Raw genomic sequence first — 57,671 nt, forward strand, 5'->3', positions numbered from 1 at the left:
GGGTCGTCGCGGTGGACCGAAGCGGCGACAGTCTGGTGTTCCGGACGAAGGGCGACGCCAACGAGGACGTCGACTCGGACCCCGTCGCGGCCGACCGCGTGGTCGGGAGCGTCTGGTTCCACGTGCCGTACCTCGGACTCGCCTCCCAGTTTGCCCAGTCGAAACTCGGCTTGGTCCTGTTCGTCATCCTCCCCGGCGCGCTCCTCGTCGTGACCGAACTCTACTCGCTGTACACTGACGCGCTCGTCGAGGTCGACGGCGACGAGGAGGACGGCCCCGGGGGGAGCGCCGAAAGCGCTGGAAGCGACGGCCGGCCCAACGGCGGAGCCGGTATCGACGCCGGTTACGTCAGCGCCTCGGACGGCGGCGTCACGCTCTACCCGGAGCGGACGGGGGTCCGCCTTTCGGACCCCGTCGCAGTCGTCGAATCGCCTCCCTCGTCTTCCGCCTCCGACACCTCCGCTTCGACCGACGATATCGAGTGGGTGACCGACCCTGCCGACCGCGATGCGGCGGCGACGGCGGCCGACGAGACGCCCGCATCCGAGGACGGGCGGTGATTCCCTCGTGAGCGGCCCGGACGACGCGGACGCGCTCGACTGGACTCCGGAGCAGTCGCCCGAACTGATTCTCGCCGACGCGACCCGGTGCCGCCGCCTCGTCGACGAGACGGAAGCCGACCGCGACGCGACCGACTTTGACACGGACGACTTCGACGAGGTCGACTTCGAGCGCCTCGAACGCGGCGACCGCGTCCTCTGTCTCCCCGGCGAGGGCCTGCCCGTCCACGGGGTCGTCCGAGAGGTTCGCCGTTGGAGCCCCCGCTCGTCGTCGTTTGTGCGCGACACAGCCGCCGACTCCACGACCGTCGAGCGCATCTCGACCGACGAGGACGACGGCCCGCGAACCGACGAGCGTCCGGTCGCCGTCGGCGACGAGGTCGAAGCCGGCGACCGCCCCACCGAGACGGCGCTGGTGGTCGAGTACCGCCCGTCGCGAGCGGGCCTGCTCCCGATTCCGCTGTCGCTCGCCTCGCTCTTTTCGGCGAAACTTCTCGGCACGCTCTCGCCGCGGCTCTCTCAAGTCCTCGGCCGGTTAGTCATCGTCTTCGTGGTTGTCGGCATCGTGCTGGTCGGAACCGGCTTGGCCGCCCCCGGAAGCATCGACCGCTTCCTCGACGACAGCGGCGTCAACGACGCGCTCTCCGACCTCCGAGGTGACGGTGACCCCGAGCCGTCGCCGCCGGAGGTCACCGTGACGCCGCCTCCGCAGACATCGGACGCCCCGTCCGACGAGACGAACCAGTCCGGTGACACGCCGACACCAACGCCCACGCCGACCACGAGTGCGACGTCTACGCCGGCCACGACGACGGACCCCGAGTCGACGGAGACGCCGACGCAGACATCGACACCGGCTCCACCAACGCCGTCGCCGACGTCCGCGCCGACGAGCACTCCCGAGCCGACCACTACGGCGCGCTCTACGGGCAGCGGAGGTGGTGGCGGTGGTGGCTCCGGTGGCGACAGCCAAACGACGACCGCGGCCACGGCCGCATCGTCGCCCGCGCCCGACCCGACGCTGACGGTCGAGGCCGCCGACCCACCGACGGTCCGAAGCGCCGACGGAACGGTCGGGACGCTCAGCGGCCCCGTGACCGGGTCGCTCTCGTGGACCGGCGCGGTCGACAGCGTGGTTCTCGTGGTGAACACGTGGGCACCGGACGACGGCTGGCAGGAGGAGCGACGCGTCACCAGCCGGGGGTCGAGTCCCGTGGACGTCGCCGACGCGCTCGGCTCCGACGTGACCTACGCCGACGGCGACCGAACCGCGGGCTTCGCCGCCAGCGACGACGGCGAGACAGCCGTCACGACTGGCTACGTCTCCGTGACTGCGGTGTTCTTCCGCGGTTCGACCGAGGTCGCCCGAACCGAGGAGACCGCGTCGTTCGACGTAACCGTCGAAAACACCGCCGGGAGCGCCCCGGAGGGCGTCGACCTCGAACTCGGCTCCGGCGGGGCCGGCGTCTCGCTTCTCGACACGCAGTCGGTCGCGCCCGGCTCCGCGGGCAACTCGACGGGGACGCTCACCAACCGCGGGCGCGACCCCGGCGTGTTGACGCTGGATTCGATGCCGTTCGAGTCCGCCGAAAACGGCCGCTCCGGACCTGAACTGTCGGTCGATTCGACGGGCGGAGCCGACGAGGGTGAACTCCACGAGGCGCTCGCCGTCCGACTTCGCGTCGAGCGGGCGAACGGGACGAGCGCCTACGTGCTTGGCGACGAGACGACGTATCTCGACTTCGCCGACGTGTGGAACGAGTCCGTCACGCTCGGCCGACTCGATGGCGGGGAATCCCTGTCGCTCGTCGTCGAGTGGCGGATTCGGGAGTCGGCAGGCAACGAGATACAGACCGACAGCGTCGACGTGGAGTTCGTCTTCACGCTCGAACAGGCGACCGACTGAGCGGGTTGCGACACGTTTTCTCCTGGCCCCCCTTCACCCGACGAAGAGTCTGAGGTTGAACGCCGTGGCGAACGCCCCGATGACGGAGAGCGTGACCGGCGGCAGGTAGTACAGCACCTTATCGCCCACGCGAGCGCCGTAGACGCAGATTCCGAGACAGAGGAAGAAGACCGCGAGCTTCGGGAGGACGAGCCCCCAATGGCCGAGGGCGTCCGTGCTCGCCACGAGCAGGGCGTTCGCCTCGTCGAACCGGCGCTCGTAGTAGAGGATAGTGAGCGTCGTGACGATGTCGCCGACGCCGTAGGTCGCGAGCGCGATGAGCCAGAGGAGCGAGAATTCCCGCGCCTCGAAGGGCGTGTCCTTGAGTCGGAGATACCGTACGCGTGACACACTCTCCATTTCGGGGACCGCAATATGAATTATCCGGGCCGACGGACTGTCGCGGAAGCTGACGCGTCAGACGAGCCCGACGCCCTCGGCGAGCAGTTCGTGCGAGCGGAGGCCGTCTTCGTGGTCGCCGACGACGTGCTGAATCATCATCTCGTCGGCTCCGACGCGTTCGGCGAGCTGGTCCAACAGCCCCGAAACCGTCTCGGGACTGCCGGAGATGGCTCGCGGCCACTCTTTCGCCCCGAGCGTCGCGGGCGTGGGTTCGGGGACGCCGCCGAGTTCGTCTATCGCCTCCTCGACAGTCGGTCTCGTCCCGACCTCGCCGCGACGCATCCGCTTGTACGTCGCCTCGGCCACCGCGCGGAGCCGCGCCGCCTCCTCGTCGGTCTCGGCGCAGACCGCGTTCACCGCGACCATCCCGTGGGGTTCGTCGATGCCGCCGGCCAGTGGCGACGCCCGGAAGCTCTCTCGGTACTCCTCGAAGGAGTGGACGGCGAACTGCGGTCTGATGAAGCCCGCGAAACAGTAGGGCAGCCCGAGTTCGCCCGCGATGGTCGCGCTCGACGGACTCGACCCGAGCACCCACGGAACTGGCGGATCGCCGTTGCCTCGCGGAATTTCGAGGTCGGCGTAGGGGTGTTCGTCGGGGTAGTCGTCGTAGAGGTGGTTGACGACGGCCTCGACCTTCTCGGCGTGGTCGCCGTCAGGGTCCTCGACGTGCCGGTCCGTCCCGAGCGCCTGGTCCGAGGCGGGCGACCCGTTCGCCCGGCCGAGCCCAGCGTCGATGCGACCGGGAGCGAGCCCGTCGAGCGCGCCGAACTGCTCTGCGACCTTGAACGGGCTGTAGTGGTTGAGCAGCACCGCGCCGGAGCCGAGCCGAATCGAGTCGGTCTCCGCGGCGAGGTGGCCGAGCAACACCTCGGGCGTCGTTCCCGCGAGGGTGCTCGCCATGCCGTGGTGCTCGGCGACCCAGAAGCGCGAGTAACCCAGTCGCTCGGCTTGCGCGGCGGCCTCGACGGTGTTCGCGTAGGCGTCGGTCGCGGTCCCGCCTCGCGGAACCGGGGAGAGGTCGACGATAGAGAGGTCCATACCCCGCCTCCGAGACTGCGAGGAATAACGATTGGGCTCCCAGCAGATGCGTACTGTTCTCGGTGAGTCGGAGGCACATCAATATTGCTTGTCTGGTACCCTACTGAACGTTTGAATATTCTGGAAATTTTGAATAATCTAGATTATCTATGAAATTGAATACGCTAGCTCGTCCTAATTAGTATATATGTGAAAATGGTGTCTGCGGTCATTTGAGCCGACAACCAATCTTGTTTTATCTATACATTATTCTCGTCTCCCGCGCCGTCGGCGTACACAGAATCCGTGACCATTGTCCACAAAAAATTTTTACGGGCCCTATCCGATGGTTCGATAGAGGTTCCCATGCCAAGAGCCGTATTCGACAGCGCCGAGTACGACAGACGCATCGCCCGGACCAAAGAGCGGATGGCCGAACGCGGGCTGGACGCGCTCTTCGTGAGCGACCCCGCGAACATGAACTACCTCACCGGCTACGACGGCTGGTCCTTTTACGTCCATCAGGGCGTCGTGGTGACGCAGGACCGCGACGAACCCGTGTGGGTCGGCCGCGACATGGACGCCAACGGCGCGCGCGCGACGACCACGCTGAGCGACGAGAGCATCCGACCGTACAGCGACGACCACGTGCAGTCGCCCCACGACCTCCACCCGATGGACTTCGTCGCGGCCGTGCTGGAGGACCTCGGCGTCGACGACGCGCGCGTCGGCCTCGAGATGGACGCCTACTACTTCACCGCGAAGTCCTACACGCGCCTGCAGAAGAACCTCCCCGAGGCGAGTTTCGAGGACACGACGCTCCTCGTGAACCGCGTGCGCATCAAGAAGTCCGACGCCGAACTCGACTACATGCGCGAGGCGGCCCGCATCTCCGAGAACGCGATGCAGGCCGGCCTCGACGTCATCGAGGAGGGCGTCCCCGAGTACGAGGCCGCCGAGGCCATCTACTCGGCGCTCATCGAGGGCACCGACGACTACGGCGGCGACTACCCGTCTATCGTCCCGCTGATGCCCTCGGGCGACCACACCGGCACGCCGCACCTCACGTGGACCGACCGCGAGTTCGAGGACGGCGACCCGGTCATCATCGAACTCTCCGGCTGTCGGCACCGCTACCACTCGCCGCTCGCCCGGACGACGTTCGTCGGCGACCCCCCGGAAGAGCTGTCCCGGCGGGCCGACATCGTCGTCGAGGGGATGGAAGCCGCCCTCGACGCGGTCGAACCCGGCGTCACCTGCGAGGCCGTCGAGAAGGCGTGGCGCGACACCATCGCCGAGTACGGCATCGAGAAGAAAGACCGCATCGGCTACTCGATGGGGCTCGGCTACCCGCCGGACTGGGGCGAACACACGGCGAGCCTCCGCCCCGGCGACGAGACCGTCCTCGAAGAGAACATGACGTTCCACACCATCCCCGGCCTCTGGTTCGACGACTTCGGCGTCGAACTCAGCGAGACGTTCGTCGTCACGTCCGACGGGGCGGAGCCGCTGGCCGACTTCCCCCGGCGACTATTCACAACCTAATTATGACTCCGGGTCACAGCCCTAATAGAATGAACGAAGATGGCAAAAATCGAAACGGCGAAGCGGTCGCCGACGGCGGCTCGGAGTCAGAACCCGAATCGGCGCTGGCGACGGCGCGCAGACAGCTCGAACGCGCGGCGAGCCACGCCGACGTTGACGACGGCGTCGTCGCGCGCCTGAAGCACCCGACACGAGTCCAACAGGTGTCGGTCCCGCTCCGCCGCGACGACGGCTCCCTCGACGTGTTTACTGGCTTCCGCGCGCAGCACGACGACGTGCGCGGGCCGTACAAGGGCGGCCTCCGCTACCACCCGGAAGTGACCGCCGACGAGTGCATCGGGCTCTCGATGTGGATGACCTGGAAGTGCGCCGTGATGGACCTCCCGTTCGGCGGCGGCAAGGGCGGCGTCGCGGTCGACCCGAAGACGCTCTCTGACGAGGAGCGCGAGCGACTCACGCGACGGTTCGCCGAGGAGATTCGGAACGTCGTCGGGCCGAAGAAGGACGTTCCCGCGCCCGACATGGGAACCGGTCCGCAGGAGATGGCGTGGTTCATGGACGCCTACTCGATGCAGCAGGGCGAGACGACGCCCGGCGTCGTGACGGGCAAGCCGCCGGTCATCGGCGGCTCGTACGGTCGCGAGGAGGCACCCGGTCGCTCCGTCGCCATCGTCACCCGCGAAGCCATCGACTTCTACGACTGGGACATCGAAGACACCACCGTCGCAGTCCAAGGGTTCGGTTCCGTCGGCGCGAACGCCGCCCGCCTCCTCGACGAATGGGGCGCGAAGGTGGTCGCCGTCTCCGACGTGGACGGGGCCATCTACGACCCCGACGGCCTCGACACGCAGGACGTCGAGGGTCACGACGAGCGCCCCGGCATGGTGTCGGGCTACGACGCCCCCGAGTCGCTCACGAACGAGGAACTGCTCGAACTCGACGTGGACGTGCTCATCCCGGCGGCCATCGGGAACGTCATCACGACCGAAAACGTCGACGCCATCTCGGCGGACATGGTCGTCGAGGGCGCGAACGGGCCGACGACGTTCGCGGCCGACGCCGTCCTCGAAGAGCGCGGGATTCCCGTCGTCCCCGACATCCTCGCCAACGCCGGTGGCGTCACCGTCTCGTACTTCGAGTGGCTGCAGGACATCAACCGCCGCCAGTGGTCGCTCGAACGCGTCCACGAGGAACTGGAAGCGGAGATGCTCAAGGCGTGGAACGCGGTCCGCGAACACGTCGACGAACGCGACCTGACGTGGCGCGACGCGGCGTACGTCGTCGCGCTCTCCCGCATCGGCGGCGCGAAGGAGACGCGGGGCCTCTGGCCCTGAGCGGCTGAGCGTCGAGCGAACCCCAATCGACCGACGACCCAAGGGCCGCGGTGCGGCCCGGTTTCTTTTTCGGCGCGCTTCTCAGTCAGCGACCGCTTCGGCGACCTTCTCTATCGGGTGCGGCGGGTCGTCGGCCGCGCCGTCCATGTCTTCGAGTTGGGTTCGACAAGACGCCCCGGGCGCGACGACGGTGTCGCCGCGGCTCTCGCCGATTTGGTCCGAGAGGATGCCGCCGATGGCCTTCGACAGTGAGTGGTGTTCGGCCTCGTAGCCGAAGCTCCCGGCCATGCCGCAACAGCCCGAATCGAGCGGGTCTACGTCGTAGCCGGCGCGCCGGAGGACGCCCACCGCGTGGTGGTCTTTGCGCGTCGCCTTCTGGTGACAGTGGCCGTGATACGTCAGCGTCTCGGCCGACGCTGAGGCGTCGATGTTTTCCACGAGGCGCTTCGCGTCGAGGTACTCCATGATGCCGTAGGTCTCGGCGGCGACGGTCTCAGCCGCATCGCTCGAAAGCAAGTCGAGGTAGTCCGACTGGAACATGACCGCGTCCGAGGGCTCGACGAGCACGACGCTCCAGCCGGCTTCGACGCGGGGCGCGAGCGCGTCGACGTTCGTCTCGGCGCGCGCCCGCGACCGGTCGAGGAAGCCCTTCGAGTGGGCCGGGCGGCCGGTGGCGGTCGCGTCGTCCGGAATCGAGACGTGGACGCCGGCGGCTTCGAGGACGCGGACCGCGGCCTTCCCCGCGTCGGGGTGGTTGTAGTTGGTGTAGCTGTCGGGGAACAGGAGCACCTTGTCGGTGGCTTCGGCCTCGGGGACGCGAGCGCCGCCCCGCGCCTCGAACCAGTCTTCCAGCGATTCGCGGTGGAACGTCGGGAGCGACCGCTCTCTGGCGATGCCGACGGTCTTCTCTATGACCGTCCGCGCGCCCGGTATCTTCGCCGCCCAGTTCGAAAGCGGGGCGAGCCGCGAGCCCAACGCGTTCAGTCGGTCCACCTCGGCGAACAGGTGGTCTCGGAGGCTCGCGCCGTGAGACTGGTGGTGGGCGTGTTCGACCTCGGCTTTGAGCTTCGCCATGTCGACCTCGCTGGGGCAGTCACGGGCGCAACCCTTACAGCCGACACAGAGGTCCAGCACCTCGTGCATGAACTCGGTGTCCGTCGCGTCGGCGTCGAGGTCGCCGCTCATGGCCTGCCGGAGCATGTTCGCGCGACCGCGGGTGGAGAGCCCCTCTTCCTCCGTGGCGCGGTAGGTCGGACACATCACGCCGCCGGTGGTCGACTGGTCGCCCCGACAGCCGCCGCAGCCGTGGCAGAGTTCCGCCATCCCCTGAAAGCCGTTTTCGGTGTCCCACTCGAGTTCGGGGTCGAAGCCGGCGTCGAACTCGTAGTCGGGGTCGAACCGGAGGTTCTCGGTCATCGACACGTCGCCGCAGACCTGCCCCGGGTTGAGGAGCCAGTCGGGGTCGAACGCGGTCTTGAGGTCGCGGAAGGCGTTCCAGAGGCGGTCGCCGTACAGTTTGCGGTTCCACTGGGTCCTCGCGCGGCCGTCGCCGTGTTCGCCCGACACCGACCCGCCGGCTTCGACGACGAAGTCCGTCACCTCGTCGGCGATGGTCTCGAACGAATCGAGGCCGTCGAGCGTCTTCGTGTTGACGAGTGGGCGGACGTGCAGCACGCCCGGCCCCGCGTGGGCGTAGAAACTCGTGTTGGCGTCGTGGTCGTCGATGACCTCGCGGAACCGCTCGACGTAGCCCGGCAGTTCGTCGGCCGGCACGGCGCAGTCCTCGATGAAGGAGATGTGTTTCTCGTCGGTCGTCCGGGAGAGCAGGATGGGCGCGGCGGCCTTGCGCATCTCCCAGAGCCCCGCGCGGGCCGCCTCGTCGTGGGCTTCCAGCGCGTCGAACGCGCGGGCGTCGTCGGCGACGCCGACGCCCGAAGATGGCGTCGCCTCCGGCGTCACCGAGGGTGCGCGAGCCGTCAGCAGGTCGGCGACCTTCCGCCGGCCGTCAGCGTCGGAGTCGGCGTAGAACTCGACCAGCAGGGCCGCGCGGGTCCCGTCGGGGAGCGACGCGGCCACGTCGTGGAACTCCGCGGTGTCGAGCGCGAGGTCGATGAGCACGTCGTCGATGAGTTCGACCGCCGCCGGGTCGTGGTCGAGGATGGGGGCCACGTCGGCGGCGGCGTCGAACACGTCCTCGTAGGTGAGGAGCGCGACGGCCTTGGTCTCCGGGAGCGGTTCGAGCGAGACGGTCGCCTCGGTCACGACGGCGAGGGTCCCCTCGCTCCCGGCGAGCAGGCGCGCGAGGTTCACGGTCCCCGACTCGCAGTCCGGGTCGGTTCCGGTCCCGTCGGCCAGCGGGCGCTCCCCGCGGGCCTCCTCGACCAGCGCGTCGAGGTTGTAGCCCGAGACGTTGCGCTTGAGGTCCGGGTAGCGGGCGTCTATCTCCGCTCGTTCCTCGTCGAGCACGCGGACGACCTCGGCGTAGATTCGGGGGAGAAGCGGACTCTGCGGCCCGTCGGAACCCCACGCGTCGCTCTCGGGGTCGGCCTTCTCCCGGAGTTCGTCCACGCGCATCTCGTCGAAGCGGTGGACGCTCCCGTCGGCGAGGACGACCTCGCACTCCTCGACGTAGTAGTCGGTCTTGCCGTACTTCAGGGAGTGCGCGCCGGTGGAGTTGTTGCCGATAGCGCCCCCGAGGACGCTCCGGTCGCCCGCGGCGGGGTCCGGGCCGAACGTGAGACCATGGTCGGCCGCGGAGTTATTGAGGTCCGCGAGCGTAACCCCGGCCTGCGCGGTCGCCGTCGCCGCCTCGGAGTCCACCGACTGGACCCCGTCCATGTGCCGCGAGAGGTCAAGGACGACCGCCTCGTTGACGGCCTGTCCGGCGAGGCTCGTGCCGCCGCCGCGGGGGAGGACGGGAATCTCGCGGTCGGCGCAGTACTCTACGACGGCCGCCACGTCGGCGGTCGAGGTCGGCATGACGACGCCGACGGGGAGCACCTCGTACGCCGAGGCGTCGGTCGCGTACAGTTGTCGGGTGTACTCGTCGAACCGCACGTCGCCGTCGACGAGGCGTTCGAGGTCGCGGACGAGCGCCTCGCGGTCGGTGTCGCCGCCGACGTAGTCGTAGTCGGCGCGCGGGTCGTCGCCGGGGTCGGCTGACGGGTCGGTCCGCTGGCCGTCGCTGGAGTCGTCCGGACGTTCCTGCGTCGCCATCGGGAGTCAGTTCGACTCGGCGGCCAGCACTTGGTTCTCCAGCTCCTCGCCCTCGTCGAGCCGCCCGAGGTTCCCGGCGACGATGTCGGCGAGGCGGTCCCAGTGCTTCGGCGTGTGGCCGCCCGTGTGGGGCGTGATGAGGCAGTTTTCCAGTCCCCACAGTGGGTGGTCGGCGGGAAGCGGCTCGGGGTCGGTCACGTCGAGCGCGGCCCCGCGAATCTTGTTCGACCGCAGCGCCGACACGAGCGCGTCGGTGTCGACGATGCCGCCGCGGGCGGCGTTGACGAGCACGGCGTCGGTCGGCATCGTGGCGAACTCCGCCTCGTCGATGAGCCCGCGGGTCAGGTCGTTCAGCGGACACGCGACCACGACGTACTCGCTCCGGGAGAGCGCGTCGTGAACCGCGTCGGGTTCGAAGCCGGCGACCTCGTCGGTCGGGCCGCCCTTCGACGGCGTGTAGCGGATGCCGATAGTCTCGACTTCGAAGCCCTGCAACCGCTGGGCGACGGCCTGCCCGATGGAGCCGAGGCCGATAATCGTCACCGTGCTGTCGGTGAACTCGCCGGACTGGAAGTGCCGCCACTCGGCGCGCTCCTTGCGCCGCCAGCCCTCGTGGAGGCGGCGGGCGAACACGAGCATGTTGCCGATAGCCTGCTCGGCGATGCCGGGCGCGTGGATGCCGCCGGCGTTGGTGACGGCGACGCCGTGTTCCGCGAGCGCGTCCATCGGGACGTGGTCGGTCCCGGCGAACGTGCAGGCGAACAGTTCGAGTCGATCGGCGTGGTCCAGCAGGTCCTCGTCTATCGTGATGCCCGTGACGACGCGGGCGTCGGCGACGAGTTCGCGTTCCTGTTTCGGCGTCCGGGCGAGCGTCACGGTCCGGTCCGGGAGGCGCTCGCGGAGCGCGTTCGCGTACGATTCCATCGAAAGGCCCTCGGTCCCCTCGCGGAGGACGACGATGTCTGTCTCGGTCATGGTGTGAGTCGCGCGTCGCGGGCGCGGTTGCTACATCGATTGGGTGACGTTCCCTTAGTCTTTTTGTGTAGCCGGTGTCCACGGATACCGTTTATGCTTAAGTGGGTGGCGAGTGGTACGTGTACGCATGGCCGACGCCGTTCGAGCGCGACTAGCGGAGCTTCGCAGAGACCTCCACCGCCACCCCGAACCCGGCTGGTGCGAGTTCCGGACGACCGCGCGGCTCGTCGAGGAACTGCGAGCCATCGGCGTGGACGAACTCGCCGTCGGCGCGGACGCTTACGACCCCGACGACCGGATGGCCGTTCCGAGCGACGACCGACTCGACGAGTGGTACGACCGGGCGCTCGACAGCGGGGTCGACCCGGACCTCCTCGAACCGCTCCGTGGCGGGACGACCGGTTGTGTCGCCGTCCTCGACCGCGGCGAGGGGCCGACGGTCGGCCTTCGGGTCGACATCGACGGGCTGTTCATCGAGGAGTCGGACGACGCGGGCCACGACCCCGCCGCCGAGGGCTTCCGCTCGGAGACGGGCGAGACGATGCACGCCTGCGGCCACGACACCCACATGACGTGGGGGCTGGCGACGCTCGAAGCCGTCAAGGAAAGCGACTTTTCGGGTCGGCTTGTCGTGTTCTTCCAGCCCGCGGAGGAGATCTCGGGGGGCGGCGCGCCTATGGCGAAAAGCGAGTACGCCGCCGGTATCGACTACTTCTTCGCGGTCCACGTCGGCCTCGACCACCCGACGGGGGAGGTCGTCGCCGGTATCGAGAAGCCGCTCGCCATGTGCCACATCGACGCGGAAATCGAGGGGACGACCGCCCACGCCGGCAAGGAACCGGAAGCCGGCGCGAACGCCATCCACGCGCTCGGCACCGCCATCGAGAGCGTCTACGGGATTCCGCGACACTCCGACGGGATGACCCGCGTCAACGTCGGTCGGGTCGAAGGCGGCACCGCGAGCAACGTCATCGCCGACGAGGTCGAAGCCGTCGCCGAGGCGCGCGGCGAGACGACCGAACTCATGGAGTACGCCAAGTCCGAACTCCGCCGGCGGTTCGAGAAGGCCGCCGAACTGCACGACTGCGAAGCGACGGTCGACGTGGTCAGCGAGAGCCCGCGGGCCGACAGCGACCCCGAACTCGTGGAGGCCGTCGCCGACGCCGCCGAGAGCGTGCGCGGCGTCGACCGCGTCGTGCCGACCGCCGACTTCGGCGCGAGCGAGGACGCCACGTTCCTCATGGAGCGCGTCCAGCGCGACGGCGGCCTCGCGTGCTACTCCATCGTCGGCACCGACCACCCGACGAGCCACCACACCGCGACGTTCGACGTGGACGAGCGAAGCCTCGAAACCGGCGTCGAAGTCCTCACGCGGTCGATTCTGTCGGTCGCCGGCGTCGAGTCGGTTCCAGAAATCGCGGGAGCGAACCGATGAGCGACGGGCGCGTCACCGGCGAGTCGGCACCCCCGGCGTCGGAAGTCGTCACCGCCGACGACGTTGCGGACGCCCACGAGCGACTCGACGGCGTGGTCCACCGGACGCCGCTCGATAGCTCGCGAACCATAGCCGACCGCTGCGGGGCCGAGCGGGTCGACCTCAAACTGGAGAACGTCCAGCGGACGGGGTCGTTCAAGATTCGCGGCGCGTACAACGCGATGGCGCAGCTCCCCGAGTCGGTGCGAGAACGGGGCGTCGTCGCCTCCAGCGCCGGCAACCACGCGCAGGGCGTCGCGCTCGCCGGCGACCTGCTCGACATCGACACGACCATCGTCGTCCCCGAAATCACGCCGGCGGTGAAAATCGACGCCACCCGCGGTTACGGCGCGGAGGTCGTCGTCGAGGGCGACCTGTACGAGGAGTCGTACGAACACGCTCTGCGACTCGCCGACGACGAGGGACTGGAGTTCGTCCACCCCTTCGACGACGCGGCCGTCATCGCCGGACAGGGGACCGTCGGACGGGAACTCGCGGCTGACGCGCCCGACGTGGATACGGTTCTCGTCTCCATCGGCGGCGGCGGCTTCATCTCCGGTATCGCCACCGCGCTGAAGGCGCGGAACCCCGACGTGCGCGTCGTCGGCGTCCAACCCGAGGGCGCGGCCCACGCCAAGCCCTCGCTCGAGGCCGACGAGATTCGCATGCTCTCGGAGGTCGATACCGTCGCCGAGGGCATCGCCGACGCGCGGCTGTTAGAGCGGACCTTCGCGGTCGTCCGCGACCGCGTCGACGACGTGGTCTCGGTCGACGACACGGACCTCGCGGTCGCCACCACGGTCCTCGCCGAGCGGGCGAAGACCGTCGCCGAACCGGCCGGTGCGGCCCCGGTCGCAGCGCTGCTATCGGGCGCGGTCGACGTCGAGGGCGAGCACGTCGCGGCCGTCGTCTCCGGCGGCAACGTCGGCCTCTCCGAACACGCCGAACTGACTCGCGTCGGGATGGAGGCGCTCGGACGCGCCGCCGAAGCGCGACTCGAACTCGACGACTGGCCGGCGGTTCTCGGCGACCTCTCCGAGGCCGTCGCCGCGTCCGGGGCCGAACTCGATAGCGTCGAGCGCGCCGCCCGAACCGCCGCCGACGAACCGAATCGGGTTCCGGTCGAGGTTCGCCTCGACGGGAGCGGTCCGGACCACCTCGCGGACGCGCTCGGCTCGCTGGCCGCGGTCGACGGCGTCGAAGTCGCTTCGCACTCGCTGGACAGGTGCGTCGGCGAGTCTGCTGACTCGGCCTGAGTAGTCCGGAAAAACGGGACAGACCGCGTCTCGGGTCCGTTTTTTCTCACGCTGTTCGTCCGGCGAAACCCACGCTCACGCGACCGCTTCGGTCGCCACGGCGTCCATCGCCTCGCAGAAGATGCCCACGCCCAGTTCGATTTCGCGCTCGGTGGAGTCGAGCGGGGGCAGGAGGCGAATCGTCTTCTTCCCGCAGCCAAGGGTGAGCAGGCCGCGGTCGAGCGCCGCTTCGACGACGGCGTCGCGGCGCTGTTTGGTGTCGAACTCGACGGCGAGCATCAGACCCTTGCCGCGCACGTCGACCACGTGGTCGGGCGCGTCGTCGGCGAGGAGTTCCTTCGCCTGCCGGCCGCGCTCGGTCGCGTTGTCGAGCAGGTCGTACTCCTCGATGGCGTCGAGCGTGAGCGCGCCCTGCATCGACGCGAGCAGGTCGCCGCCGCCGAACGTCGACCCGAGGCGGTTCTTCTCGGTCGGGAAGACGTCGGACCTCGAGACGGTCGCGCCGACGCGGAGCCCCTTCGCGCTGGCGATGACATCGGGTTCGATGGGGTAGTGGTCGGCGGCCCACATCTCGCCCGTCCGCCCGACGCCCGACTGAATCTCGTCCACGACGAGCGGGATGTCGTAGGTGTCGCAGACGTCGCCCACCTCGGCCATGAACTCCTCGCTCGGGAAGCGGTAGCCGCCGACGCCCTGAATCGGTTCGAGAATCGCGAACGCGACCTCGTCGGGGTTGACGTGGCCGCCCTCCGGCGAGAGCGAGTTCCGCAACTGCGACCCGCCACCCGCGAAGAAGCCGCAGTCGCAAGAGTCCGCCGAACAGCCCGAGTCCGCGCAGAACGGAACCGTCTCGATGCCCGCGACTTGCGGGTAGTGGCGGGTGTAGACCTCTTTCGATTTCGTGAGCGAGAGCGTCCCGAGAGTCCGGCCGTGGAAGCTCTGGTCGAAGGCGTAGCCGTACTTCGCGGGGGCCTTGTGGTCGTGCGTTATCTTCATCGCGTTCTCGACGGCCTCGGCCCCGGAGTTCGACAGGAACACCGTGTCCATCCCGTAGTGAGAGGACACGTCGGTGAGCTTGTCCATCAGGTGGCTCGACCCGGGGAACTCGGCGGTTTCGGGGTCCGGTCCCGCGCCGAAGTACATGTCTTGGCCGGCGATTTTCATCGGTTCGACGAGGTCGAACTCCCGGAGCTTCGACAGCACTTTCTCGTTGTTGTAGCCGAGCGGCGCGGCCCCGATGTGGCAGGTGAAGTCCAAGAGGACGTTGCCGTCCACGTCGGTGACGAACGGGCCGTCGGCCTCGGCGGTCACGTCCCAGACGAACTCGTGGGAGTACTCGCTGGGCGCGGCGTGCTTGTGGTGGAACTCGACCCACTGCTTCGCGTTGGGTCCGGGCAGCGCTGCTGCGTCCGGTTCTGCGGTATCCCGATCCATACACAGGATTTGTTGATACCGTACATTAAAACTTGGTATCATAGGAGCTACCACACATCACGGTTCGCGGTCCGCCTCGGCGACCGCGCCGGCGGCGCTCTCGGTCGGTACGGGCCTTCGTAGAATGGAGATGACGGAGACGGGGACAGAGATGGGGACGGAACCGCGTTCGGCTGGAGTCGGCGTCAGTCGTCGTCGTGGCTGGAGACGTTCGCGGCCGGTGCCTGCCCGCCGGTCGACTCCGACTTCCCCCAGAGGTTCGTCTCGTCTTGGAGGAGCAGGCTTCCGTAGTCGTCTTGGAAGGTCCGGATGAGCCCGAGCGTCGCTATCACGCAGATGACGGCGAACGGCGCGCCCGTGATAATCGCCGCGGACTGCAGGGCGTTCACGCCGCCGACGACCATCAGGATGGACGCCACCGCGCCCTGGAGGACGGCCCAGAAGATGCGGTTGAGCGCGGACGGTTCCTTTTTACCGCCGGTCGTCATCATCGACACAGCCAGCGTCGACGAGTCGGCGGAGGTGACGAAGAACGTCGTCACGAGCACGAGGAACCCGAACAGGAGCAGCGGTCCGACGATGGGGAGATTGCCGAAGAGGACGTACCCCGAGACCGCTTCGCCGTACTCGGAGACCGGCCCGAGGACGTTCGCCGCGCCCGTGTGCTGCATGATGACGCCCGCGCCGCCGACGATAGCGAACCACGGGACCGTCGCGAGCGAGGTCGCACCGATGCCGGCGAACGCGACCTCGCGGACGCTCCGACCGCGCGAGATGCGGGCGATGAACAGGCCCGCGAAGGGCGACCACGCGAGCGGCCAGAGCCAGTAGAAGACGGTCCACGCGTTGACCCACTTACTGGCGCTGGTCGCGGTGGCCTGCGTGAACAGGCTCATCTGGAAGAAGTCGCCGATGAAGCCACCGGTCGCCTGCGTGCCGAGTTCGAGGATACGGAAGGTCGGCCCGAATATCAGCGTCGCGAGCATCAACAGGGTGAACACGACCATGTTGAAGTTCGAGAGCCGTCGAATCCCCTTGTCGACGCCCAGCACTAACGAGATGGTGAAGATGACGACCATGCCCGTGATGACGAGGATGGTTCCCACGTCGCCAAGTTGGATTCCCCACTGGAAGTTCAGGCCGGTGATGAACTGGCTTCCGATGAAGCCCAGCGAGGTTGCGACGCCGCCGAGGGTCGCGAACACGGCGAGGATATCGACGGTTTTCCCTATCGCGCCGTCGACGTTGTCCGCACCGAGAATCGGCGTCAGGACCGCCGACACGCGAAGCGGCGCGTCGTAGTTGTAGACGAAGTAGCCGATGGCGAGACCCATCACGGTGAAACACGACCACTGGGTCAGACTCCAATGGAAGATAGAGTACTGGACCGCCAGCGGCATCGCCGCCGAGGACTGGGCCTCGGCCCCGTACAGCGGCGGGACCGTCGAGTAGTGGAACAGCGCCTCCGCGGGGCCCCAGAAGACGATACCCGCCGCGAGGCCGGCGGAGTACATCATTGCGAAGTACGAGAGGAAGCCGTACTCGGGGTCCTGGTCTCCGAGCTTCAGGTTACCCCACGGCCCGAAGATGACGAAGCCCAAGAACAGGACGAACCCGAGCATCGCCAACAGGAAGAACCAGTTGAACGTGGCGAGAATCCACCGGCGAATCCCGAGGACGAAGTCGTAGGAGGCCTCCGGATTGAGGCTGAACGCGCCGACGAAGAGCAGCGTTATCGCCGCGCCGAACGCGAACACCACCGGCTCGATTTCGTCGAGGAACTCACTCACGACGCCGTTTGAGGAGCTCACCGCCGACACCCCCCGTGCGTAATCGCCCCGTTCGACCCCGTCTGAACGAGACTGCCACCTCCCGACTGACTGGTCGAGGCCCGCGCCTCGAACTGTGCGCCACGATGACCGTTGCACCCGTGTGCTGTAATGTGGTCTGTCATACTATCGCTCCGACGGACACCATGCTACGTGATGTCTCACATCACGACAAGTGCAAACATTACCATAAAATTTGTGGTTATCGGTGACGCCGAGAACGAAATCCGTTTACAAACGGTCGGAAAGTCGGACGTCGACCCGCTGCAGTCGTGCGCTTTCCCCGCTGCGTAGCGCCTCGCTCCGCCCTCGACCGGTGCGTTCACACGAACTGTAGACGAGACTTCGGAATACCCCGGCTATCGCCCCGATTCGTCCGGATATTCGGCCCGTTCGTAACGCTTAATCGAATTCGTACACGCGTTCTGTATATGGCAAACGACGCCGACGGAACGGACGGCACCGACGACCTCGCCTACGCCGCCGACCGCGGCCGCGGCATCCTGACGCCGAGCGACCGCGAGTTCCTGCTCGGCCGGAAGACCGACTACACCGACCACTCGAAAAAGCAGAAGCGAAACCGGATTCGACGCCGCCTCCGCAACGCGATACTCGATTTCACCATCCTGTTCGAGTCGCTCGAAGACCGCGACCGCGAGACGGTGTTCAACCCCGACGCCGCCGACCGCGAGGCGTACACGCGGGGCATCACCGACATGCTCGCGTTCCTCCACCTCGGGACGATGGGCTACTACACCCCGTTCAAGGACATGCTCTCCGAGGGCGTCAACAAGGCCGAGCAGGAACTGGCCGGCTCCGACTACCGGATGGTCACGGTGGATTTCAACGTCGAACCGGTCGGCCAAATCGACGTCGACGCCGTCATCGACAAACTCGAACGCGGCGCGTTCGACCAGCTCACCGACGAGGAACTACAGGCGTTCGTCAGGCTTCTGGCGGAGTCAGACGACTTCTCGGCGACCGACCTGCGCGCCGATATGAAAGCCCAGATGTCCGAGTTCGTCGAGCGAATCGACGCCGCGAACGAGCGGCGCGACCGCCGGGTCGACGAACTGAACGACTGAGCCCCGGTTCGACTGGGCCGCGAATCTCCCGGGCGTCCGGGCGGCGACGCCACGCGCTGCGGCCTACCCGAGATACGCTATCGCGTCCATCTCGACGCGAACGTCGCCGGGCAGGCGCGCGACCTCGACGCAGACGCGCGCCGGCGGCACCTCGTCGAACCGCGCGCCGTACGCCTCGTTGACCCGTTCGTAGTCGTCGAGGTCGGTGACGTACACCGTCAGTTTCACCGCGTCGTCGAGGCCGTCGCCGCCGGCCTCGGAGACGACGGCCGCGATGTTGTCGAGCACGCGGTCGGTCTGTGCTTCGATGTCGCCGTCGACCTCCTCACCCGTCTCGGGGTCGACCGGGCCGTAGCCCGAGACGTAGAGCGTGTCGCCGGCGACGACGCCCTGCGAGTAGGGGTTATCCGTACGCGGGGCGTCGTCCGTGATGACTCGTTCGGGTGGCATCGTGGTGTTCGACCGTGGTTAGACTCGTTGCGTTTCGGCCGTGACCGCTTCGATGCCGTCGGTGATGACGTCGAGCGCCGTCTCCGCGAGGTCGTGGGTGAGCACGAGCGGCGGGAGCAGTCGCAGGATGTTGCCGTGCCGGCCGGCCTTCCACACCAGTACGCCGCGCTCGAAGCAGTACTGCTGGAGCGCGTCGGCCGCCTCGTCGTCGGGGTTGCCCTCGGCGTCGACGAACTCCGCGCCGATGAACAGGCCCTTCCCGCGAACGTCCACGATTCGGGGGTTGTCCTCCGCGACCTCCGAGAGCCGGCCGCGGATGTACTGGCCGAGGTCGCGGGCGTGCGCGAGGAGGTCGTGTTCCTGGATGTACTCGATGGCGCGGGTGCCGGCGCGCATCCCGACGACGTGGCCGCGGTACGTGCCCGCGTGGTCGCCCGACCCCCACGTGTCGAGGTCCTCGTGGTAGATGGTCGCCGACAGCGGGAAGCCGGTCCCGCCGAGCGCCTTCGCCGAGGTCATCACGTCCGGCGTGACACCGTACCACTCGCTCGCCCACCACTTGCCGGAGCGGCCGAGGCCGCTCTGAATCTCGTCGAACACGAGGGGAACGTCGTTGTCATCGGCGATGTCGCGGAGGCCTTTCAGGAACCCCTTCGGCGGGGTGACGACGCCGCCTTCGCCCTGAATCGGTTCGACGAAGATGCCCGCCGGGTTGGCGAGGCCGCCGTAGGGGTCCTCGAAGATGGCCTTGACCTCTTCGAGACAGTGGTCGACCGCCTCCTGCGGGCCTTTACCCATCTCGACCGTGTTCGGGTAGGGTGCGTGGACCACGTCGGGGAGGAGCGGCGAGTAGTCGCCCTTGAACTTCTTGTTGCCGGTGAGGCTCATCGCGCCGCTCGTCGCGCCGTGGTACGCGCCGCGGAAGGCGACGAGACCGGTCCCTTCGGTGTTGTACTTGGCGAGTTTGATGGACGCCTCGATGGCGTCGCTCCCCGTCGGACCGCCGAAGACGACGCGGTTGTTCCCGCGCAGTCCCTCTGGCGCGATTTCGTCCAACTTCTCGATGAGGTCGAGTCGGGCCTCCGTCGGGAAGTCGACGGTGTGGACGAACTTGTCGGTCTGCTCGTGGACCGCCTCCAACACGTACGGGTTCGAGTGACCCACGTTGAGCACGCCGATACCGGCGAACATGTCGATGAAGGTGTTGCCGTCGGCGTCGCGCACCGTCGCACCCTTCCCGCTTTCGAACGCGATGGGGATGTCCTCGGGATACGAGACGGCGCTGCTGTCGATTCGCTGCTGTTTTTCGAGGAGTCGCGTCGATTTCGGCCCCGGAACGTCGCCCACGTTCGGCGCGTCGTCGAAGTGCAACTCGTGAATCGGCGGACCTGCGACCATGCCTCAACCCATGTAGAACAGTCATAAATAATTTGTCCACGCTTCCTATTGATGACGTACACAGTATTCGGTTTCGACATCGGCCACCCGCGGTGATTTGGTTAGCGACGTAACAGTAACCACAATGGATTTGTGCGAGGCAAGTCCTTCTTTTTCCAATGTTACACGCAAAAGGTCCGCTGCTCACGGTCGACTTAGGAAACGAGACCAGTCGGACGGAAGACATCGACGAGATTCTCGAATCCTACGTCGGGGGTCGCGGAGTCGCCACCCGCCTCGCTCACGAGCGCGTCTCATTCGACGTTGACCCCTTCAGCCCGGAGAACCGCGTCTACTTCAGCACCGGTCCGATGCAGGCGTCGAACATGAGTTTCACCGGTCGCACGAACTGCACCAGCGTCTCGCCGCTGACCGGCGGCCTCTGCTCGTCGAACGCGGGCGGGTTCGTGTCGCGGAACTTCGCGGACGCGGGCTACTCGGCGGTCGAACTCACGGGCGCGAGCGACGAGTTGGTCGTCCTCCACGTCACAGACGAGGGCGTCGAGTTCGAGTCCGTCCCGGACCTCGCCGGCGCGACGGTCCCCGAGACGGTCGCGTACCTCGACGACGAACACGGCATCGAAGCCGACCGGACGATGGTCGTCGGTCCCGCCGGCGAGAACCTCGTGCGCTTCGCCTCCATCATGACGAGCGAGGAGCGCGCGTTCGGCCGCGGCGGTCTCGGTGCCGTCCTCGGGTCGAAGAACGTGAAGGCGCTCACCTTCGGCGGCGACTCCGCGCCCGACATCGAGATTCCGTCGTCGCAGATGGAGATTCACCGCGAGGCCGCCACCGACGACCACATCATGAAGCGGCAGGGGACCGTCGCCGTGCTGGACCTCGCCAACGAGATGGACGGCCTCCCGTCGTACTACTTCTCCGAGCGCCACTTCGAGGGCGCGGAGGGAATCAACGGCGACGCCGTCGAGAAGAAGAAGTACAAGAAGGGCACCTGTTCCGCCTGCGCGTTCGCGTGCAAACTCCCCACGAGAGACGAGGAGGCGGGCGTGGAAACCGAGGGCCCCGAGTTCGAAGTCACCATGGCGTTCGGGTCGAACTCCGGCGTCGACGACATCGTCGAGGTGATGAAGTCGAACGAACTGTGCGACCGCTACGGCCTCGACGCCATCTCGGCCGGCAACACCGTCGCGGCCTACCTCGCCAGCGAAGACGAGTTCGGCAACACCGACCTTATCCACGACCTCGTGGAGAAAATCGCGCTCCGGGAGGGAATCGGCGACGACCTCGCCGAGGGCATCGCCCGCGTCCACGACGACCTCGGCGTGGAGAACTGGACGGTCAAGGGGATGGACTTCGCCGCCCACGAGGGGCGGGTCCTCCACGGACAGGGTCTGTCGTACGCCGTCGCCAACCGCGGCGCGGACCACATGTACGCGGTGTTCTACTCCCAGGAGTACCCGCTCGTCGGCAAGGACGACGCCTACCCACCGGAGGGGTTCGAGGGCAAGCCCAAGCGCCTCATCGAGAAGGAAAACCAGATGGCGCTCAACGACAGCGGCATCGTCTGTAAGTTCTCGCGGGACTTCATGACTCCCGAGCGCTACGAGATGCTGTTCGGCGCCGACTTCGAGGACCTGCTGGCCGTCGGCGACCGCATCGTCACGCTCGAACGGCACTTCAACAACCAGCGCGGCTTCGACCGCGGCGACGACACGCTCCCGTACGCCGACGAGTTAGACGGGTTCGAAGCGGCGCTCGAAGCGTACTACGAGCGTCGCGGATGGACTGACGACGGCGTCGTCCCGTCGGGCAACGTCCCGGCGTAACGCGCCCGATTGACCGACTCGCGTCGGTCCGACGAACGTTTCTCACTTCTCACTTTTCGCTTCCCACACTCACCCTTCGTTCGCCTCGTCCGCTTGAGTCCGATATAGTTCCGCGACGCCCTGTTCGAACCGCTCGGCGGCGCGTTCGAGCAGTTCCACCTGCGTCGCCCGCGTCTCCTCGTCGATAACGTAGGCGGGACCGCTCAGATTCAGCGACCCGTACACCTCACCCCGCGGCGACTTCACGGCCCTTCCGATGGCCCAAAAGCCCTCGACCGCCTCGCCGCTGTTCTCGGCGTACCCTTGCTCGCGAACCGTCGCCAGCTCCGCGAACAGTTCCTCTTCGGTCGTGATGGAGTCGTCCGTCGCCGCCGGCAGTCCCCAGCGGTCGATGATTTCCCGCACCCGCGTCTCCGGGTACTCGGCAATAATCGCCTTGCCCGAACACGTCGTGTGGACGTGAAACGGACTGCCATCGATGAGAAATCGCGGGGAGTTCGCGAACTCGAGGTCGCCGTACAACGAGACGATGCGGCCGTGTTCTTCGACCGCGAAGTCCGCGTCCATCGACGACTCGCTGTCGAGCCACGAGACGGTCTCTTGGGCGACCCGGTAGTAGTCCTTGCGCGTTCTGACGTAGTCGCCGAGGTGGCAGAACTTCGCACCTAACTGGTACTCGTTGTCGATGTTCACGACGTAGCCGTACTCCGCGAGCGTCTTGAGGTGGGCGTGGACGGTGCTCTTCGCGAGATCCGTCGCCTCGACCAACTCGCCCATCGTCGCTCCCTCCAGTTCGAGGATGTGGTCGACGAGCGCCAGCGAGGCGGCGGTCGTCTTGAGCACGCCGGACGGGTCGTGTCTATTCATGGAGGGGAATCCACGGTCAGGGGTTAAAGATGTACCTCCGTTTGCGGGGGCCAGCCATACCGACCAGCGACCGAGACTCGATGCTGAACGCCCGGGGGGAAACGACCGGTCCTTTCTGCTCGGCGACGCAGTTGGTTCCGGAAAGCCGAACGTTTATAGGTGCTCTCTGAGGTTGATAATAGTTAACACACGTCTTAGAGATGTTTACGAAGAATACATATTGGAATTATCTGTTTTTCGGCGGGGGAACCGACTTGCCTCTATATACGTATTCGGAAGTTAGGAACGCCGAGTCTCCCGAGACGCGTGAGGTTCGAATTTACGGGCGAGTGAGGGCTTGAGACCGCCTCACTCGTCACGGCTTTCGGACGCGTGAACGTTTAAGTGAGGTCGCGGACTGGGCGATGCCACCGAACTAACATCCGCACCACGTGTCGGCGGTCCGTGGTCTCGGCTTTCGTTCTCGGTCGGTTCACGGCGAACTCCCGTCCGTAGCCTCGTGACAGAATTATTATGTTCGTGGGGTCTCTCGGGGGTTACGTCTCTCGCCGACGGGGTTTCTCCCCATCCTCATTACAGACATAACTGTGTAATTCTGACGCCCCGGCCACCCGTCACGAAGTCTGTCCGGTCGGGTGGTGGGGGGCGGTGCCGTTATCGCGTCGCCTCGAACGCCGCCTGCGCCGCTTCGAGCACCTCGTCGTGTGCGTGTCCGTTCGACGCGACGAGACCCGGCTGACCCGGTCCCCACCTGTTTCCGTGGAGGTCGGTTACGGTTCCGCCCGCGCGTTCGACGAGGTAGACCCCGGCCACGGTGTCCCACGCGTTCGGTTGTTCGTCGAGCCCGACGACGGCGTCTATCGACCCGTCGGCGAGGCGCGAAAGCGTCAGTTGCGTCGTCCCGAGCTTCCGCATCTCGCCGAACGTGCCGAAGATGTCTCCCGCGAGTCGCTCGATTCCCGGCCGGTCACCGTCCTGATACCGGAGCGTCGAGGAGACGAGAAACGCGCTGGTGTTCGACTCGTCGTTGACCGTGATCGGCCGCCCGTTTCGCTCGACTCCCTCTTCCGTGGCGATGTAGGTGTCTCTCGTCTCGGGAGAGACGTTCACCGCCGCAATCGGCGTCTGGTCTTTGACGACGGCGACGCTCGTCACCCACTCGCGGGCACCTCGGGTGTAGTTTTGCGTCCCGTCTATCGGGTCGATAATCCAGGCGTATCCCGACTCGGGGACGGTCTTCAGTTCGTCTTCCTCCTCGCCGACGACCGCGTCGTCGGGGAACCGCTCTCGAATCGTCGAGATAACCCGCCGTTGTGTCTCGCGGTCGACTTCCGTGACGAGGTCTATCGCGTCGCCTTTCTGCTCGATATCGAGTTTGGTTCTGAAACGCGCCGACGCGTGGTCGGCACCTCTCTCCGCGGCGTCGATTGCGACTTCCTCGCGGGGGTCCGTGTCCATAGCGACTATGTACTACACGGCGAGAAAAAGCCTCGGACAGCGGTCAAGCCTTCGCTGTTTTCTGGCGGTAGACGACGATAGCCGTCGGTTAGTTATTTTCCGAGGATGCAGGCGTTCTGAGGCACACAATGTACTAGTTCGCGAAATCTCTGCCGTTCTTTCTCTCAGAACGACTAACTGCGGTTCGATAATAGTACGGCACCCCGAGCGAGGCGCTGCGCCCAACGTGGCCCTCCTCCCGAGGCTACGAGTTTGCGGGGCTGGAATCTGTTCTTTCGATGTCTCGACCGCGAGGTTGTACTCTCGCGGCGACTTACCAGACTGACCGCAAGACGCGCTGACAGTTGCCGCCGAACGATTCCTCGTATTCTGTATTCTAACGCACTTCGGAAATCCCGCTGTAATCGCGCTTCTGTGGTCAGAGAGCCGGATATCCGAACTAAACTGCTCGTTTCTATTACACAATTATCTGTGTAATGCTTTGTCAGTTTGTTGTATTGACATTCTCAAATAACAAACAATATATTCACAACTGGGGGTCGCCAGTCGAGTACCGTCTCCAGTCTCGCTGGGGGTCAGTTACAGAAGACGCGAGCGTCGAGTTTTGTACTCGTCTTCCGTCGTCACGTGAACGAGGACCACGTCGGCACTCATCTGCTCGGCAAGCGAACCGGCCTCGCGGGCAACCTGCTTCGAGGTCTCGGATAGGTCTACAACAGCTAGTACTCGGTCCATATCGCCTGCACGTGAGCCCTGTTTGAAGGCACTACGAGTTGGTGACTCACAGACGTTCTCCGAAGACCACACAGTTCCAACGGCCACCAAACACAATCATTCATTGACATATAGTAACGATTATTAACTAACATGATTGACTGACAGACGGATCATGACGGTGGAGTTCGTCCATAGTCCACTACTTACGTTCGTAGTTGGGCTCATACTAGTTGTACTGTTCCTCGTCGTGTGGGACCTCCCTGCGTTCGTGGGGTTGGGTCTCGCCGCGTTCTCCGTCGGCATCGTCAACTCGGTGTTCGTCTCTGACTTCGCTCTCGTCGATGCGGCGACGAGAACGGCAGCGGCGTTCGGAAACGGGATGGAAGGTATCGGTATCCCGATCCTCATGGCGGCAATCATCGGCAAGTCGATGCTCGAAAGCGGGTCCGCTCAACGTGTCGTGCGGACGTTCCAATCGCTCGTCGGAAGGGATAACTCGGAATTCGCGCTGTGGGGAAGTAGCACGGTCCTCTCGATTCCGGTGTTCTTCGACAGCGTCCTGTTCCTTCTGGCGCCGCTCGCCCGCTCGATGCGAGCACGCCGCGGGAAGAACTACGTGTTGTACCTCATCGCCGTGGGCGCCGGCGGCTCTGCGGCGCACGTGTTCATTCCACCGACTCCCGGTCCGCTGGCAGTCGCCAGCGAAGTGGGCGTCGACCTCGGCATGACGATGGCTGTCGGTGTGGCCGTCGCGATTCCCTCGGCGACGATGTCCGGACTCGTCTTCGGCCATTGGGCCAACGCTCGGATGGATATCCCGCTCCGAGACTCGATGGGGACGACGACCGAAGAACTCGAAGAACGGGCACAGCAGAGCAGTGGCTCGCTTCCGGGGACGTTCGAAGCCGCGCTCCCGATACTCCTCGCGGTCGCGTTAGTGAGTTCGCTTACGATTCTCAACACGCTCGAACCGATTTACCCGTCGCTCGCGGTTGTCAGACCGGGAGTCGCGTTCATCGGCGACAAGAACGTCGCCATGACTATCGCTGGGCTTACAGCGGCGCTCACGTACCTCCGTTGGTCCGACCTTTCGCGTTCGCTGTGGGAAGACGAACTCACTGAGGCCCTGAAGAGCGGCGGGAACATCGCTGCAATCACCGCGATGGGTGGCGCGTTCGGTGCGCTGCTCGCCGCGTCAGGAATCGGCCCGTACATCGCCGATAGCCTCCGTGGGATCGGCATCGGACTGCTGGTGACCGCGTGGCTTATCGCCGCTATCGTCCGCATCGCACAGGGATCAGCAACGGCCGCGATGCTGACGACCGCGGGTATCATGGCACCGCTGACGAGCCAGCTCAACGTGCACCCCGCGTACCTCGTCATGGCAATCGGCTCGGGCGGCATCATCTGTTCGTGGTACAACGACTCCGGCTTCTGGCTGATGAAGGAAATCGGCGGCCTGACACAGGTGGAGACGCTGAAAACGTGGACGGCGCTGACGACGATTATCTCGGTTACGGGAATCGTCTCGATTCTCGTCTTCTCGACTATCGTCCCGCTCGCGTGAATTTCGGCCGTCGAAACCGAGCGTCAAACGGAAGCGACGCACGCACCGAAACCGCAGCCGCGTAATCTCGTGGTGTCTTTCTCACCCATCGCTCGGCAGTGAATCTCCGAATGGTCGATTCTCGTCCCGAGTTCTCGAACCCGCCGAACACGCCACCCGGGTCAACGCCGTCACACCGGGTGCCGTCGCCCCGGACGCCGTCGACACGGGGACCGGCTCCGACGATAAGACCGAGTCAGACACCGAACTGACCGTCGCGAAGAAGTCGTGGCCGATGGACGGTTCGCACCGCCCGAGGACCGGGTCCTATCTCTTTCCCGCCAGCGACGACGCGTCGTTCGTCACCGGCCACTTGCTGTACGTCGACGGCGGCTGCGCCGTGCTGTGGCCCCGGTCGGTCGCTCGGTCAGACCGAGGTGAACGTCCACAGCTGGTGTTCGCCGCCGTTGTCGCTCCACTGCTGGACGTTGTCGCCGTCGGCGGTGCCCGCGCTCGCCACCTCGGCGAGTAGCCCGCTGTTCGCGTTGACGAGGCGGTACTGACCGCCGCCAGCGTCTTCGATGGTCCAAGCCTGAGTCGGGTTGGTGGTGTTGCTGTACTGCCGGATGTTGTCGCCCTCCGCCGTGCCGGCGTTCGCGACCTCCAGCCAGAGGCCGCTGTTGACGTTCGTGATCGCGTAGGTGCCGTCGCCGTTCGCCGTGACGTCCCAGTCCTGACACGCGTGGTCGGTGTCGGCGTACTGGCGGACGTTGTCGCCGTCGGCCGTTCCGGCGTCGGCCACTTCGAGCAGTTTGCCGCTGTTGACGTTCGCGATGTGGTACGTGCCGTCGGCGATGGGACCGCTCTCACAACCGGAGGGCTCGCCGGGGACGGGAGCCTCGCTGCTCGGCACGCCGTTGCAGGCGATGACCGGCCAGTCGTTGTTGTCCCACTCGATGCGGTCTTGCATCATGTAGCGCGTCTCGTCGTCGGCGGTCGCCTCCACGTGGTAGAAACACCACCAGTCGCCGTCGGGGCCCTGGAAGACGTCGTTGTGTCCCGGACCCGTGAACTCGCTGTTGCCCTGGAGGATGGGAACTCCCTGATGGGTCTCGGTGAGGTCTCGCAGGTCCGTGCCGTTCTGGTTGTAGTACGGTCCCGTGAACGACGTCGCGCGGCCGCATTCGAGGCGGTAGGTGCTGTCGTAACCCTCACAGCACTGCCCCGACGAATAGAACAGGTACCAGTAGCCGTTGTCCTGGAGCATCACCGGCCCCTCGATCATCTGGCCCGCCATCTGGAACTCGGTGCCGGGGACGATGTCGTCCATCGCGCCGTTCATCTGGACGGCGTAGATGCCTTCGTAGCTGCCCCAGACCAGCCACGGCTGGCCGTCGACGATCACCGTGTCCGCGTCGATGCAGTTCGTCAGGTCGAGGTCGCCGCTCTCGATGACCGGTCCCTGGTCGGTGAAGGGGCCGTCGGGTGTGTCCGAGGTGGCCAGGCCGATTCCGGCGTTGTCGCTCCCCCAGACCGACAGCGAATAGTAGAGGTGGTACTGGCCGTTGTGGTATCGGACGTCGGGTGCCCAGCAGCCCGGGTCCGACTCCGTGGGGTGCCAGCCCGGTGTCTCCGTGAGCGCCGGCGCGATGTACGACCAGTTGTACATGTCCGTCGACTCCGCGATGGGGATGATGTCCTGGGGCGTCTCCGTTCCGTACGCGTAGTAGGTTCCGTTGTCCTCGATGATCGACACGTCGCCGAACCCGATCGGCCCGACCGGGTTGTGGTAGTGCGTGGAACTCTCGTCCGCACTGGCCGTCCCGCTCAGTCCGAGGCCGCCGACGGTCGCCACCGCTCCCGCCCCGAGCGATTTGAGTACTGTCCGTCTATCGATGTTGTTGTCGCCATGACGTTTCGTCATGTCTTCTAGCGCACAGGTTGTACGTATATAATGTTTGTTGATAACACACATGCTAGCTCGGTCGGAACCGCGATGAGAGGACCGACGGCAGCACGGCAGACTGAACAGCAGTTCGGAAGGGAAGCTACGAACGATATCGGGTTGAACCTCCTGCGATACCGACGACGCTCTTCGCTCCGCGACTCTCGGGCCGATTTCTGGCTCCGGTTCGGTTCTCGACACCGAGTTCGCGTCTGCTACGCCCCGCTTCTGTTACGAGCGGGCAGAACGAGGACCGAAGACCGAGGCCCGAACGCTACTCCTGAGCGTCGGGGAGTCGTCGGTTCGCAAGCGCCATCGGGTCGTCGCTGTCGGGGTCGAAGGGCCGAAGGACGACGCCGAACGAAGTCGCCTCGACCGGAACCTGATACCGGTCGAGTGGTTCGGTCGGGGTTCCCCCGAGGCCGGTCACCCGGTGGTCGAGGTTGAACCCGACGGACCCGCGTTCATCCAGTTCGGATTGGTGTTCGGCCGCCGCGAGATTCGCCCACTGTTCGAGGCTGACGTTCGCATCCTCGGCTCCGAACGTCCCGAGGAGAGACACCTCGCCGTCCGAGAGCGTCGCCCACCGCGTCTGGGCCTTGTTCCCGTTGTCGGTCGGGGGGAGGTAGGGGACGTACTGTTCGTCCACGGTTCCCTCGTAGCGCCCGATTGGGACGCCCCACTTGCGGTCGGGGTAGGTCTCCAGCTCGCCGCGACCGTACCACTCGAAGTCGCCGAATCGCTCGGGGAGTTCGAGTTGGACGCCGACCTTCGGCAGCCAGCCCTCGACCGTCTCGCGAAGCCCCTCGTTGGGGCGGGCCTCCACGTCGACAGCGACATCGCCGCTCCCGTAGACGCGGTAGTGATAGCTGGTGGCGAAGCCCGGACCGTTCGCATCTTCGACGCTACTGAACTCGTCGAGCGGCAACCACGCCACAACGCCGTCGAGCGGCGTATCCGCGGCGAGTCCCCCGAGTTCGTCTTCGGAGAGCGCACGGTCGTAGATGCGAACCTCGTCGAGTGCGGTTCCGTCGGCGACGCTCGAACCGACCTGCGTCGGCGCGTCGATGTGTTGTAGCGTCCCTTCGTAGGATCCGGTTCCGAGACGCTCCCCGTCGACGAACAGCGTCATCTCGCTGCCGTCCCAGACGCCCGCGACGTGATGCCAGCCTTCCGTCCAGTCGTCTGGAACCGGTCCGTCGGCGACGTACCAGCCGTCGGCGTTGAATACGAACTCCAGATACCCGTCACGACCGTTCTCGCGGCGCTTGAGCAGATACTGTCGTCCGCCCTTGGAGACGTAGACCTGCGCCGCGCCACCGTCCTGTGGCTCGCCGGGGCGGACCCAGAACTCGATTGTGAGTCCCGCGTCGGTGATGTCGAGGCTCTCGGACTGCCCGAGCGAGAGCGTGCTGTCGTTCGTGAACTCGACGGCCTGCCCGGAAGCACCGGTGACGATTCGGGCCTCACCCGTGAGCACGCCGTCGTTGTCGTGTTCGGAACGGTCCGGCGTCTCCAGCCGACGGGACGGTTCGGTGCCCTCGGCGAAGCCCTCGACTGCGACCTCGACCAGCGACTCGTCGCGGCGCTCGACCTCGACAGACTCCACGGAATGAGTCAGTTCGTCCAGACCCGCCTCGTACCACGAGAGCGCGGGGGCGCTCCCCCACTGCTGAATCTCGTTCATCACCGGGGCGCGCCACGAATTGAACAGCGGGCCGCGTTCGAGTAGTTCGGTTCCCTCGTACGCCATTGAAGACAGCGTCCCCACGTCGTCGGCGACGACATACTCGAAGCCGTCACCGGAGATGGTGATATCGCCGGCTTCGTCGACCGATAGCGGTCCCATCGAATCGAGCGACGCGGATTCCGGTTCTGGCGCGTCGACGGGGACTTCTAACTGCTCGAACGCGACTTCGTGACCTGCGTCGGCGTACGCGGTGCTTTCCGCGAGTGTGAATCGAACCGTTAGTCGGCACTCGACGCCCGCCCCGGGATTCGACGGCGCTTCGACGGGGAGGCTGACGCGGCGAGTCTCTCCCGGACCGATGTCGACATCGAAGCCACCGGAGCGGAGCGTTTCGCCGTCGGCGGTCAGTTCCCATCGCCCCTCGACGGCGTCGAGGGACGTGAAGTTGTAGCGGTTCGAGATGTAAATCTCGCCCGCCGCAACGTCAGCGTCGGCGACGCCGACCGGCTGGTGGCTGTGTTTGAGTTGCCACAGTTCGGGCTGTGGGTCTCGATCGGACCAGACCAACCCGTTGAGACAGAACGCCCCGTCGGGGCCGTCGCTGTGGTAGAACTGGAACGGCTCGCCGTCCGCCGTGGTGTCGTTCAGGTCCTGGTTGACCCAGTCCCAGATGAACCCGCCGACGAGGCTCTTGTCTCGCAGCAGGTCGGCGAAGTCGTACGCGACGAGAGCACCGTCCCTTCGTTCGCCGTCGGCGTCGCTCGTCTCGTCGGGGTTCACAGCGCGGTCGTAGATGCCGACGCCGTCGACTGCGAGGTCACCCTCGCCACCGACTCGGACTGGCTCCGTACCAGCGGGAAGTCCCGAGCCGGAGCGATTCGACGTGCCTGCGCGCTCGCCGTCGACGTAAATCGCGAGCGCGTTCGAGTCAGCGACGCCGACGATGGTCGTCCAGTCGCCGAGGCCGCCGTCGGGAATCGGGGCTGTGGCCGTGGCCGTGCCCTCGGCGCCTCCGACCGAGAATTCGATTTCACCGTTCGAAAGCGTCAGCGCGTACCTGCCTTCGTCGACGACGATGGGGATGTCGCCCATCGCGGCACCCTCGTCGACGGAAATCGTCGCGCCGACCGTGAACTCGCCGTCGTGTTCGAACTCGGGGTTTCGTCGGATTTCAATCGCGTCGCCCGCGCCGAGTTCGACCGTCCCGTCGGTGTTCCCCCCCGGTGCCGCGTCCGGCCCGGGAACGACGTCCGGCGACCCGACGAGCACGCCGGGGGTATCGGACCCTGCCCGGTCGGTCGCTTCCCGGACTGGCGGCTTTATGTGCTCGTTCCACATCTCGTGGACGAGTCCCAGACTGTTTCCCATCGCGTGGTTGTACTCACCCATCACCACGGGACGGAGTCCGTCACCGATGTACGACCCGTCGCCGACCGACAGCAACGTCTCGATGTCCGCGTATCGTGGTCCGAGCATGTCGCTGTACTCGACGTTCCAGCCGCCGCCGTTCGGTTGGTGGTAGAGCAGGCGGTCGGACGCTAACCCCTCCGCAGTTCCCTCGAATGACTCGACCGTTCCGACGCCGCTCACGTCGGCGGTATCCTCGGGGATGTACTCGTCAGAGTCGGCCGCTAGCGACGCCATCTCGAGGTGTTCGGCACCCGTCCCGGCCTCGTTGCCGGTCGACCAACTGAAAATCGAGGCGTGATTTCGGTCTCGAAGTACCATTCGGCGGAACTGCGCGACCGCCTGGTCGTGGTAGACCTCCGTGTTCGCGAGCAGTTCCTGCCACCAGTGGCTCTCGACGCAGACTTCGTCTTGCAGGTAGAGTCCGTACTCGTCTGCGAGCCGGTACAGCGACGGGTCGTTCGGGTAGTGGGAGGTCCGGACCGCGTTGATGTTGAACTGCCGCATCGTCTCGATGTCCTCCCGAACGCGCTCGATTGGTACCGTCCGCCCGAAGTCGGGGTCGGTCTCGTGTCGGTTCACGCCCTGAATATCGATCGACTCACCGTTGACCAAAACCTCGGCACCGTGTTGTCCGCGGGTCGTCTCGTAGGTTCGGAAGCCAACTTTCTCCAGCATCGCTTCCGTCGGCTTGCCGCCGGCGGGAGCGAGTTCCAACACGAGTTGGTAGAGGTTCGGATGCTCGGCCGACCACTTCGCGGGGTCCGTTACGTCGGCATCGAGTGTGACTACCGCACCGTCTTCGTCCACGGCCGCGGTCGTTGAGAGGGTCGTAGCCTTGCGCCCGCGGGGCGGCCCGCGGCCGGACCCGGTGTTGTCCGGTGGGTCGCGACCCTGGAGTGCCTCGCGGCCCTTTTGTTTCCCGTTGTCTCGACCTGCCGCGTTCGTACCGTTTCCACGCGGTGGTCCGCGGCCCGGTTTCGTGCGGGAGGTCTCGTAGAGGTGCGCGCGGACCTCGTACTCTCCCGCGGGCGCATCGCCGTAGTTCGCGATTTCGGCATCGATACGAAGTTCGCCGTCTTCGTAGTCGTCGTCGAGGTCGGTGCGCGCGTAAAAGTCCCTGAGGTGTACCGTCGGCGTCGCGAACAAGTAGACGCTTCGGAAGATTCCGGCGTACCGGAACATGTCGATCGTCTCCAGCGCCTCGCTGTCGGACCAGTGATACACCTGCACCGTGACCTGGTGGTCTCCGCCGGCCTCGACGTGGTTGCTGACGTCGAACTCGGCGGGCGTCATCGACCCCGTCCGGAAGCCGACGTACTCGCCGTCGACCCACACGAAGAATGCCTGCTTGACGCCTTCGAAGTGGAGGAACGTCTCGCGTCCGTCCCACGCCTCTGGCACTGCGAACGACCGTCGGTACGTGCCCACGGGGTTGAGGCCGTCGTCGTCGATGCCCGGAACGTCGACGGTGCCGTTCCCGTCGGGCACCAAATCACCTTCCTGACTCGGCTCGTAGGCCTCCCACGAGATGGCATTGTTCGCGTAAATTCGCTGGCCGTACCCCTGCGTCTGCCAAACACCGGGAACGTCTGTCGACTCCCACTCGTCGCTCGCAAGGCCGTCGTACGAGTCGGGAAGGTCGGCAGGCCTCTCGTGGAACGCGAACTGCCACTCCCCGTTGAGTAGCTGGACGTACTTCGACTCCGCGAATCGCGATTCGAGTTCGGTAAACGGTTCGTCCGCCGTCCGGGCCGCGTGCACGGACCCGTAGGGAACGGCGGTCGTAACGTGCGTTGGCTCGACGTTCTCGGCGACTATCTCGGGGGCTTCGAGGTACGCCGCGAGATTCGAGACCCGGCCGGGCGACCCCGGCGCGTCCGTCTCCGCCGCGGCACCGGATTTCGAACCGGCTCCCATGGCTACCGCGGCCATTCCGGTCGCCTGCAAAAACTTCCGTCGCGTCGGCGTGAGCCGACTATCGGGTGACTGTTCGGTTTGTGTCTTCCGCCGATTTGAGTGTGTCATGGTGCTTCGATGTGCGGTAGGAGGTCTAGATCGCTCGTCAACCGCCTTCCTGACGCGCAGTTGAGGAACTACGACCGTCAAACTATAATCATATACAGTTAACTTAATTCTAATGGCAGTATTACATAGAACCAATAGAAAATGCACGGAGTATTATCTGATTGATGACTACTTGTCACTGAATAGCCGGCTCGACCCGTAATCACACCGTGTTAGATAACTGCTATTTTGGGGCCACTCTCGCCTCGTGGCTTATGATGTGGTCTCTCCCCGTCTGTCGTTCGAGAAGCCGATTCCACTATCGTGTTCACCCGGAGTGAGAAGAAACGAGTCAGACAATAACAGTAAAAAGCATTATGTATGTGTGTCTATAGTTTAGCAGTTGCATGGCAGAAGATGACAGTGGCATGAACAGGCGGAACGTCTTGAAAAGCATCGGTATCGGCGCTCTCGGTTCGACTCTTGCAGTGGCGGGGAGCGGGTCAGTCTCTGCGACGACGGACGATTCGACACACTACCACAACGCACTGTACGGCCCTCACTTCCCCGACCCGACGATTCACCGGGACGGAAACGGAACCTGGTGGGCCTACGGAACGAACATGAATCGGAACAACGACTCTGACGAGTTGCTCGTCCCGATTCTGCGCTCTGACAACCTCCACGAGTGGACCTACGTCGGTGAAGCCTTCGACTCCCGTCCGGGCTGGACGTACGGGTCCATCTGGGCACCGGACATCCACTACTACGACGGAGAGTGGGTGATGTTCTACTCGCTTTCACCCCGCCCGTGGGAGAGCGGTGAGTTCGGTATCGGCCTCGCAAAGTCCGACACACCGAACGGCCCCTTCACTGACTACGGCCAGATTATCGGTGACAACGACCACGCGGGCGCCGGGTCCATCGACGGGTACTTCGTCGACTACAACGGCACGCCGTATCTGTTCTGGGGGAGTTTCCAGGGAATCTATCTGATGGAGCTCACCTCGGACCTACAGGACTGGAAGCCAGGGACGCTCCAACAGGTCGCCGGTGACGCCTACGAGGGGTCGACAGTCTTCTACCGCAACGGCTACTGGTACCTGTTTGTCGCAACCGGGACCTGCTGTAACGGCTACAGCAGCACCTACGAGGTGGAAGTCGGGCGCTCGACGAACTTCTTCGGGCCGTACACCGACGTGTCCGGAACGGACATGATGAACTACAACAGCGACAACGCCGGCATCGCGCAACTCACCTCGAACGGTCGGTTCGTCGCGCCCGCCCACGGAGACATCACGACGGACGACAACGGGCAGGACTGGTTCGTCTATCACGCCTACGACCGTACTGGGCCGGAGTACGTAGACGGCGTTCCGGCCCGGCAGTTCTTCATCGACCGTGTCGAGTGGACAGACGACGACTGGCCCGTCATCGCCGGAGATAAGACGCCCAGTCTCCAGTCGGTCGAACCGAACACCAACGACAGCGGCATCCTCGCTGACGGGATTTACGAGATCCAGAACGTCAACAGCGGGAAAGTGATGGAGGTCGCAGATGCCAGTACGAGCGACGGTGCGAACGTTCGGCAGTGGACCGCGAACGACTGCAACTGCCAGCGGTGGTGGGTCGAGTACATCGGCGGCGGCGAGTACCGCATCGTCAACGAGAACAGCAACCGTGCACTCGACGTGCCGGACGGGACGACCACGGACGGCGCGAGTCTCCAGCAGTGGCCGTGGTACACCGGAGCGCCCCAGAAGTGGAACATTATCGACAACGGTGATGGGACCTACCGCATCAAAAATATCGCTACTGATGACGTTGCTGAGGTGTACAACGCCGGGACTGCTGACGGAGACGACGTCGTCCAGTGGCCGTGGAACGGTGGGGACAACCAGCGGTGGAACTTCAACTTCATCGGTGGCGTTCAACCTCTCTGGGACGGCCGCCCTTGGTGATCGGCGTTACTGCGTCACAACGACGCTGATCCAGCACCGCAGCCTCTGACTCCGCGTTGCAATGGCAGTCGTTTAGGTTGCTCGCGCTCGGCGCATCGTCGTGGCACCGACGCGCCGTTTCTCTGTTCGAACGTGGAATCCACTTTGTACCTCTAAGACCAGCACTCGGGTGCGTCTAACATTCGATTACAGATAGCTCGACTCGACTTCTCTGAACCAGATACACGTTCTGTCTCTGAGAGTTCACTGATGCTTGTGTTGAAAGGAAGTGACGCATCAAGCTATCCTCCGAAACTGTGGACCAATCCCAAATTTAGTATAGCGATATATAATTTATCAATCTCTCGTCGCCTCCCCCGTCCTAACTACTAATCCTCGTTGTCTGTAGTAGACAACGATACTAGTATTCAATTCAAATATATTTCATAATCGCCGATTGTCTCGAAAATCCCGGATTCAGATTCGGATTGGTCGGCGGAGGCCCGGTTTGGGTGCTCCGGCCCGGGAGTTGTGGACCGAACAAGCAGCTCGCAGGTGAGACATCGGAATGTAGTGGTTGGCTGTTCCAGTGCGTCGCCAGTTCGGTACTGCGACTCGATGTTGAACCATCGAGCGTTAGTTCTGGAAATAGCTTCTTCGGCCCTCACAGTTCTATTCTACGAGGTTCGGGGTGTCGATCTCCTGTTTTCACTCGTCTTGTACCGCAATACGATAGTCGGGGATTCATAAATTGTATAGCGCAATATCATCTGTTGCCATGGAGATAGCTGACTCGGAATTCATTCTGGATTCTCAGCCCATTTTACAATATAGAATAACACAGCTATCTGTGTAATGGTTCCAGTACGTTTTCACCCCCTCACATGTCCCAAAATCAAACGTTCTGACTCCTCAAAAGGCATCGAACACACAGAATGGACCAGATCGATATCCGATTCGTAGCACAACTGCTTTGGACAACGAAAATGAACACGCTTAGTATGCGAACCGGTGTCATCATCGCCGGCGGGTACTCGACGCGGTTCGGTGCGGAGGACAAAGCAGTCGCTTCTCTCGCTGGGACCCCTCTCATCCGTCGCGTCGCCGACCAGATGGTCGGTGTAATCGATAGCCTCGTCGTCAACTGCCGACCGGAACAGGCTGATACGCTCCGAACCGCGCTCGACGGTTACGACCACCCGATAACGATTGCAGAAGACGCAGAGTGCGACGAGGGGCCGATGGCGGGAATCCTGACCGGTTTGCGGGCCGTGGAGACGGAGTACGCGTTCGTCGCCGCATGCGATATGCCCTTTCTCGAACCCGCGCTCATCGACAGACTGTTCGAGCGGGCAGGCGGTCACGACGCTGCCGTGCCGCGGGTCGGTGACGGCTGGTTCCAGCCTACTCACGCGGTGTACCGTGCCTCGGCGATGGCCGACGCTTGTGAAACCGCGCTAGCTGAAGGGAGCCACAAAATCATCGACCCGCTGTTCACGCTCGACTACGTCGTCCTCGGGGAGGACGAGGTGCGCGAGTACGCGAGCCTCGATACCTTCGAGAACATCAACACCCCCGAAGAGCTCGCTCACGCGGCGGAACAGTTGCGCTAGCGTTCTACGGCGGCCACGACGGGGTCAGACGCCGTCAACTGCGTCAGTACGACGCGTGGGACGTCCGACTGAGCCAGAACGTCCGAAGCAACCTCCCGTGCGACAGCCTCGAGGGCCGCGTCGTCGACCTTGTTCAGCACGGGAATCACTGTCGCACCGTCGGGGACATCCGCGTGGCCGCCACGTTCGCTGGTGAGTACTGTTGCGACGTCGGACGGGCGGATCGTGTCGCCGAGTTCGAGGTCGGTGAGGGCGGCGACCCGCTCCGGGCGGTGGACGCACGCTTCGGTAAGCGGTTCGCCGACCGCGTGGACGCTGGCGATGGGGAGGACGGTGTCGGCAGTCTCCGGGAGTTGTGGTTCGCGGTCACCTGGTGCCTTGAACTCGCGCATCCGCGCGCCGTCGGCCTTCACCAGCACGGCGTCGGTGGCGTCCGATTCTCCGATGGCGTCGACCACGTCGGGGTCGTACCCGCGGTAGCGGTCGTCGCGGTCGCGGTCGGGAACGACGCCCACCGGCCAGTCCGCCACCCGTTCGAGCACGGCAGCCGGGCGCTCGGTCACGACCACGTCGGCGACGTGCTGGTCGAAGATGGGGATGCGGACGGTGGCCGTCACGACGGCGCGGTCGAGTTGACGCGCCAGCGCGTACAGTGTGGACTTTTTACCGCCCGCGCCGACGACGCAGACCACGCCGCTTCGAGCGCAGAGCAGATCGGCGAGCGTCATATTCGCTCCACGGGTAGTGTACAGTTCGCCGTCCCGCCGTTCGTGTGGTGTTCAATCATGGAGGTGGTCGAAGTCCTCGGTGAGTTCAGTAAGGTCGAGGCGGTCGATAGTCTGGGCCGTCGGCACGCCGTTTTCGTCCCAACCACGGCGGCGGTAGTACGCGTCGAGCATCGAGTCGAAATCGTCGCTATCGACGACTGCACCTGCGCGTGGCCCTGTCCCAAGCGGCTCTTGGAGCGTGGCCGGCAGCGCATCGTCCTCGCGCGAGATACCTTCACGGACGTTGAACAGGCGCGTCACGTTCCAAACCCGTTCGCCGACTGTGGCGAGTTCCCCGACGGTTTCGAGGCTGACCGATTCGAGCCACTCCCGGCCGAGGTCGTCGAGCGCGTCGCCGAAAAAGTCATCGGCGATAAGACTCCAGAGTATCGACCGCTGGTCCTGTTCGCGAATGACCTCCGCCGCGGTCCGGTCGGCTCCCCAGTTCCCGTCGAACACCTCGCGCTCGATGGGTCGCGCCCGCCGATGGCACGCACCCCGATCGCTGGTCGCGTACGCGAGTGCCATGCTCTGCGCGCCGCGCGGGTCGTAGGCAGGGAGCTCCATCGACTTCACCGTGGGGACGAGGTCTCGCCCGCCGAACTGCGTCGCCGCCGCTTCGACTCCGTCCGCGAGCGCGTCGCCGAGGTCTGACTCGCGTTCCGCAATCTCCCCTAAGAGGGCGCGTGCCCCGTCGGGGTCACCGAACGAGAGTGGGCGGTCGAGTACGTCGGCGGCGTTGGCCTTGATGGTCCATGCGACTGCGCTACCAGCGCTAATGAGGTCTATTCCGAGCCGATCACAGGTCTGTCCCAACGCTGCGACGGCGTCGAAGTCGTCGATGTCGAGTCCGGCTCCGAGCGACATCGCGGTGGCGCCGCGTGGGACGTAATCGCCTTCTTCCGTGGCCACGCGATACCCTCCCGGAGTCGTCGCCTCGGCGTATTCGCGACCGACGGCTCGGTCTTCGACTGTCGTGATTCCTACTTCATCCGTCTCGTCGAAGTGTCCGCCACTCCAGCCTCGCGTCGAGAGTGCGCCGATTTCGTTCGCGAAATCGATCGTCTCGACGGTCCCGCTGGCACGTAGCCACTGTCCGGTAGAGGTCTCTCGGTACTTCGTCGTGTAGGCCTCTCGCAGGTCGTCTAACCCGTCAGGGGGGTCTCCTTTCGCGATGATCGCCTTCAGCCGCTTCGAACCCATCACCGCTCCCGCTCCCCCTCGGCCCGCGTGGTGGTCGCCGGCGTCGGAGGCGATCGTGGCATATGCGATCTGTCGTTCTCCCGCGGGGCCGATACACGCGACAGACGCGTTCGGGAACGCTCGGGCCGTTTCGACCGTACTGGCTCCCCACGTCTCGGCGGCTTCGATTGTCGCGCTCCCGTCTTCGATGACGAGGTGAACGGGGTCGGACGCGATGCCCGTTACGAGCAGGCCCATGTGCGACCCGAGCGCGCCGGCCAGGGAGTCGGGAAACTCACCCCCCGCGTACGAGTCGAGAAAACACCCTGTCAACGGGGATTTCGTGATGGCGGCGTATCTCGAGGCACCCGGGAGATAGCCCGAGAGCGGGCCAAGCATGAACAGAATCGCGTTTTCTTCGCCGAGCGGGTCGACGCCGGCGTCGAGTTCGTCGTAGAGATAGCGGGCACCCAACCCTTTTCCGCCGACGTATCGCTGTCGCCACCCGTCCGGAATCGGCGTACTCTCGACCGAGCCGGCGGACAAGTCGACTGTGAGGAGTCGGTCAGCGATTGGAGGCGCCATCTGGTCGTTCGTCAGTACCGGCGACCAAAAAGATGATGCCGTTCTCGCGGACCGTCGAGCGATTTCGAGGGGCGAACGTCTCCGACAAAGACGCACAGTTCGGTTTGTTCGGTGTTCGAGGTGCCCAACACGAACGGACAGGAAACCAGAAATATCAAAGAATAGTTATGATGTGTTTTTCACGACGGCAGTTCGGAGAACGGCGGGTTCTGTCTCTTGTGTGAGTCGGCCGCCCCAGTTTTCATTACGACCACTCGTGAGGCGTCACACACATCGACATGTCCACAGCCGAAATACCGATTACGGTCGTTAGCGGTCCACTCGGGGCGGGTAAAACGACGTTGGTCAATCGACTCCTGAACGACCCCGGTGACAGAGACATCGCCGTCGTCGTCAACGATATGGGCGAATTGAACGTCGATGCGGAATTAGTCGCGTCAGAGGCTGACGATGGAGTCGTCGACCTCTCGAACGGCTGTATCTGTTGCCGGTTGCAAGACGACCTCGTGACTGAGGTGACGCGGTTGGCGGAGACGCGTTCGTTCGACTATCTCCTCATCGAGGCCTCGGGAATCAGCGAACCGCTCCCGATTGCGCGGGCGCTGACGGGCGAGTCGAACGAGGGCGGTCTGCCGGAACGACTCCGGTTAGATACCACGGTCTCGGTCATCGACGCCTACGGGTTTTGGAAGGCGTTCGACCCGGAAGAATCGCTTCCGGACGCCGCCCCCGACCCGGAGCGTCCGTTGACGGAGGTGCTCGTCGAGCAGGTCGAGTTCTGCGACGTGTTGTTGCTGAACAAGTGTGATATGGTCCCCGATGATGCGTTGGACGCCGTCGAAGCGGAGATTCGGGAACTCCAGCCACGTGCGAGCCTCCACCGGACGACCTACAGCGAAGTCGACCCGACGCAGGTTCTCGATACGGGACGCTTCGATTTCGAGGCGGCGAAGCGCCATCAGGGCTGGAAACGAGCCCTCACGGGCGACGGGGCCGAGGCGGACCACGACCACGAACACACCCACGACGATGCCGCCTCGGCAGCGACGGCCCACGGTGTCGAATCCTTCGTCTACCGTCGAGACCGCCCGTTCCACCCGCACCGACTCGATGCTTGGCTCGGTGACTGGCGGGGGAACGTCGTCCGTGCGAAAGGGTTCGCGTGGGTCGCGAGTCGTCCCGAAACGGTTCTCGGTGTGAGTCAGGCGGGGCCGTCGGTGCAGGCCGGCCCCATCGGTCGATGGGAAGACGATGACCCCGAGACGCGACTCGTGTTCATCGGCCGCGACCTCGACGAGGACACAGTGACTCGAGAACTCGACGAGTGCCTGGCGACGACGGACGAACGAGGGGCGGCGTACCCCGACGACCCGTTTCCCCGCGAGTCTGCCTGATTAGGCCGCGCCGAAATCGACCTCGTCTCGGAGTTCGTCCCACGGTTCGTGGAAGCCGTAGGTCGACTCCGAGTCACCGCTGATTACCGTCTGATACACCTCGTCGTACTCCAACAACTGCGTCCAACCGTCGTGGTACCGGTAACTGCAGTACTGACACATAGAACGCGATACCGGACTAACCGGCAAAGGAGTGTCGGTGAGGGGGCCGAGTTGAGAGACTCCGCTACGTTAGGGTTCCAGCAGTACCTTCGTGACTCCCTCCTCGCGGTTGTCGAACTTCTCGTACATCTCGGGCGCGTCGTCGAGGCCGACGCGGTGGGAGACGGCCCAACTCGGGTCGGCGCGGCCTTCGATTATCATGTCCCGGAGTTGTCGGTTGTACTCCTTGACGTTACACTGGCCGGTGCCGAGTGCCTGACCTTTCTCGAAGAGGAGGCCGAAGTCGATGCCGAGGCGACCCTGAGCGGCCATCTCGTCGGGAGCGCCGGGGTCGTCTGGCACGTAGAGACCGGGAATACCGAGTTCGCCGGTCGGTCGGACCGTCCGAATGAGGTTGTTGATGACGACAGCCGGGTTCTCGCGAGCAGGGTCGTACGCGGCGTCGGCTTCCTTGTCCGGGTCGATAGCCTGGTAGCCGACCGCGTCGACGCCCTTGTCGACGCCGCCGCCGTGAATCTCTTTGATCTGTTCGACGGGGTCGCCCTCCTCGAAGTTGATGGGCGTGGCGTCGCAGTGCTCCTCGGCGAGTGCGAGGCGACTGGGAACGCGGTCGACGACGTAAATCTCGGCAGCGCCCTTGAGCTTGGCGCTGTAGGCGGCCATCAGGCCGACCGGACCGGCACCGTAGATAGCGACGGAATCGCCGGCTTCGAGGTTAGCGAGTTCCGTGCCGTGCCAGCCCGTCGGGAAGATGTCCGCGAGCAGCGCGAACGAGTCCTCGTGCTCCCGTCCGTCCGGTAGCTTGAGCGCGTTGAAGTCGGCGTACGGAATGCGGAGCTTCTCGGCCTGCCCTCCTTGATAGGGTCCCATGGCGACGTACCCGTACGCTCCCCCGGCGAACCCCGGATTAACGTTCGTACAGAAGCCGGTGTAGCCGTTCTCACAGTTCTCACAGAAGCCACAGGCGACGTTGAACGGTGCGACGACGCGGTCGCCGACTTCGAGACTACTGACGGCCTCGCCGACCTCTTCGACGATACCCATATTCTCGTGGCCGAACACGATTCCCGGCTCCGCGGCCGTCCGTCCCTCGTACATGTGGAGGTCGGACCCGCAGATGCAGGTCGTCGTGATGTCGATGACGACGTCGTTTGGATGTTCGATCTGGGGCTCTTCGACTTCTTCGACTGCGACTTCTCGTTCGCCTTTGTAGACGACTGCGTTCATAGACATTGTGCGGACTCCACTCGGCCTCTGCGAACGGTTGCTATTTATATCTCGGGTCGATTCAGCCTTCCTGATATCGGACACTTCACGCTTGAGGAGGGTTTAGTAATGCATTCTCAAAACATCAGAAAAATTATTATGTGTGTTTTCTATGTTGAACCCGGTTCGATTACTCGCTCACTGAAGCTCGAGTTCGAACTCGACGGTCGCGGCCGCGTTCGGCGCTATCTGTCCGACCGACTGTCGCAGGACCGTACCACAATCAACTTCGCCGGAGTCTGTATCTCACGTGCGAGCCGAGATATCCCACAAGCACTCTGTTTTCTTACATGATGTGCGGGGCGTTCGCCCCCGGAATGAATCCACGACGGACCGCCCAAAACGGCTGGCGATGAAGCGCATCAGTAGCACTTCGACACCTCGGCAGTTGTTGGCGCATACTGTCAGGTAACGACGGACAGCGATTTGGTTCTCACCGTGGGACGGCGTCCGCTCGCGCCCGACGCGGAGCGACTCGGTGACACGTCCGACACGTCCCGACGAGAATGCGCTTCCGAACACCCGGTACCAGAGTAATGACTACTTCAATCGCATGTTCTCGGCTCGCTCCGCCGCGAGGTCGGTAATCTCCTCGACGTCGCTATCGGAGCGGTCCGCGAGGACCCGAACCAGCATCCCGAGTTGGACGGCCGCAGTCTCGCGTAACTCCGACGCCTCTTCGGTATCGTTGGCGAAGTAGTACTCGTGTCGACCGTCGTGGTGGACGAGCCCGGTGTACACGGACAGGACGTCGTCTTCGCGAGTCGCATCGGCCGCCTTCTCTCGAACGTCGTCGAACCGTGGGTTCGTCATCATCACGGTAGACGGCACGTCGCCGCCTTAGGTCTTTGCTCCGCTCGCTGTCCCGTCCGGTGCAGTCACCTGTCTCCCGCCCAATCGCGCTCGCGCCGACTTCGACGCGTTCGGGAAACCGAACTCGAAGCCGGTTCCGAACTCTCTCGAATGCCTCGACCCCGCACTCCGGCGCGCGTGGGTTGGGATGATTTTTTAACCCCGCCGTGTCTCTTCATCCGTGAGAATGAATCGCACAGGCGAAGGGCTCCAGTCGCCGACTGTCCGGGTCTCGGGAGCCGGACGAACGGAACACGGCGAGCGCGTCTTGAGCACCGCACGTGCCGCCGCCGACTCCGTCACGGTCCTCCGAACGGGACCCACCGGAATCAGCGAGTACGACCCGTTGGTCCTCGCGACCGACGCGGGGCGGACTGTGTTTTTCCCAGCTCCGGAGACGCCGAAGGTCCGAGACCTCGTCGCCGCCATGGAAGATGGGGAGTTACCGACGGACGGTGGCGCAGCAGTCGTCGAACATGACGTCGAGACGACGACGCTTCCGGTTCCGACGGACGGGCCGTTCGCGGTGGGGGAGCGGCGCGTCCTCGGTCCCTGTGGGTGGGTCGGCCCCCTGGACCCGACAGCGTACCAGTTTCACTCGCTCGATAGAGACGCGGGCGCAATCGCGGACGCTGGGCTCGTCGGTCGCGGCAGAGGTGATGCCACCGCTGACGAACCGGTCGCGGACGCTTGGCGACGCGCACGAGAGGCCGACGGCGACCCAGTCGTCGTCGTGAATGCAAACGACGCGGACGACCGGCAGCGGGCGGACCAAACGCTCCTCGCCGGGTCGCCGATGTCGGTGCTCGACGGAGTGGCGGCCGTCGCCGAGTACCTCGATACGACCGATGCGGTCATCCACCTCGCAGAGACCGACACCGAACTCCGGGAGCGTCTTCGGCAGGCCATTGCGGCCGCTGCGGACGAACTACCGGTCGTTCCGGTACTCGTCGCAGGCCCGGACGAATACCGTGCCGGCGAACCGACGGCGGCGCTCGAAGCGGTAGAGGGTGCGGATAGAATTGAGCCCCGTCTCCAGCCACCGTCGCCGGCCGAGTACGGGCTCTACGGTCGCCCCACGGTCATCCATACGCCGCGGACCTTCGCCCATATCCATCTCGCGCTCTCGGACCCGGAGGAGACCAATAGAAGCGGGTCTGGATCGGCGACGCGACTGCTGACTGTCACCGGCGACGTGACTGCCCCCGCGACGATAGAGTTGGGTTCTGACGCCCACCTCTCGGCGGTTCGGAACGCCGTCGAACTGGAGGGTTCGTTCAAGATGGCCTGCGTCGGCGGGGTTTTTGGCGGAGTCACCCGGACGCTGGATATCGCACCAACCGTAGCCGGACTGACTGCGGCTGGCCTCGGAACGGAGGGCGTCGTCGAACTGTTGAACGATGAGCGGTGTGCGGTTGCGACTGCCGGAGACCGAGCGCGCTTTGCCTCGGAAGCCAACAGCGGGCGGTGCGTTCCGGGACGAGAAGGGACCGTTCAACTCACCGAGCTGTTGCGAGCGGTCTACCGAGGCTCGTTCGACCGGGGGAAGATACGCGAACTCGGCCGGGTCATGACTCAGTCGAGCAACTGCCTGATCGGTGCCCATGCACCGCGTCCGGTCCTGACTGCGATGGACGAGTTCGAATCGAGTTTCGAAGCACATGCTGACGGCCGCTGTCCGAGCGGCACCTGTACTGACAAACTATGAGTACTGACGACCCACTCCCGGGCGTTCCGGAGATAGACGACCCACAGCACGAGACAGCGGTCACGGCGGAGTTTGAGACCGGGACCGCGAACGACCCACCCGTCGGAACCGGCGGTGAGAGTCCAACGACAATCACGGTTAACGGAACACGGGTTACCGTTCCACCGGGGTCGACTATCATCGACGCCATGCAGGCCGTCGACGACGAGATAGTGAGCGTGGACCCCGGTGCCGACAGCCTCGACGAGGACGCTGACGTTCCGGCGCTCTGCTACTACGACCGCGAAGGCGATGCGAGCGACGAAATCGGCCCTCGGAGCGAGTGTCGAACCTGCATGGTCGAAACGGACGAACACGGGGTTGTCCCCTCCTGTTCGTTCCCAGCTGAGGATGGGCTGACGGTCGAGACCGACACGGCGACCGCCGAGGAGTGCCGGAGCGTCAATCTCGACCTCGTCCTCTCTAACCACAATCTGCGCTGTACGACCTGTAACGGAAACGGACGCTGTGAACTACAGGAGACGGCCATCAGCGAGGGGGTCGACCACCCGCGCTACGGCGTCTTCGACGAGCGCAGCGAATACGAACCGCTCGACGACAGTTCCTCGTTCATTCAGATCGACCGCAACAAGTGCATCCTCTGTAACCGGTGCGTCGAGGGCTGTAACGACGTTCAGGTCGAAGGCGTCCTCCGCATCGAGGGCTCCGGGGAGGACACCCGCATCGGCTTCCAGTCCGACGCCGAGACGATGGCCGACTCCGACTGCGTCTCCTGCGGACACTGCGCCACGGTCTGTCCGACCGGCGCCCTGACCGAGAAGGATATCGGCGGTGCCGGGACGCTCCCGCTGCCGGGATTCACACAGCGGAACTCAGTCGGACGAGTCATCGAACACGAGGAGGTAGAGACGCTCGACGACACGACGGCACCGAACCGCTCGCCCGCTCCCGGTAGTGCGGGGAGTGCTGGGGACGAAGCCAACGCAAGACAGGAGGAGCAAAGCGGTGTCGCCCGCTATATGGATCAGAGCAAACGCCGGGCGTCCGACTTCCTCGAAAAATACGGTCGGAAGGCCGTACTCGCGGGCGAACACACCGCGGAGAACATTGCGGCGCAGACGCTGCCAGAGGGTCGGCTATTCGACATCGCGTCGCTCGTCAGCGACTACCGATTGGGCAAGGTCGACAAAGCGGAGACGACGTGTGGGTTCTGTGCGGTCGGCTGTCGGTTCGAGATGTGGGGCAAAGACGGCAACGCCCTCGGCGTCCAACCCGTCGACGACCCGGACAATGCACCGGCCAACAACTTCTCGACGTGCGTGAAGGGGAAGTTCGGACACGACTTCGCCAACAGCAAGAAGCGGCTCACGAAGCCACTGATTCGAAACGAGGACGGCGAGTTCGAGGCGGCCTCGTGGGACGAGGCGCTCGACTACGTCGCCAGCGAACTCCACGGGATTCAGGACGAACACGGCGTCGACGCGGTTAGTTGCCTCGCGTCGTCGAAGGGGAGCAACGAGGAGGCGTATCTCGTCCAGAAGTTCGCTCGACAGGTGCTCGGCACGAAGAACATCGACAACTGCGCCCGACTCTGTCACTCGTCGACGGTGGCGGCGCTCCAACAGACGCTCGGCTACGGCGCGATGACGAACCGCATCAACGAGGACATCGGCGAGGCCGACGCCTACCTCATCAGCGGGTCGAACACGACCGAGTCGCATCCGGTGTTGGCGACTCGCATCAAGCAGAACGTCCGCGACGGGGCCGACCTCGTGGTGTTCGACCCCCGGAAAATCGGCATCGCCGAGCACGCCGACCAGTACACGAGAACGACGCCCGGCTACGACGTGGCGTGGCTCAACGGACTCATCCGATACCTCATCGAACACGACCTGCACGACGAGACGTTCATCGAACGGAATACGAACGGGTTCGAGGAGGTCAAGCAGAAGGTCCAGGCGTTTACACCCGAGAAAGTCGAGGAACTGGCCGGCGTCCCTCCAGCAGAACTGCAGTCGGCCGCCGAGACGCTCGCAAACGCCGAGAACGTCGTCTTCGGCTGGGCGATGGGGATGACCCAATCCAGCCACGGGACGGAAAACCTCCTCGCGATGGCCGACCTCGCGCTCACGCTCGGGCAGGTCGGGAAACCGGGTGCCGGACTCTCTCCCTTCCGGGGCCAGAACAATGTGCAGGGCGGCGGCGGCGACATGGGTACCCTGCCCGGCAGTCTCCCCGGGTACCAAGACCCGGCCGACGACGAGGTCGGCGAGAAGTTCGCCGAGGTGTGGGGCGAACGTCCGCCGGCCGAACCCGGGCTCAAAGTCCCGGAGATGCTCAGCGAGGCCCACGAAGGCAAACTCCGCGGAATGTACATCGTCGGGGAGAACCCCGCGCTCTCGGAACCCGATATCCAGCACGCCGGTGAGGCGCTCGACGGCTTGGACTTCCTCGTCGTACAGGACATCTTCATGACGGAGACTGCAGAGCACGCGGACGTGGTGTTGCCGGCGGCGACCTCGCCGGAGAAACACGGCACGTTCACCAACACCGAGCGTCGGGTACAGCGGGTTCGAGCGTCGACGGAACCGCCCGGAAAGGCGCGTCAGGACTGGGAGATTACGCAGGAACTGGCGGCCAGACTGGGCTACGACTGGGGCTACGACCACCCGCGGGAAGTGATGGACGAGATTAGCGAGCTGACGCCTATCTACGGCGGCGTCAGCTACGAGCGTCTCGAATCGGGCGACGAGCACGGACTCCAGTGGCCCTGCTGGGATGAAGACCATCCCGGTACGCCGTATCTCTACGACTACGAGGAGGGAGAGTTCAACTTCGACGACGGTCTCGCCCGCTTCGTGCCGGCAGACGGCGGCCATCCCGGTGAACTACCGGACGAGGAGTACCCCCTCACGCTCACGTCCGGGCGGGTTCTCTATCACTGGCACACCGGACAGATCACCCGACGTGTCGAGGGGCTTATGAGCCACGTCGGCGAGAGCTTCGTCGAAATCAGCCCGACGACCGCCGCGGAACTCGGCGTCTCGGACGGCGAGTACGTCAGGGTCGAATCCCGCCGTGGCGACATCGTCGTCAAGGCGGAGGTGACCGACCGCGTCGGCGACGGAACGCTCTTCATCCCGATGCACTTCGCGGCCGGTGCGGTCAACAAACTCACGCAGGAAACCTTCGACCCGCAGGCCGGCATTCCGGAGTACAAAGTGTCGAGCGTGCGCGTCGAACCGCTCGGACCGGATGCCGACCCGGACGTGCTGCGGACTCCGGACGCAGGTGCTGGCAGCGCCGACCGCGGCAGCGACTGATTTACCGGGGTCGCTTCGTTTCGCCGGACTGCTCTACAACACCTGGCGGCTTGCTGACTCCCGCTGAAAGCTGGGATTTGTGGCGGGGTGGACTACGCGCCTGTACTGGCGTTCTCGGCTCACGGGCGGCCGGAGCTTTCAATAAAGTGAATAGCGCTATATCTATTATCGATCGGTGGTGTCCACCCATCCTCCGGGGCTGTGAACGCGCCACCGACGGTCGAGTTTGATTCTCCCGACAGACGCTCGTATTGTTGATTCTCTATCGGTTCGTCCGTCTCCTCAATCTGCTCCGCGCGGAAGGACGTATCCACACGAGTCGCAGACGAAGGCGACGTCGTAAAACGAATCGTAGACGGCGAGACTGTGACTACACTTTGGGCAACGCATGCATTTTCTTAGCCATTCGATAGTCACTTAACCCTTACTACGACGATTGTCGTTATCTCTTGGAGAGCGGTCGCGTTTAGTTCCGGTGTTAAGATTTGCAGAGAAAGAAAAACTAATGTGGGGCTCAATCGTCGAGTTATATGGTCGATAGCGTAACCGACCAACGAGGCTAACGTATCAGTCATGTCATAGACGTGGCGTTATGGGCGGAGTAGGTCTGTCCCGGTCGAAGCTCATGAACACCTGACAGCACTACCACGTCGAGCTCAACACACCACCCGCTGCCATCATTTTTTGTTCTATATCTGATAGCTTTAACCGCGAGTTTCGCCTCCCGAGTTAGAACTCTTGTGTCGCTTGGGAGCCATGGGTCACCGACCAGTTGGGAATAGTCCGACATCTACCTGAGCTTACGCGATGACCCCGCTTTCACGTTTCCCCCAGTCGAGATATTGTTCTCGATACCAGAAAACTTAGCAAAACTTGCCAAGGTGTGCGAGTTGAAACGCAGGAGTGTAGTGTCACTGAGTCGGCCACCTCTCTCCATAAGCAAAAGCGTAGACCCAAACCGTCTGACGACGCTCCAGGAACACAGTCCGGGTTGCAGTCTGGGGATAATTACAGGACGGAACTACTGTCTCCGTGAACTCGGATGCGCGATCGAGGACGAACGCCTCGGAGGGCCCGCCGTATCGAACCCTCTGTGAAACCGGCCCGGCGGTGTTCTGGGAACGGGTCGTATTTCGGCGTCGGCTCGTCGCGCCAGCAGCGATAGATTTCACGGGGCACTCTCTGGACCGGGTGCCGGATACGGTCAACGTCGTCGAGCTAACGGAACTAACTGTTCACTACTATGCCCACGGGTTATTGCCGCTGTTCACTATGACGGAACAACATACCGGATGCCTCGAACCCGCCCGGAGAGACCGGTTTCGTAGAGTATCCGCTGCTACCCTGATAGAGATTACATACTTATGCTTGTAATCATTGTGCGCAGAACGATATTGTCTCGTTCTGAAATAGGGAACCTTAGAGAAATTGCAATGACCGCGTTACCGACGGATTCGAGGCACCAGCGCTTCGACCTGCGTCCATCGCGTAACTGGATGGTTCCGCATCTGACCTCGTGCAAACAGGGAACAAGGCACAATAGTTATTTAACCGGGTACTGATGAAAGAACGTATGCAGAGTGAAGTACGCGTTAGCAGTCAGGAGCCGATAGACCATATCTCGGAGAACATCTACGGTCACTTCGCCGAACACCTCGGACGGTGTATCTACGGCGGTCTCTGGGTCGGCGACGACGATAGGGTCGAGACCGAGGACGGCATCCGAATGGACACCGTCTCGCTGCTCCGCGGACTGAATATGCCGGTGCTCCGTTGGCCGGGTGGCTGCTTCGCCGACGATTACCACTGGGAAGACGGTGTCGGCCCGCGAGAGGACCGTCCTCGCCGGCGGAACCTGTGGTGGACGCAGGGGCGAGAAAACGTCCCCGAGGAGTCCAACGAGTTCGGGACGGACGAGTTCCTCCGACTCTGCCAACTCCTCGACACGGACCCCTACATCGCGGTCAACGTCGGGTCGTCGACGCCGCAGGAGGCGCTCGACTGGATCGAATACTGCAACTACGGCGGCGACACGGAACTCGCCGACAGGCGGCGAGAGAACGGGCAAGAAGAGCCGTATGGGGTGAAGTACTGGGGCATCGGGAACGAGAACTGGGGCTGTGGCGGTCGGTTCGCGCCGGACGAGTACGCCGACGAGTACCGCCGGTTCGCGAACTACTTCAACGGCTTCGATAAGCTGATGAACGAGGACTCGACCGAATTCATCGCCTGCGGACACCTCACGGACGACTGGAACAAGGTCTTCTTCGACAGCCTCAACGGCGGGATGGAGTTCGGCCCCGGCTCGTTCCTCGGCATGGGGTCGCCGTTCAACCTGATGGACCACTTCTCCGTCCACCGCTACTATCAGGCGGGCGGTGACACCGATTTCACCGACGAGCAGTACTACAAGATTTTCGCGCGCGCACAGAAGGTCGGTGGGGACATCGACCGAGCCGCCGAGACGATTTCGGAGTACGTTCCGGAGGGAGAAATCGGAATCATCGTCGACGAGTGGGGCGTGTGGCATCCGGAGGCGAGAAGCGACAACGGACTAGAGCAGGAAAACACCGTTCGGGACGCGCTGACGACCGCCGGTGTGCTCGACCTCATCCACGCGCGGGCCGACGTCGTCTCGATGGCGAACATCGCACAGCTCGTCAACGTCCTGCAGTGCCTCGTCCAGACCGACGAAGAGGCCGCGTGGCGGACGCCGACGTACCACGTCTTCGACCTGTACGAGAACCACGTCGGCCAGACGGCGCTCGAAACGAGCGTCGACACGGAGCAACGCGAAATCGAGGGCGAGGACCACGACGTCCCGATGGTCTCGGCGTCGGCTTCTGAAGGCGACGGAGAACTGTTCGTCACGGCCTCGAACCGCCGCCACGACGAGGCTGAACTGCTCACCGTCGACGTCGGGTCGTCGGCGTACTCGGTGTCCTCGGCGACCGTTCTCTTCGAAGACAACGACATCCGGGAGTACTCAACGAAGGAGAATGCGGAGTCGTTCGAAGCCAGCGACTTGGCCGTCACCGACGATGGCGACGGAACTATCACGTTCGAAGCGCCGCCGGCGTCCGTCGTCGGTCTGACGCTGACGGAGTAACGGAGCCGCCGTCGTTCTTTTTCGAGCTGACACCGGGGATACAGTTATTATGGTGTCGTGTGAACACATAGCAGCGTCATGAGCGAACGCGATTCCATCCGCCAGCACAGCCGCCGGAAGTACCTCGCCGCGGTCGGCGCCGTCGGGGCCGCAGCAGTCGGGTCAACCGGCGTTATCGCGGGCAGCGGCCGCGACGACGAACAGACAGACGTCGAAGGAACGCTGTACTCGCCCCCGTCGGACGCGCCCGCCCCCGGGTCGCTGTATCCTCGAGTCACGCGACTGAAACACGGGTCGGGAAAGGGCGGCGAGAAGCAGTTACTCGCGACGTTTGAGTTCTACCCGTCGATGAGCGGCGGGTCGGAGCCGTATTTCCCCGTCTACCGGAGTACTGACGGAGGACGAACCTGGTCGAAGTTCTCCGAGATTCACGACACGAGCGGGAAGGGCTGGGGGCTTCGATACCAGCCGACTCTGTTCGAACTCCCGCACGCGGTCGGTCCGTGGCCGGCCGGGACGGTCCTCGCCGCCGGGAACTCCATCCCGATCCTCGACGACCCCGAAGACGTCCCCGAGGGCGAGATCGGCGAACTCGGCGAGACGAGCATCGACCTCTACGCCAGTACCGACCGCGGGGCGTCCTGGGAGTTCGTGAGCACCGTCGTCACGGGCGGCAAGGCCGTCCCCTACGACGGGAACAGCCCCGTCTGGGAGCCGGAGCTTGGGCTGGACGACGACGGGAATCTCGTCTGTTACTTCGCCGACGAGCGGATGGGGAGCGACGACGACTACAATCAGCTGGTCGCGTACAAAGCCTCCGAGGACGGCGGCCAGTCGTGGGGCGACGAGCAGTTCGTCGCGGCCATTCCGGACGAGACGACGCGCCCGGGGATGCCCACCGTCACCCCGCTGCCCAACGGTACGTACATGATGAGCTACGAGGTCATCGGGCCGGACTACCTGTACGGCGAGGTCCACGTCAAGACTTCGCCCGACGGGCGTGACTGGGGCGACCCGACGGACGCGGGAACCCTCGTCTCGACCGCCGACGGCCGGCGGTTCATCAACGGCCCGTACGTGACGTGGACCCGCGCCGGCGGCAAAGACGGAACGATACTCGTGTCCGGAAAACAGCTCGTCGACGGGAACCGCGAGCTCGCGGAGGGGAACGGCGAGGTCGTGCTCGCGAACTCGAACCTCGACGGGAGCGGCGACTGGGAGGCGGTCGACGCCCCGCTGTCGTTCGAGACGGAGAGCGACCTCGGCGGTCGGGCGTTCGTCGGTTGGACGACACCGCTGCTGCCCTCGCGCCACGGGGATGAGCTACTGCAGCTCACGTCGGTCGCGGACGGGCCGAATCTCTGTGAGATCAGTTACGGCGTTCAGTCGCTAAAACTCGACGACGGGACGTAGCGTCACCGTCGAAACGTCGCGGAGAAATCGTTTCGCAGACTCTCACCGGAGACTGGGCGGTCGGTCGGAGCGGTCGAGTCCGCTGCGTCGGCCGCGTCCTCTTTTTGGGCGCGCGTCTGGGCGGCCAGTTCCGTGTGGAACGCGGCCACGAGCGCGGGAAACACGAGCGGGAGTGCGACCGTCAACACCGAACACACGACGAGTAGCGTCGCGGTCACGACACCGACCAGCACCGTCGCCACCGGCCGCTCGACGGACCACCGGTATCCGTCGGTGACAGCGTCGAACGCGTCGTCACCCTGCGCGAGCGCGACGAATGCCAGCGCGAAGACGACCCACGCGTGGTACGCGAGATAGAACCCGACCATCCCGAGAACGCCCGCGAGCGCCGACCCGGAGGCAGCGAACCGGCCGAGATAGAAGACGGCGAGAGCCGGGAACGCGACCATGAGCCCGCTGAAGAGGAGCGCGTCGAGCCAGTAGTTCGAGAGCGTCGCTCTGACGGCGTCACGGTCGATGTGGCCCTGTTCGCGGACGGAGGCGACGGCGCTGTAGACGCCCAACGTCGCCGGGCCGAGCGTGACCAGGGGGATCGATGCGAGTACCCAGCCGACGCTGATGGCGACCATCTGAACGGGGTGATGGAACACCGTTCGGACCGCGGCGACGAGCGCGCGGTGGACGCCGACGGTGCCGTCCGCTGACTCGCTCATCCCGTCGCGCCCTGCATCTGCACTGCTCGCACGATCTGTCCCTGGAAGATGAGGTAGATGATGAACAGCGGCAAGGACCCCAGAATCGCGACGGCCATGTGGAGTCCGGGCGTGTCGATGTTCCCCTGATAGAGGTTCACCAGTCCGATGGGAAGCGTGTACGCCGTCTCGTTCGACAGCACGAGCAGCGGCCAGAGGAACGCGTTCCAGTTGTAGACGAACATGAACAGCGCCAGCGCCGAGAGAATCGGCTTCGCGAGCGGGAGGATGATGCGGGTGTACACCTGGAACGTGGTGAACCCGTCGAGCCTCGCCGCCTCCTCGTACTCGACCGGGATGTCCTTGAAGAACTGGTAGAGGAGGAACACGCCGAGCGGACTGGCCACGGCCGGCAGTATCACGCCCCAGTAGGAATTGATGAGGCCGAGGTCCGAGACGATCTGGTACAGCGGAACGATGTTCATGTAGTACGGAACCATGAAGCTCGCGAGGATAACCCCCATGACCACGCCCTGTCCGGGCCAGTCGAGCCGCGTGAGCGAGAACGCGACCATCGAGTCGATGACGACGATGAGCAGCGTCGCACCGGCGGCGATGATGAAGGTGTTGATGGTCCACTCCACGACGAGCGTGTTGTTCAGTAGGTACTGGTAGTGTTCGAGCGTTATCGGCTCGCCCGCGAGCGGCGGTATCCAGTAGGGTCGCGGGTCGCGCAACAGCTCGGTCGGCTGGAAGGACCGAGAGAGCGTGTACAGGTACGGGACCGCCATGAGAACGGCGAGGCCGTAGAGGAACGCGTGAAGCAACACGTTCCGCACCGTGTCGCCGTTGAGCCGCGCGCGTATCGAGCTCTGCGATGTCGTTTCAGTCATTTGAGTCACCGATTACTTTGAAGTTCACGATTGCGATAATGATGAGGATTGCGACCAGCACGTACCCCATCGCCGCGCCGTAGCCGAACTGCTGTTGGGAGAAGGCGCTCCGGTACAGATAGTAGACGAGCGTGTCCGAGGTGTCCTTCGGGCCGCCCTGCGTCATCACGTACGGCTGTGCGAACACCTGGAACTGGAGGATGAACTGTACCATGACCACGAACACGACCGAGTTTCGCATCTGGGGGAGCGTGATATCCTTGAAGGCCCGCCAGCCGGTCGCGCCGTCGAGGCGTGCGGCCTCGTAGAGCCGTTCGGGAATGCTCTGTCGGGCCGCCAGGAAGATGACGAAGTTGAACCCGACCAGCCACCAGACGGTCATGAACGCGAGCGCCGCCATGACGAGGTCCGGCGACGTGAGCCATCCCGGCGGGTTGTCGATGAAGAAGCCGAGGTAGTAGTTTATCAGGCCGTAGCTCTGGGAGTACACCTGTCCCCAGACCAGCGTCACGACCGCGACAGTGAGGACGTACGGGCTGAAGTAGATGGCCCGGAGCGTGCGCTTTCCGGCCACATCTCGGTTCACGCCGAGCGCCATTATCAGCCCGAGGATGACCAGCGCTGGAACCGAGATGGCGACGAAGAGGAGCGTGCCCTCCATGGCGTTGTAAAACACCGGGTCGCGGAACAGTTCCACGTAGTTCTGGAGGCCGACCCACTCCGTCTCCGTGAGGTCGAACTTGTTCGGGTACGTGTGGAAGCTCATGTAGAGCCCCTTCAGCGCCGGCCAGATGAGGAACACCGTGAACACGGCGAGGTACGGAAGTGACCACAGGACGCCCTCGATGGTCTCCTTGCGGAGACCCATGACTGTCTTGCTGTTCGTCGCGTTCTCACCTCCCATAATGCGTTCTGTTATCCCCATCTTCGATTACTCCGAGATGCCGTTAGAGACCGTCTGGATTCCGGAGTCGATAGCCGCCTGCGGCTCAGAGTTCTGCGCCCAGATGTCGACGAGCCACGTGTACCAGTTCTGCGCGTTCGGGTCGCCGTTCGGGACCTTCGGGTGGTAGAAGTAGTCGCCGTCTTCGGCCATCTCAACGTACTTGTTGAGCGTCTTGTCGTAGTACGGACTGTTCTGGAAGGCGTCGGACTCGTAGATGCTGTTCGCGGCGGGCAGGTGACCGGCTTCGGCACCCCACGAGGGGTTCTGTGTGGTCATCCAGTGGGCCACCTCGGCGGCGATTTCAGACTTGGCGTCACTTCGGCCCTGCTTCTTCGGGAGGACGATAGAGTGGCCGTCCGCCCAGACCTTATCCTGCTGTTTGTTCGGACCGACGGTCGGTTCGAAGAAGCCCCAGTTGAGTCCGTCGACGTTTGCTAAGGCCGCCACGTACCACGTTCCGTTCATCGCCATCGCACACGTACCGTTCTGGAAGGCGTTGTTCCCCCAGTTGGCCTCGCTCGTGGGCTTCGACCAGCCCATATCGCCGGTCATATCGGAGAACAGCTGGGCGACGTTCTGTCCGGCCTCGCTGTCGAACGTTGGGTTCCACTCGTCGTCGTACAGGCTCCCACCCTGCTGTTTGACCCAACTACTCCACACGCGGTACGAACCGAAGCCGTCGTTGTACGGCGACTGCGTAAACGCGTGGGCGTCAGTATTCTCGACGACCGCGTTACCCGCTTGCTGGAACTCCTCCCAGTTCGTCGGCGGACTCTCCGGGTCCAGGCCGGCCTGCTCGAACAGGTCCTTGTTGTAGTACACGCCAAGGGGATGCATGTCCATCGGCAGCGCGTTCACGTTGCCGTCGACGGTGACGAGGTCCCAGTGGCTCGCGGTGTAATCGCCCTTGATCGACGCCGTGTCGGCGTAGGTGCCGATTGGGTCGATACCGCCGTCCCACGCTCGCAGGTACGCGGCGTGCATGATCGCCATGTCGGGCGCTTCTCCGCCCGAGAGGGCGGTGAACAGCTTGTTGTAGTACTCGTTCCACGGCGTTCGTTGTCGATTGATGGTCACCTCCGCGTCCGTGTCGAGCGGCTGTTCCTCGTTGAACTTGTTGACGATGCTCTCCATAATCGGCCCTTCGCCACCGCTGAACAGCTCCCAGAAGGTGATTTCGTAGGACTCGCTCCGCGTGTTTCCGGAGCTGCCACCGTCGCTGTTGTCACCGTTACCGCTGCCGCTTCCGCTGTCTCCACCGTTGTCGCCGTTACCGGCACAGCCTGCGAGTGCGACGGTCCCCGCGACTCCGGCAGATTTGATAAACTTCCGACGGGTACTGCTAGTGATAGCTTCTCGAACCATGTGTCACATGTACATGCTGGGGCATGGATTAAACTATTTTCCGTGACCAATACTGCCGGTAGATGAGGACGGACACGCCACCCGTTCGTCCGTCTGTCGTGGCGGCGCGGTGAGCTGACGTTCAGAATGCGCTCGCGTACCCGAATGATGCAGCCTTGACCGGAAGTAACCACAACTATTATTAGTTCTCTTGGCAACCCACGCACTATGGGTACTGTTAGCATCGAAAACGTGCGGAAAGTCTACGGCGGCGACTCGGATATTGTCGCTGTCGACGACATCAGCTTCGAGATAGAAGACGGGGAGTTTCTGACTATCGTCGGTCCCTCGGGTTCGGGCAAGTCGACGTTGCTCCGTATGATTGCGGGTCTGGAAGATATCACAGATGGGACGATACGTATCGGAGACCGTGTCGTCAACGGCGTACAGCCGCAGGACCGCGACGTCGCAATGGTGTTTCAGAACTACGCGCTGTACCCGCACATGACCGCGCGGAAGAACATGAGCTACGGGTTGCAGTTGACGACCGACCTCCCCGAAGACGAGATCAACCGACGGGTGATGGAGGCGGCGGAGATGATGGGCGTCACGGACCAACTGGACAAGCATCCCGGGAACCTCTCTGGCGGTCAGCAACAGCGTATCGCCACGGGCCGCGCCATCGTGCGCGAGCCGTCCGTCTTCCTGTTCGACGAGCCGCTCTCGAACCTGGACGCCAAGCTCAGACTGCACATGCGGACGGAACTCCAGCAGTTACAGGACACGCTCGGGACGACGACGGTGTACGTCACGCACGACCAGGAGGAGGCGATGACGATGTCCGACCGCATCGCTGTCGTCGACGGCGGCGAACTCCAGCAGATAGGGACGCCCGAGGAGATATACAACGAACCCCGGAACCTGTTCGTGGGCGACTTCGTCGGGAACCCGCCGATGAACCAGTTCAAAGTGCGGCTGTCGGGCACGTCGCTGGTCGCCGACGGCTTCAGTTACGACCTCTCCGAGAGGGTCCTCGAACACATCAAACAGTACGCCGACGGAGTAGACGAGTTCGTGCTCGGTATCCGCCCCGAGAACA

At 64.4% G+C, this 57,671-nt stretch carries 40 protein-coding genes (2 of these 40 cut by a window edge); 18 read left to right on the top strand and 22 right to left on the bottom strand.

The window, feature by feature from the left end; genetic code table 11:
* Together BN984_RS16840 and BN984_RS16845 are read left to right on the top strand one after the other, a co-directional pair.
* Nucleotides 1-560 carry the 3' portion of a signal peptidase I gene (locus BN984_RS16840; RefSeq protein WP_049968800.1) on the top strand. It extends 277 nt beyond the left edge of the window, so only the last 560 of its 837 coding nucleotides appear in the window; the start codon falls outside the window, past its left edge; the stop codon is at nucleotides 558-560.
* A gap of 7 nt (nucleotides 561-567) precedes the next feature.
* Nucleotides 568-2,466: a hypothetical protein gene (locus tag BN984_RS16845; RefSeq protein WP_049968801.1), complete on the top strand. Its 1,899-nt coding sequence runs from the start codon at nucleotides 568-570 to the stop codon at nucleotides 2,464-2,466.
* Nucleotides 2,467-2,499: 33 nt separating this feature from the next.
* Here the strand turns inward: BN984_RS16845 and BN984_RS16850 are convergent, their stop codons facing one another.
* Together BN984_RS16850 and BN984_RS16855 are read right to left on the bottom strand one after the other, a co-directional pair.
* Nucleotides 2,500-2,856 (bottom strand): hypothetical protein, encoded by a 357-nt coding sequence (locus tag BN984_RS16850; protein ID WP_008097251.1) that lies wholly within the window; start codon nucleotides 2,854-2,856, stop codon nucleotides 2,500-2,502.
* Nucleotides 2,857-2,922: 66 nt separating this feature from the next.
* The gene (locus BN984_RS16855) at nucleotides 2,923-3,945 is read right to left on the bottom strand and encodes an LLM class flavin-dependent oxidoreductase (RefSeq protein ID WP_008097253.1); all 1,023 of its coding nucleotides are present in this window, start codon (nucleotides 3,943-3,945) and stop codon (nucleotides 2,923-2,925) included.
* 345 nt (nucleotides 3,946-4,290) lie between these two features.
* Between BN984_RS16855 and BN984_RS16860 the strand changes: the two genes are divergently transcribed.
* Entirely contained in the window at nucleotides 4,291-5,469 is a 1,179-nt protein-coding gene (locus BN984_RS16860) for a M24 family metallopeptidase (RefSeq protein WP_049968802.1), read from the top strand.
* Nucleotides 5,470-5,498: 29 nt separating this feature from the next.
* Entirely contained in the window at nucleotides 5,499-6,803 is a 1,305-nt protein-coding gene (gene gdhB, locus BN984_RS16865; protein WP_049968803.1) for a glutamate dehydrogenase GdhB, read from the top strand.
* A gap of 81 nt (nucleotides 6,804-6,884) precedes the next feature.
* On the opposite strand, the gene BN984_RS16870 is transcribed toward gdhB, so the two are convergent.
* Together BN984_RS16870 and BN984_RS16875 are read right to left on the bottom strand one after the other, a co-directional pair.
* Entirely contained in the window at nucleotides 6,885-10,019 is a 3,135-nt protein-coding gene (locus BN984_RS16870) for an FAD-binding and (Fe-S)-binding domain-containing protein (protein WP_049968804.1), read from the bottom strand.
* A gap of 6 nt (nucleotides 10,020-10,025) precedes the next feature.
* Nucleotides 10,026-10,994, bottom strand: a complete 969-nt coding sequence (locus BN984_RS16875; RefSeq protein WP_049968805.1) for a D-2-hydroxyacid dehydrogenase — start codon at nucleotides 10,992-10,994, stop codon at nucleotides 10,026-10,028.
* A 127-nt stretch (nucleotides 10,995-11,121) separates the two neighbouring features.
* Between BN984_RS16875 and BN984_RS16880 the strand changes: the two genes are divergently transcribed.
* Nucleotides 11,122-12,429 carry an amidohydrolase gene (locus tag BN984_RS16880; RefSeq protein WP_049968806.1) on the top strand — a complete coding sequence of 436 codons (1,308 nt, stop codon included), beginning with the start codon at nucleotides 11,122-11,124 and terminating at the stop codon, nucleotides 12,427-12,429.
* On the top strand, nucleotides 12,426-13,724 hold the full coding sequence (gene ilvA / locus BN984_RS16885) for a threonine ammonia-lyase (RefSeq protein WP_049968807.1): 1,299 nt from the start codon (nucleotides 12,426-12,428) through the stop codon (nucleotides 13,722-13,724). Before BN984_RS16880 ends, ilvA begins: the two co-directional genes overlap by 4 nt.
* A 75-nt stretch (nucleotides 13,725-13,799) precedes the next feature.
* Here the strand turns inward: ilvA and BN984_RS16890 are convergent, their stop codons facing one another.
* Entirely contained in the window at nucleotides 13,800-15,158 is a 1,359-nt protein-coding gene (locus tag BN984_RS16890; RefSeq protein WP_049968808.1) for an aminotransferase class III-fold pyridoxal phosphate-dependent enzyme, read from the bottom strand.
* Between the two features lie 185 nt (nucleotides 15,159-15,343).
* Complete coding sequence (locus tag BN984_RS16895) at nucleotides 15,344-16,978, bottom strand: BCCT family transporter (protein WP_049968809.1); 1,635 nt, start codon at nucleotides 16,976-16,978, stop codon at nucleotides 15,344-15,346.
* Nucleotides 16,979-17,418: 440 nt separating this feature from the next.
* Between BN984_RS16895 and BN984_RS16900 the strand changes: the two genes are divergently transcribed.
* A complete protein-coding gene (locus BN984_RS16900) occupies nucleotides 17,419-18,072 on the top strand; it encodes a hypothetical protein (protein ID WP_008097264.1) in 654 nt (217 codons plus the stop codon).
* Nucleotides 18,073-18,135: 63 nt separating this feature from the next.
* On the opposite strand, the gene BN984_RS16905 is transcribed toward BN984_RS16900, so the two are convergent.
* On the bottom strand, nucleotides 18,136-18,522 hold the full coding sequence (locus BN984_RS16905) for a Rid family detoxifying hydrolase (RefSeq protein WP_008097267.1): 387 nt from the start codon (nucleotides 18,520-18,522) through the stop codon (nucleotides 18,136-18,138).
* A gap of 18 nt (nucleotides 18,523-18,540) precedes the next feature.
* On the bottom strand, nucleotides 18,541-19,920 hold the full coding sequence (locus BN984_RS16910; protein WP_049968810.1) for an aspartate aminotransferase family protein: 1,380 nt from the start codon (nucleotides 19,918-19,920) through the stop codon (nucleotides 18,541-18,543).
* A gap of 158 nt (nucleotides 19,921-20,078) precedes the next feature.
* Here BN984_RS16910 and BN984_RS16915 point away from each other — a divergent pair, with 158 nt between their 5' ends.
* On the top strand, nucleotides 20,079-21,746 hold the full coding sequence (locus tag BN984_RS16915; RefSeq protein ID WP_049968811.1) for an aldehyde ferredoxin oxidoreductase family protein: 1,668 nt from the start codon (nucleotides 20,079-20,081) through the stop codon (nucleotides 21,744-21,746).
* A gap of 69 nt (nucleotides 21,747-21,815) precedes the next feature.
* On the opposite strand, the gene BN984_RS16920 is transcribed toward BN984_RS16915, so the two are convergent.
* From BN984_RS16920 to BN984_RS19170, 3 genes are all read right to left on the bottom strand, one after another.
* Nucleotides 21,816-22,613 carry an IclR family transcriptional regulator gene (locus tag BN984_RS16920; protein WP_049968812.1) on the bottom strand — a complete coding sequence of 266 codons (798 nt, stop codon included), beginning with the start codon at nucleotides 22,611-22,613 and terminating at the stop codon, nucleotides 21,816-21,818.
* Between the two features lie 654 nt (nucleotides 22,614-23,267).
* Nucleotides 23,268-24,071, bottom strand: coding sequence for an inositol monophosphatase family protein (locus BN984_RS16925; RefSeq protein WP_008097275.1), 804 nt, complete (start codon nucleotides 24,069-24,071; stop codon nucleotides 23,268-23,270).
* Nucleotides 24,072-24,650: 579 nt separating this feature from the next.
* Nucleotides 24,651-24,806 carry a universal stress protein gene (locus BN984_RS19170; protein WP_233514290.1) on the bottom strand — a complete coding sequence of 52 codons (156 nt, stop codon included), beginning with the start codon at nucleotides 24,804-24,806 and terminating at the stop codon, nucleotides 24,651-24,653.
* A gap of 154 nt (nucleotides 24,807-24,960) precedes the next feature.
* On the opposite strand from BN984_RS19170, the gene BN984_RS16930 reads away from it, so the two are divergent.
* A complete protein-coding gene (locus BN984_RS16930) occupies nucleotides 24,961-26,355 on the top strand; it encodes a GntP family permease (RefSeq protein WP_049913735.1) in 1,395 nt (464 codons plus the stop codon).
* Nucleotides 26,356-26,419: 64 nt separating this feature from the next.
* On the top strand, nucleotides 26,420-26,866 hold the full coding sequence (locus BN984_RS19175) for an SDR family oxidoreductase (protein ID WP_081909250.1): 447 nt from the start codon (nucleotides 26,420-26,422) through the stop codon (nucleotides 26,864-26,866).
* On the opposite strand, the gene BN984_RS16935 is transcribed toward BN984_RS19175, so the two are convergent.
* The gene (locus BN984_RS16935; protein WP_233514291.1) at nucleotides 26,762-28,258 is read right to left on the bottom strand and encodes a family 43 glycosylhydrolase; all 1,497 of its coding nucleotides are present in this window, start codon (nucleotides 28,256-28,258) and stop codon (nucleotides 26,762-26,764) included. The two genes, BN984_RS19175 and BN984_RS16935, sit on opposite strands and share 105 nt — an antisense overlap.
* A 295-nt stretch (nucleotides 28,259-28,553) precedes the next feature.
* The gene (locus BN984_RS16940; RefSeq protein ID WP_156037900.1) at nucleotides 28,554-33,404 is read right to left on the bottom strand and encodes a glycoside hydrolase family 2 TIM barrel-domain containing protein; all 4,851 of its coding nucleotides are present in this window, start codon (nucleotides 33,402-33,404) and stop codon (nucleotides 28,554-28,556) included.
* 467 nt (nucleotides 33,405-33,871) lie between these two features.
* Here BN984_RS16940 and BN984_RS16945 point away from each other — a divergent pair, with 467 nt between their 5' ends.
* Nucleotides 33,872-35,344: an RICIN domain-containing protein gene (locus BN984_RS16945; protein ID WP_049968842.1), complete on the top strand. Its 1,473-nt coding sequence runs from the start codon at nucleotides 33,872-33,874 to the stop codon at nucleotides 35,342-35,344.
* A 980-nt stretch (nucleotides 35,345-36,324) separates the two neighbouring features.
* A complete protein-coding gene (locus BN984_RS16950) occupies nucleotides 36,325-36,936 on the top strand; it encodes a molybdenum cofactor guanylyltransferase (RefSeq protein WP_008097293.1) in 612 nt (203 codons plus the stop codon).
* Here the strand turns inward: BN984_RS16950 and yqeC are convergent.
* A complete protein-coding gene (gene yqeC, locus BN984_RS16955) occupies nucleotides 36,933-37,664 on the bottom strand; it encodes a selenium cofactor biosynthesis protein YqeC (protein ID WP_049968813.1) in 732 nt (243 codons plus the stop codon). The two genes, BN984_RS16950 and yqeC, sit on opposite strands and share 4 nt — an antisense overlap.
* A gap of 51 nt (nucleotides 37,665-37,715) precedes the next feature.
* Nucleotides 37,716-39,470, bottom strand: a complete 1,755-nt coding sequence (locus BN984_RS16960) for an aldehyde ferredoxin oxidoreductase family protein (RefSeq protein WP_049968814.1) — start codon at nucleotides 39,468-39,470, stop codon at nucleotides 37,716-37,718.
* A gap of 278 nt (nucleotides 39,471-39,748) precedes the next feature.
* Between BN984_RS16960 and BN984_RS16965 the strand changes: the two genes are divergently transcribed.
* Nucleotides 39,749-40,864 carry a CobW family GTP-binding protein gene (locus BN984_RS16965; RefSeq protein WP_049968815.1) on the top strand — a complete coding sequence of 372 codons (1,116 nt, stop codon included), beginning with the start codon at nucleotides 39,749-39,751 and terminating at the stop codon, nucleotides 40,862-40,864.
* Here the strand turns inward: BN984_RS16965 and BN984_RS19845 are convergent, their stop codons facing one another.
* The 3 genes from BN984_RS19845 to BN984_RS16975 form a co-directional block, all read right to left on the bottom strand.
* The gene (locus BN984_RS19845; RefSeq protein ID WP_162832781.1) at nucleotides 40,865-41,026 is read right to left on the bottom strand and encodes a hypothetical protein; all 162 of its coding nucleotides are present in this window, start codon (nucleotides 41,024-41,026) and stop codon (nucleotides 40,865-40,867) included.
* A gap of 69 nt (nucleotides 41,027-41,095) precedes the next feature.
* Nucleotides 41,096-42,253: a glutathione-independent formaldehyde dehydrogenase gene (locus BN984_RS16970; RefSeq protein ID WP_049968816.1), complete on the bottom strand. Its 1,158-nt coding sequence runs from the start codon at nucleotides 42,251-42,253 to the stop codon at nucleotides 41,096-41,098.
* A gap of 579 nt (nucleotides 42,254-42,832) precedes the next feature.
* Complete coding sequence (locus BN984_RS16975; RefSeq protein WP_008097301.1) at nucleotides 42,833-43,108, bottom strand: hypothetical protein; 276 nt, start codon at nucleotides 43,106-43,108, stop codon at nucleotides 42,833-42,835.
* A gap of 223 nt (nucleotides 43,109-43,331) precedes the next feature.
* Here BN984_RS16975 and BN984_RS16980 point away from each other — a divergent pair, with 223 nt between their 5' ends.
* The 4 genes from BN984_RS16980 (at nucleotide 43,332) to BN984_RS16995 (ending at nucleotide 52,697) form a co-directional block, all read left to right on the top strand.
* Nucleotides 43,332-44,852, top strand: coding sequence for an NADH-ubiquinone oxidoreductase-F iron-sulfur binding region domain-containing protein (locus BN984_RS16980; RefSeq protein WP_008097302.1), 1,521 nt, complete (start codon nucleotides 43,332-43,334; stop codon nucleotides 44,850-44,852).
* Nucleotides 44,849-48,175, top strand: a complete 3,327-nt coding sequence (gene fdhF, locus BN984_RS16985) for a formate dehydrogenase subunit alpha (RefSeq protein ID WP_049968817.1) — start codon at nucleotides 44,849-44,851, stop codon at nucleotides 48,173-48,175. The genes BN984_RS16980 and fdhF overlap by 4 nt, the downstream gene beginning before the upstream one ends.
* Nucleotides 48,176-49,748: 1,573 nt before the next feature.
* Complete coding sequence (locus tag BN984_RS16990) at nucleotides 49,749-51,284, top strand: alpha-N-arabinofuranosidase (RefSeq protein WP_008097304.1); 1,536 nt, start codon at nucleotides 49,749-49,751, stop codon at nucleotides 51,282-51,284.
* Between the two features lie 78 nt (nucleotides 51,285-51,362).
* Complete coding sequence (locus BN984_RS16995) at nucleotides 51,363-52,697, top strand: sialidase family protein (RefSeq protein WP_008097305.1); 1,335 nt, start codon at nucleotides 51,363-51,365, stop codon at nucleotides 52,695-52,697.
* 2 nt (nucleotides 52,698-52,699) lie between these two features.
* On the opposite strand, the gene BN984_RS17000 is transcribed toward BN984_RS16995, so the two are convergent.
* The 4 genes from BN984_RS17000 to BN984_RS17015 all read right to left on the bottom strand — a co-directional run bounded on the left by BN984_RS17000 (nucleotide 52,700) and on the right by BN984_RS17015 (nucleotide 56,593).
* Nucleotides 52,700-53,410 carry a hypothetical protein gene (locus BN984_RS17000; RefSeq protein ID WP_049968818.1) on the bottom strand — a complete coding sequence of 237 codons (711 nt, stop codon included), beginning with the start codon at nucleotides 53,408-53,410 and terminating at the stop codon, nucleotides 52,700-52,702.
* Nucleotides 53,407-54,282: a carbohydrate ABC transporter permease gene (locus BN984_RS17005; RefSeq protein WP_049968819.1), complete on the bottom strand. Its 876-nt coding sequence runs from the start codon at nucleotides 54,280-54,282 to the stop codon at nucleotides 53,407-53,409. The genes BN984_RS17000 and BN984_RS17005 overlap by 4 nt, the downstream gene beginning before the upstream one ends.
* Complete coding sequence (locus tag BN984_RS17010; protein WP_008097310.1) at nucleotides 54,275-55,150, bottom strand: carbohydrate ABC transporter permease; 876 nt, start codon at nucleotides 55,148-55,150, stop codon at nucleotides 54,275-54,277. Before BN984_RS17010 ends, BN984_RS17005 begins: the two co-directional genes overlap by 8 nt.
* A 63-nt stretch (nucleotides 55,151-55,213) precedes the next feature.
* Nucleotides 55,214-56,593: an ABC transporter substrate-binding protein gene (locus tag BN984_RS17015; protein WP_049913739.1), complete on the bottom strand. Its 1,380-nt coding sequence runs from the start codon at nucleotides 56,591-56,593 to the stop codon at nucleotides 55,214-55,216.
* Nucleotides 56,594-56,800: 207 nt separating this feature from the next.
* Here BN984_RS17015 and BN984_RS17020 point away from each other — a divergent pair, with 207 nt between their 5' ends.
* Nucleotides 56,801-57,671, top strand: partial view of an ABC transporter ATP-binding protein gene (locus BN984_RS17020; protein WP_081909252.1) — the 5' portion only. Its footprint extends 263 nt past the window's final position; 871 of the gene's 1,134 nt are visible here — the first part of the coding sequence; its start codon is at nucleotides 56,801-56,803; its stop codon lies beyond the right edge, outside the window.

The organism is Haloferax prahovense, from assembly GCF_000723845.1.
Classification (GTDB): domain Archaea; phylum Halobacteriota; class Halobacteria; order Halobacteriales; family Haloferacaceae; genus Haloferax; species Haloferax prahovense.

What these genes read in the sequence shown, in the direction of transcription:
- BN984_RS16860 (WP_049968802.1), top strand. Translation starts at nt 4,291, where the DNA reads ATGCCAAGAGCCGTATTCGACAGCGCCGAGTACGACAGACGCATCGCC.
- BN984_RS16875 (WP_049968805.1), bottom strand. Translation starts at nt 10,994, where the DNA reads ATGACCGAGACAGACATCGTCGTCCTCCGCGAGGGGACCGAGGGCCTT.
- BN984_RS16915 (WP_049968811.1), top strand. Translation starts at nt 20,079, where the DNA reads ATGTTACACGCAAAAGGTCCGCTGCTCACGGTCGACTTAGGAAACGAG.
- BN984_RS17005 (WP_049968819.1), bottom strand. Translation starts at nt 54,282, where the DNA reads ATGACTGAAACGACATCGCAGAGCTCGATACGCGCGCGGCTCAACGGC.
- BN984_RS16930 (WP_049913735.1), top strand. Translation starts at nt 24,961, where the DNA reads ATGACGGTGGAGTTCGTCCATAGTCCACTACTTACGTTCGTAGTTGGG.
- BN984_RS16940 (WP_156037900.1), bottom strand. Translation starts at nt 33,404, where the DNA reads ATGACACACTCAAATCGGCGGAAGACACAAACCGAACAGTCACCCGAT.
- BN984_RS16920 (WP_049968812.1), bottom strand. Translation starts at nt 22,613, where the DNA reads ATGAATAGACACGACCCGTCCGGCGTGCTCAAGACGACCGCCGCCTCG.
- BN984_RS19845 (WP_162832781.1), bottom strand. Translation starts at nt 41,026, where the DNA reads ATGTGTCAGTACTGCAGTTACCGGTACCACGACGGTTGGACGCAGTTG.
- BN984_RS16910 (WP_049968810.1), bottom strand. Translation starts at nt 19,920, where the DNA reads ATGGTCGCAGGTCCGCCGATTCACGAGTTGCACTTCGACGACGCGCCG.
- BN984_RS16960 (WP_049968814.1), bottom strand. Translation starts at nt 39,470, where the DNA reads ATGGCGCCTCCAATCGCTGACCGACTCCTCACAGTCGACTTGTCCGCC.
- BN984_RS16970 (WP_049968816.1), bottom strand. Translation starts at nt 42,253, where the DNA reads ATGAACGCAGTCGTCTACAAAGGCGAACGAGAAGTCGCAGTCGAAGAA.
- BN984_RS16975 (WP_008097301.1), bottom strand. Translation starts at nt 43,108, where the DNA reads ATGATGACGAACCCACGGTTCGACGACGTTCGAGAGAAGGCGGCCGAT.
- BN984_RS17015 (WP_049913739.1), bottom strand. Translation starts at nt 56,593, where the DNA reads ATGGTTCGAGAAGCTATCACTAGCAGTACCCGTCGGAAGTTTATCAAA.
- BN984_RS17010 (WP_008097310.1), bottom strand. Translation starts at nt 55,150, where the DNA reads ATGGGTCTCCGCAAGGAGACCATCGAGGGCGTCCTGTGGTCACTTCCG.
- BN984_RS16880 (WP_049968806.1), top strand. Translation starts at nt 11,122, where the DNA reads ATGGCCGACGCCGTTCGAGCGCGACTAGCGGAGCTTCGCAGAGACCTC.
- BN984_RS16900 (WP_008097264.1), top strand. Translation starts at nt 17,419, where the DNA reads ATGGCAAACGACGCCGACGGAACGGACGGCACCGACGACCTCGCCTAC.
- BN984_RS16855 (WP_008097253.1), bottom strand. Translation starts at nt 3,945, where the DNA reads ATGGACCTCTCTATCGTCGACCTCTCCCCGGTTCCGCGAGGCGGGACC.
- BN984_RS16950 (WP_008097293.1), top strand. Translation starts at nt 36,325, where the DNA reads ATGCGAACCGGTGTCATCATCGCCGGCGGGTACTCGACGCGGTTCGGT.
- BN984_RS16990 (WP_008097304.1), top strand. Translation starts at nt 49,749, where the DNA reads ATGCAGAGTGAAGTACGCGTTAGCAGTCAGGAGCCGATAGACCATATC.
- BN984_RS16925 (WP_008097275.1), bottom strand. Translation starts at nt 24,071, where the DNA reads ATGGACACGGACCCCCGCGAGGAAGTCGCAATCGACGCCGCGGAGAGA.
- fdhF (WP_049968817.1), top strand. Translation starts at nt 44,849, where the DNA reads ATGAGTACTGACGACCCACTCCCGGGCGTTCCGGAGATAGACGACCCA.
- yqeC (WP_049968813.1), bottom strand. Translation starts at nt 37,664, where the DNA reads ATGACGCTCGCCGATCTGCTCTGCGCTCGAAGCGGCGTGGTCTGCGTC.
- BN984_RS16980 (WP_008097302.1), top strand. Translation starts at nt 43,332, where the DNA reads ATGAATCGCACAGGCGAAGGGCTCCAGTCGCCGACTGTCCGGGTCTCG.
- BN984_RS17000 (WP_049968818.1), bottom strand. Translation starts at nt 53,410, where the DNA reads ATGAGCGAGTCAGCGGACGGCACCGTCGGCGTCCACCGCGCGCTCGTC.
- BN984_RS16995 (WP_008097305.1), top strand. Translation starts at nt 51,363, where the DNA reads ATGAGCGAACGCGATTCCATCCGCCAGCACAGCCGCCGGAAGTACCTC.
- BN984_RS16935 (WP_233514291.1), bottom strand. Translation starts at nt 28,258, where the DNA reads ATGACGAAACGTCATGGCGACAACAACATCGATAGACGGACAGTACTC.
- ilvA (WP_049968807.1), top strand. Translation starts at nt 12,426, where the DNA reads ATGAGCGACGGGCGCGTCACCGGCGAGTCGGCACCCCCGGCGTCGGAA.
- BN984_RS16965 (WP_049968815.1), top strand. Translation starts at nt 39,749, where the DNA reads ATGTCCACAGCCGAAATACCGATTACGGTCGTTAGCGGTCCACTCGGG.
- BN984_RS19170 (WP_233514290.1), bottom strand. Translation starts at nt 24,806, where the DNA reads ATGGACCGAGTACTAGCTGTTGTAGACCTATCCGAGACCTCGAAGCAG.
- BN984_RS16905 (WP_008097267.1), bottom strand. Translation starts at nt 18,522, where the DNA reads ATGCCACCCGAACGAGTCATCACGGACGACGCCCCGCGTACGGATAAC.
- BN984_RS16870 (WP_049968804.1), bottom strand. Translation starts at nt 10,019, where the DNA reads ATGGCGACGCAGGAACGTCCGGACGACTCCAGCGACGGCCAGCGGACC.
- gdhB (WP_049968803.1), top strand. Translation starts at nt 5,499, where the DNA reads ATGAACGAAGATGGCAAAAATCGAAACGGCGAAGCGGTCGCCGACGGC.
- BN984_RS16890 (WP_049968808.1), bottom strand. Translation starts at nt 15,158, where the DNA reads ATGGATCGGGATACCGCAGAACCGGACGCAGCAGCGCTGCCCGGACCC.